Below are 56,286 nucleotides of genomic sequence, written 5' to 3'. Positions count from 1 at the left end.
GCCGCGTGGCGAGCTTTGCCACCAGTTGCCTTGGCAGGAAGGTTTTTGCGACGGTGGCGACCTGATAATTCAGCTTCGCCTTCGGCTTGCACATGTCATGGCAGCGGCTGTCCAGTGAGCAGCAGAGCGAACAGATCGGCGCGGCATAGGCGGGACACCAGGCCATATCCTCCGGCTCGAACGGGTGTTCGCAGATGGAGCAGGTGATGCTGCTTTCTTCACGCCATTTCTGGCGCGGTTTGCGGGCGAGATAAAATTTGCCCTTCGTGCCCCAGGCGATGAGCGGCGAGGCGATGAAAGCGACGATGAGCGTCAGATAGGGCGCGAGCGAGGCGGCAAGCGGGCCGAAGGCGCCGAAATGCGCCATCAGTGCAATGGTGGCCGAAAGCGCCATGGAACCGACGCCGACGGGATTGATGTCGTAGAGATGGGCGCGCTTGAACTCGATGCCCGGCGGGGCAAGGCCAAGCGGCTTGTTGATGAAGAGATCGGCGGAAATGGTGCACAGCCACGCCATGGCGATGATGGAGAAGATGCCGAGCGTTTCTTCCAGCAGCCGGTAGATGCCGAGTTCCATCAGAAGCAGCGCGATCGCCACGTTGAAGACCAGCCAGACGACGCGGCCGGGGTGGCTGTGGGTGAGGCGCGAGAAGAAATTCGACCAGGCGAGCGAACCCGCATAGGCATTCATGACGTTGATCTTCAGCTGCGAGACGACCACGAAGGCGACCATCAAAAGCATGGCCGCTGTCTCGTTGGGGATCATGTAACCGAAGGCGGTGAGATACATCTGCGCCGGATCGGCGGCGCGATCCACCGAGACGCCGGAGCTGAAGGTCAAGACCACGAGGAACGAGCCGGCCAGCAGCTTCGGTACGCCGACGACCACCCAGCCGGCGCCGGCCAGAAAGACGGCGATGCGGTGGCGCAGGCGGCTCTGGCCTTCGGCCGGCAGGAAGCGCAGGAAATCCACCTGTTCGCCGATCTGCGACATCAGCGCCAGAATGACGGCGGAGGCCGCGCCGAATTCCACGAGGTTGAAATCCGCCACCGTGCCTGATGGCCCCGAGGCGTGGTGGATGCCGGCAAAGGCCCGCCAGAGATCGTATTTCTCCCAGTCCATCAGGGCGATGAAGACGAAGGGCAGGATGTTGAGGACGATCCAGAAGGGCTGGGTGATGATCTGGAAGCGGCTGATGAGGCGCACGCCATGGGTGACGAGCGGAATGACCATGACGGCGGAGATGATGTAGCCGATCCACAAGGGAATGCCGAGCGCCAGTTCCAGCGCGCCGGACATGATCGACGCTTCGATGGCGAAGAGCATGAAGGTGAAGGCGGCGTAGATGAGCGAGGTGATGGTGGAGCCGATATAACCGAAGCTCGCGCCGCGCGTCAGAAGATCGATATCGACGCCATGGCGGATGGCGTAACGGCTGATCGGCAGGCCGACGGCGAGCATGGCGATGGCGGCGGCGAGGATGGCGTAAAAGGCGTTGGTGGTGCCGTAGGAGAGCGTTATCGCCCCGCCGATGGCTTCCAGCGCCAGAAAGGAAATCGCGCCGATGGCGGTGTGGGAAATGCGGTTGGAGGAAAATTGCCGGGCGCTTTTGGCGGTGAAGCGCAGCGCATAATCTTCCAGCGTCTGGTTGGCGACCCAGCGGTTATATTCGCGCCTGACGGGGATGATGCGTTGCCGTGCGGCCATGCCTATCGCGTGCCTTTCCGCAAATGCCCTCTCACAGCCGCACCGACATGCCGCCATCCACCGTCAGCACATGGCCGTTGACGAAGGAGGCCGCGTCGCTGGCCAGAAACAGCGCCGCACCGGCGATCTCGTCCGGCCGGCCCCAGCGCTCCAGCGGCACGCGCAGCTTGGCGAAGGCCACCATGTCGGGGTTTTCGGCAAGGGCGGCATTGGTTTCTGTCGCGAACATGCCGGGCGCGATGGCGTTGCTGGTGATGCCGCGTGCGCCATATTCCACGGCAATCGCCCGCATCAGCCCGGTCAGCCCCTGTTTGGCGACGGGATAGATCGCATCCCCCGGCCGAACGATATGGCCGAGAATGGAGGTGATGGTGATGATGCGGCCGTAACCATTGATGTTCATGGCCTCTGCCGCATCGCGTGACAGCGAGATGGAGGAGGTGAGATCGGTGCGGATCAACTCCAGCACATCCTCGTCGGTAAATTCGGCAAGTGGGCGGCGGTCACGCGCGCCGACATTGTTGACGAGGATATCGAGGTGGCCGAACTCGTCCATGATGCGGCGGACAAGCGCGCTGCCGGCGGTCGTATCGGCGATATCGAAGGCGGCGTAATCGGCCTTGCCGCCGGCCTTGCGCAGCGTGTCGACCGCCTGTTCCAGCGTTTCGGCATTGCGGCCGGTCAGCCACACATGGGCGCCCGCTTCGGCAAAGGCGCTGGCGATTTCAAAACCGAGGCCGCGGCCGCTGCCGGTGATGATGGCCGTGCGGTTTTCGAGAGAGAATTTCTGGAGAATGCCCATCGCTCACCTTCTTGCTTGACGTGCTGCAACTTCTTCGAGTTTGCGCATAAGAAGAATATGTCGCGCGGGGCAGGGGGCGAAAGGTCGCCCGTCCGACCCGGCCGTTCGGTGGACACAAAAATGGCGTCGCCCGGTTCGGGGCGACGCCATTTTTTGCTTATCAGGCAGCAGCCGACTTTGCGAGCGGCACTTCTGCGATCGTCTTCAGAACGACGGAAGCGATCTGGTAGGGGCACCCTTGAGAGTTCGGACGACGGTCTTCGAGGTAACCACGGTAACCGTTGTTGACGAAGGAATGCGGAACGCGGATCGAGGCGCCACGATCTGCCACGCCGTAGGAGAACTTGTTCCACGGAGCGGTTTCGTGCTTGCCGGTCAGGCGCATGTGGTTATCAGGACCGTAAACGTCGATGTGCTCTTTCCAGTTCTTGGCAAAAGCAGCCATGAGGGCTTCGAAATAGTCCTTGCCGCCAACTTCACGCATGAACTTGGTGGAGAAGTTGCAGTGCATGCCCGAGCCGTTCCAGTCGGTATCGCCGAGCGGCTTGCAATGGAATTCGACGTCGATGCCATACTGTTCGCACAGACGCAGCAGCAGGTAACGGGCGATCCAGATCTGGTCGGCGGCGCGCTTGGAGCCCTTGCCGAAAATCTGGAATTCCCACTGGCCCTTGGCCACTTCGGCGTTGATGCCTTCGTGGTTGATGCCGGCTTCGAGGCAGAGGTCGAGATGCTCTTCAACGATTTCGCGGGCAACCGAACCGACGTTCTTGAAGCCGACGCCGGTGTAATATGGGCCCTGCGGAGCCGGGTAACCCTGTTCCGGGAAGCCGAGCGGGCGGCCGTCCTGGTAGAAGAAATATTCCTGTTCGAAACCGAACCATGCATCCTCGTCCTCGACGATGGTGGCGCGGCTGTTCGAGGCATGCGGGGTGACGCCATCGGGCATCATGACTTCGCACATGACGAGTGCACCGTTGGTGCGGGCCGGGTCGGGGTAGATCGCGACGGGCTTCAGCACGCAATCCGACGAATGGCCTTCAGCCTGCTGGGTGGACGAACCATCAAAACCCCAAAGCGGCAGCTGCTCGAGTGTCGGGAATTCGTCGAATTCCTTGACCTGTGTCTTGCCGCGCAGGTTGGCGACCGGCTTGTATCCATCCAGCCAGATGTACTCGAGTTTGAACTTAGTCATTACGAACCTCTCATAGGTAAAAATGCGAAGCCTTGAGGCTTCCGTGGCTTTCGCCGCCGGAAGCGCATTCGCGTTCAAGGGCTGACCCCTTAGATGCATGCCGCGTGCCAGATTGGCGATGTTTCACAAATTCTTCGAAAAATCTTTCAGAGGCTCTGGAACGCAAGGGCTGCGATATTGCGCGAAGCCGTTCCTGCTGCACTGCGGAAGGCAAATTCACCCCTCATGTTTCATCATTGAATCCTGATAGATAGCCGGCGTCGCGGCATGAAATGCCCTGTTGCGGTGCAATGATTTCAATTGCGCGCGACGGATCGGCATTTGCCCAAAAACCGGCGCTCTCGGAATGGTTTTTCTTGCTGATCGGCCGTTTAATGCCTATATTTTTCGCAACGTGATTTTTTTTTAATCAAACGGAGCGAATCCGGTCTTTGCGGGTTTGCTCCAGACACAAAGTGCTTCGATGCAAACAGAGTGAGATGGTCGAAATGGCAACTGGCTTTCATCGCGAGACGGCAACGATCTATCAATTCCCGGTTGGCGGGCGCGCGGGGCTTTCCAAGTTCCACAATAGCGGCCTGAGCGAGCTTGAGCGTGAGGCGAAAGAGCCGCATGTGGATTTCGGCTCCTGGTATCATGATGACGCGATCCGCGACGAAGAGCGGGACGGCAAGCCGCATTCCTGATGTGAGACTGTGCCGCAGGCTTCTTCTCCCCGAGGGGAAAAGGTGGCCCGAAGGGTCGGATGAGGGGGAAACCCCTCCGTATATCTCGACGCTCGCCCCCTCATCCCGCTGCCGCGTACTTCTCCCCGGCGGGGAGAAGAAACAAGCGGGAAACTATCGTTCCGTTTTTTGAGCTCGGGCGGTTTGCCCGTATGCCTCCACTTTCGATCCATCACTCGGCGTCATCCTCGGGCTTGACCCGAGGATTCACCCTTTCGAGCAGCCATGGATCCTCGCCTCAAGGGCGAGGATGACGGCGAATGAATTGCGGCACCGCGTCGAGCGCTGGTACCTACCCCAAAACCTCCCCCTGCACCTTTCGCCACCCCGACTACGTCAATTGACGTATACGGTTTCGCATCCGCGAGACCGATAGTCCCTCCCAGCAGCGGCCGCAGATGCCGCTGAGCCTCCGCGAGAGGCCAACAAGGAGAGGGGTTCTTCCGATGACATTCCGCAAGACGCTTAGTGCCGCGCTGCTTGGCGCGATCCTGTCCACCACCGCCTTCCATGGCGCCTTTGCCGCTGACGACACCATCAAGGTCGGTGTGCTGCATTCGCTGTCCGGCACCATGGCGATTTCAGAGACGACGCTGAAGGACGCCATGCTGATGCTCATCGACGAGCAGAACAAGAAGGGCGGCGTGCTCGGCAAGAAGCTTGAAGCCGTGGTGGTCGATCCGGCCTCCGATTGGCCGCTATTTGCCGAAAAGGCCCGCCAGCTGATTTCGCAGGACAAGGTCGCCGCCGTCTTCGGCTGCTGGACGTCTTCCTCGCGCAAGTCGGTTCTGCCTGTTTTCGAGGAACTGAACTCGATCCTGTTCTACCCCGTTCAGTACGAGGGTGAGGAATCCTCGCGCAACATCTTCTACACGGGTGCTGCACCGAACCAGCAGGCCATTCCGGCCGTCGATTATCTCGCCAGCACCGAAGGTGTGGAGCGCTGGGTTCTGGCCGGCACGGACTATGTCTATCCGCAGACCACCAACAAGATCCTGAAGGCCTACCTGATGTCGAAGGGCGTCAAGGAAGAGGACATCATGATCAACTACACGCCGTTCGGCCATTCCGACTGGCAGACGATTGTGTCCGACATCAAGAAGTTCGGCTCGGCCGGCAAGAAGACCGCCGTGGTTTCCACCATCAATGGTGACGCCAATGTGCCGTTCTACAAGGAACTGGCAAACCAGGGCGTCAAGGCCGAGGATATCCCGGTCGTCGCCTTCTCGGTCGGCGAAGAAGAGCTGGCGGGTCTCGATACCGCGCCGCTGGTCGGCCACCTTGCGGCCTGGAACTACTTCCAGTCCGTCGATACCGAGGTCAATGCCGAGTTCATCAAGACCTGGCACGCCTTCACCAAGAACGACAAGCGCGTGACCAACGACCCGATGGAAGCTGCCTATATCGGCTTCAACGCCTGGGTAAAGGCCGTCGAATCCGCCGGCACGACGGAGACGGACAAGGTTCTCGACTCGATCATCGGTGTTTCCGTGCCGAACCTTTCGGGCGGTTACTCCACTGTCATGCCGAACCACCACATCACCAAGCCGGTGCTGATCGGTGAAATCCAGGCCGATGGGCAGTTTGAGATCGTGCAGCAGACACCGCAGGTGGTGGGGGATGAATGGTCGGACTACCTGCCGGATTCGAAGGATCTGATTTCGGATTGGCGGAAGCCGATGTCTTGCGGGAACTTTAATGTGGCCAGTGGGAAGTGCGGCGGTAAGGGTAGCTGATAGGGAAGCAGTTGCCGCCCCTCTCGGGAGGGGCGGTTCTATTTGCAAACTCAGCAAGAATTACCCCCCTCTGCCCTGCCGGGCATCTCCCCCTCAAGGGGGGAGATCGACCTGTGGCGAGGTCTCGCCCCTCTCAATGTTTGAGAATGAAGTGGCGAGAAAGCATCTTGCCGATCTCCCCCCTTGAGGGGGAGATGCCCGGCAGGGCAGAGGGGGGTAAACCGCATACTCAAGCCGCGCCACACAAACGCCCCGTCGCAAACCGCCCAAGGACCCCGACATGACGATCCGATCTTTTCTCGGAGCCATCTTCCTCTGGCTCACCATGGGGATCGCAGCCCACTCTTTCGCGCAAAGCGATCCGAAGGCGCTGATCGACGCCCTCGGCACAGCGGATTTCAAGCAAGCCGAAACGCTGATCGGCCAGATTGCCGCCACCGGCGATGCGCGTGTCGTGCCGGCACTTGAGGCTTTCGCGGCGGGCGATCTTTATGTGCGCAAATCCGACAATCTCGTCTTCATGACGAAGGCCGCAGGCTCCAATTTTACGCTCATCGACCCGCTGACCGGTGAAAGTGCCGGTGAAGCACCGAAGGCGGCTGTCACCAAGATCAGGGTCAACAACAATCTGCGCCGCGTCATCCGCGCCGCGATGGGCGGCTTGACGCTGCTCAGTCCGGAACGCTCCGTGCGGCTTTCCGCGGCAGACGCGGTTCTGAAAGCCCCGAGTGCCGAAAATCTCGAATTGCTCGAAGCGGCCATATCAAAGGAAACGGACAAAGAGGTGCGGACCCGGATGGAGGAAGCGCGGGCTGTCTCGCTGCTCTCCTCCGACCGTCCGCTCGACCAGAAGAAAGACGCGATTGCCACCATCAAGAGCCTTGGCGGGCGCGATGCGATCGGCATCCTCATGGCGGCGTCCTCTTCCGTTGACCAGAGCCTGAAACCCGACATAGACGAGGCGATTTCCAGCATTGAAAGCTCCCTTGCCTTCTGGGATTACGTCCAGAACGTCTGGTACGGCCTGTCGCTCGGTTCCGTGCTGCTGCTGGCCGCCATCGGCCTTGCCATCACCTTCGGCGTCATGGGCATCATCAACATGGCGCATGGCGAGATGGTGATGATCGGTGCTTACTCCACCTTCATGGTGCAGGAGGTGATCCGCAGCCATTTCCCCGGCCTGTTTGACTGGTCGCTGGCGATTGCCCTGCCTGCCGCCTTTCTGGTGACAGGTTTTGTCGGCCTCGTGATGGAGCGCGGCGTCATCCGCTTCCTCTACGGGCGGCCGCTGGAAACGCTGCTCGCCACCTGGGGCATCTCGCTCATCCTGCAACAGTGCGTGCGCTCCATCTTCGGCCCCACCAATCGGGAAGTCGGCAGTCCAAGCTGGATGTCCGGCTCCTTCAGCGTCGGTTATCTCAACTTCACCTGGAACCGGGTGTGGATCGTCTGCTTTTCACTGTCGGTGTTCTTCGCGCTGCTGGTGCTGCTGAAACGCTCCGCCTTTGGCCTGCAGATGCGCGCCGTGACGCAGAACCGTCGCATGGCCTCTTCCATGGGCATTCGCACGCCGTGGGTGGATGCCTTCACCTTCGCGCTTGGTTCGGGCGTTGCTGGCCTTGCCGGTGTGGCGCTGTCGCAGATCGACAATGTCTCTCCCAATCTCGGCCAGAGCTACATCATCGACAGTTTCATGGTCGTGGTGTTCGGTGGCGTCGGCAATCTCTGGGGAACGCTGGTCGGGGCGCTGTCGCTCGGCGTGCTCAACAAGTTCCTCGAGCCGACGGTGGGCGCCGTGCTCGGCAAGATCCTCGTGCTCGTCCTCATCATCCTGTTCATCCAGAAGCGGCCGCGCGGTCTCTTCGCACTCAAGGGAAGGGCGATCGAAGCATGATTACCGGCTTCCTCCTGCGCGCGCTCGATCGCCGCATTTCCATCGCCATCGGCATCATTCTGGCCATTGCCGTGATTGTGCCCGCCTCCAACCTGCTATTGCCAGCCGACAGCGCATTCCGCATCCCGACCTACATCATGTCGATGCTGGGCAAATATCTGGCCTATGCGCTCCTGGCGCTGGCGCTTGATCTGGTCTGGGGTTATTGCGGCATTCTCTCGCTCGGCCACGCCGCCTTTTTTGCGCTCGGCGGTTATGCCATGGGCATGTATCTGATGCGGCAGATCGGCACGCGCGGGGTTTATGGCCATCCGGTGCTGCCTGACTTCATGGTGTTCCTCAACTGGAAGGAACTGCCGTGGTTCTGGCAGGGCTTCGACATGTTCTGGTTTGCAGCGCTGATGGTGCTTGTCGTGCCGGGGCTGCTGGCCTTCGTGTTCGGCTGGTTCGCCTTCCGCTCGCGCGTCAACGGCGTTTATCTCTCCATCATCACCCAGGCCATGACCTATGCCCTGCTGCTTGCCTTCTTTCGCAACGACATGGGTTTCGGCGGCAATAATGGGCTGACCGATTTCAAGGATATTCTCGGCTTTTCCGTGCAGGCGGATGGCACACGCGCCGTGCTGTTTGCGATGACGGCCGTGATGCTGGCAATCTCGCTGCTGATCGCGTCCGGCATCGTCAATTCCAAATTCGGCAAGGTGCTGGTGGGCGTGCGTGATGCCGAAAGCCGGGTGCGCTTCCTCGGTTTCAGGGTGGAAAACATCAAGCTTTTCACCTTTGTCGTGTCTGCCATGATGGCGGGCATTGCCGGCGCGCTGTTCGTACCGCAGGTGGGCATCATCAATCCCGGCGAATTTTCCCCCGCCAACTCCATCGAAGTGGTGGTGTGGACGGCGGTGGGTGGGCGCGGCACGCTGATCGGGCCGATCATCGGTGCGCTGCTGGTGAATGGCGGCAAGAGCTATTTCACCGGCGCATTCCCGGAATTCTGGCTGTTTGCGCTGGGTGGCCTCTTCATCGCGGTGACGCTGTTTTTCCCAAAGGGCATTGTCGGCACCCTGCAGCATTATCTCGCAGGGCGTCGCGAAAAGCGCGTTGTACGGGCGCTGAGCGTTGGTGAGCGGCCTGAAAACGACAGCGCGGTTGCGCAACAGGCGGCGGAGTGAGCCCATGAACACGGTTTCCGAAAACAGAACCAAAAGCCTGCTTTATCTCGACGGCGTCTCCGTCTCTTTCGATGGCTTCCGGGCGCTGAATTCCCTCTCCTTCGTGGTCGAACCGGGCGAACTGCGCGCCATCATCGGCCCGAATGGCGCAGGCAAGACGACGATGATGGATATCATCACCGGCAAGACAAGGCCGGATACGGGCACGGTGCTGTTCGAAGACAGCATCGACCTCACCAAAAAGGACGAGGCGGATATTGCCCAGCTCGGCATCGGCCGAAAATTCCAGAAGCCGACGGTGTTTGAAAGCCACACCGTCTGGGACAATCTGGAACTGGCGCTGAACCGCAAGCGCGGCGTCTTCGCCACGCTGTTCTACCGGCTGACGCAAGAGGACAAGGCCCGCATCGAGGAAATCCTCGCCACCGTGCGGCTTGGCCACCGCCGCGGCGATCTCGCCGCCAATCTCTCGCACGGGCAGAAACAATGGCTGGAGATCGGCATGCTGCTCGCACAGGAACCGAAGCTGCTGCTGGTGGACGAGCCGGTGGCGGGCATGACGGATGCGGAAACCGCCGAAACCGCCGTGCTTTTGAAGGAAATCGCCAAGACCCGTTCGGTTGTGGTGGTGGAACACGACATGGGCTTCATCCGCGAGCTGGGCGTGAAGGTGACGTGTCTTGCCGAAGGTTCGGTGCTGGCGGAAGGCTCGATCGATTTTGTGTCCAGCGATCCGAAGGTGATCGAGAATTATCTGGGGCGGTGATGGAGGCGGGCGTCACAAGGACATTTGGGCGTTTGCCGCTGTGGATCCTCGGGTCAAGCCCGAGGATGACGGCAGGGGGTATGTTGTCAGCAGTGCCCCATTCTCCGCCGTCATCCTCGGGCTTGACCCGAGGATCCACCCCCAAGCCCTCAGCCAAACTCCTCATAAAGATCACGCCATTCCGGATTAAAATCTTCAATCAGCTTGATTTTCCAGTCGCGATACCAGCGCTTCAACGATTTCTCCCGCTGGATGGCGGTTCCGATGCTCATATGCTCCTCATACCAGACGAGGCGCGTACATCCATAACGACTGGTAAAACCTTCCGTCAGACCCTCGCGGTGTTCGTAGATTCGCTGCTCGAGGTTGGACGTGACGCCGATGTAGAGTGTTCCGTGTCTGCCGCTCGTGACGATGTAAACGAAGCCGGTCATGGTGGGCTCCCGGAGGTGGATCCTCGGGTCAAGCCCGAGGACGACGGGTGGGGTGTGGTTACGCCCGGAGCTTACACCTGCAATGTTGCACGAACATTCTTTCACCCTGACGTCCCACAGCCAGGGCGAAATCTCGATGTGGTGGCGTCGTTTTCCGTCCCGCGCCTAGCTACGTCATCCTCGGACTTGGCCCGAGGATCCACAATCCGCTCCCCGATGAAGCTACAGGTGGCACCATGCTGACAGTCGAAAACATCAACCTCCACTACGGCGCAGCCCAAGCGCTCCGCGGCGTTTCGCTTAATGCGGAGATGGGCAAGATCACCTGCGTTCTCGGCCGCAACGGTGTGGGCAAAAGCTCGCTTTTGCGCGCCGTCACCGGCCAGCAGGCCACCAGTGCCGGGACGATCAGTTTCGGCGGCGCGGCGCTGGATGGGCTGGCGTCCTATCAGCGGGCGAAGCGCGGTGTCGGTTATGTGCCGCAGGGGCGTGAAATATTTCCGCTGCTCAGTGTGCAGGAAAATCTCGAAAGCGGTTATGCTCCGCTGCCGCGCAGGGAACGGTTCATCCCGGACGATATTTTCAGCCTGTTTCCGGTGCTGCAATCCATGCTGTCACGGCGCGGCGGCGATCTTTCCGGCGGCCAGCAGCAGCAGCTCGCCATCGGCCGGGCTTTGGTGACGCGACCGAAAATCCTCGTTCTCGATGAGCCGACCGAGGGCATTCAGCCGTCGATCATCAAGGATATCGGCCGGGCGATCAAATATCTGCGCGATTCCACCGGCATGGCGATCCTGCTGGTGGAGCAATATCTGGATTTCTGCCGCGAGCTTGCCGATTACGTCTACATCATGGATCGCGGCGAAATCGTGCATGAGGGGCTGGCCGAAACGCTGGATACACAGGAAGCGCGGCGTCATCTGACAGTATAAATCGAGACTAAAAATGCCGCACGCCGATCACGGCGTGCAAACGGCCGATTAATATTTTGAAAGCCTATGCGCCTGAGCATAGCTTTTATGCGCAATTTTAGCATTTCGTTGAATAAAAGCCTGTGATATTGGCAGCGCAAATGCTGCATGCGAGACACAGGAAAAGTCTATTCGCACGCCGCGACAGTTGATCCCTTACATTCCATGCACCTCCGACGTATCGTCGGAGACATAGTGCCAATAAAGGCGTGTCAATGATTCCAGACCTTGCAATTGGCCGGGCTTGCCGGCTGCTCCGCTCCGCCCGCACCGTGGTTCTTGGCCTTGCGATGTGCGCGAGCGCCGGTGTCGCAGCGTCGGCATCGACCTGCGGCCAGTTGCCCGGACCCGGCATGGAACCGGGTCGGCATGATTTTTCCATCATCTCCAGTGGCGAGAAACGCGACGGCGTCTATTTTGTTCCCTCCGCCTATGACGGAAAAAAGCCGCTGCCGGTGGTATTCGATTTCCATGGCTCCAACAGCAATCCGCATGGCCAGCTGAACCGCAGCGGCTGGGACAAGCTGGCCGAGCGTGACGGTCTGATGGTCGTGGCGCTGGCCGGCAGCCTGAATGGCGAATTGCCCGGCACCCATGCCTGGAATGTTCCCGGTGTCACCAAGCGTCCGGGCGGTCTGGACGAGGTCGGTTTCATTCGCGATGCCATCACCATGGTGAAGGGCAGGTTCTGCGTGGATGAGGAGCGCTTTTACGGTTCCGGTTATTCCGGCGGCGGGCGCATGCTGTCGCAATTCATCTGCAATGGCAGCGCGGATTTCACCGCTGCCGGTTTCGTCGCCTCGCTGCGCGCGGGTTATCCGCTGGAGACCGAAGGCAAATGGGGTCCGGATGCGGCAAGCTGCGCACCGGCGCGGCCGATGTCGATCATCGCCTTTGCCGGGCTGAAGGACCCTGCCAACCCCTATCAGGGCGGCGGCAAGTCCTACTGGCAATATGGCGGCGAGACGGCGCTGAAGCGCTGGGCCGAAATGGATGGCTGCAAGGGTGCTGCCAAAAGCAAGGTGGGCGAGAGCTTCACCGTTAATTCCTACGATGTCTGCAAGGCTGGCGCACGTATTCAGTCCTATGTCATCGAAAACTGGGACCATGCCTGGCCGCGCGCCACCATGAAGGCCGAAGTGCTGGCCGCGAGCGCCGTCGTTACCCGCAAGCCGGGCGGCGAGCAGACGCCGAAGGCCGAACCTGCCGTGGAGCGCAAGATGCCCACAGGCGAAGTGACGCGCACGGTTGATGCGGCCGAAAGAATGTGGGATTTCTTCCGTAACACGGAAGGACAGATGGTGGTGGACGCCGTCGTCAAGAAGGATTGTGGTGCCAAGGCCGCGTCCGCTTCCGCAAGTACATCGGAGACCGCGTGCAGCAGCAACAGCAAGCCATCGGCCCTTCCGGTTGTGAAGACGCTCAACAACCTGTCCGGCAGCAGCGCGCCCGTGGCAGAGGACGCATTGTAACCAAGGCGGTTGAAGGGCGCAGCCGGCTGGACGAGCTGTTTCAGGAAGGCTGCGCGAAAATCCGACTGCCCGATACGTTTTCAAACGAAGCCGAGGCCATTCTCATCAATTCCTCCGGCGGGCTGACCGGCGGGGACGAAATAGAGTGGCAGGCCATGGCCGGTGCCGGCACCTCGCTGGTGGTGACAACGCAGGCCTGCGAAAAGGTCTATAAGGCATCATCAGGCACAGCCACCGTCACCGCCCGCGTTTCGGCCGGGCCGGGTGCCCGGTTACACTGGCTGCCGCAGGAAACAATCCTCTTCGACCGCGCTTCCCTGACCCGAAGGCTCGAAGCCGATCTCGACCAGTCTTCCGAATTCATCGCCGTCGAAGCCGTGCTGCTCGGCCGTCAGGCCATGGGCGAGATGATGACGCATGGCCTTTTTCGTGACCGCTGGCGCATTCGCCATGGCGGCAAGCTGGTGCATGCCGAAGAGCTTCTGCTTGAGGGCGAGGTGGGGGAGTTGACCGCGAAGACGGCGGTTCTGGCCGGTCAGGTGGCCTTTGCCACGCTGCTTTACATCGGGCCTCTCTCCGAGGCGCTTCTGCCTAAAATCCGGGCGATTGCCGGGGAAAGCGGCGGCGCCAGCGAATGGCAGGGCAAGCTTGTGGTGCGGGTTGCCGCCGCCGATGGTTTCTCCTTGAGAAAATTGCTTTTTCCGATCATTTCGCTCTTGCGAAACGGCGCGGCAGTGCCGAAAGTCTGGAATCTGTAAACCCTTCGGATCGTCGGCAACCGGCGGCGTTCGGGGTCTGTCAAATGTCGGATCTGATCTCCCGCAAACCTGCTTTGCGGAGCAGATGCCAAGCTGCGGGACGACGATGAACCTTAGCCCAAGAGAAAAAGACAAACTTTTGATTTCCATGGCCGCCATGGTGGCGCGCCGCCGGCTGGAGCGCGGCGTGAAGCTGAATTATCCCGAAGCGATTGCGCTGATTACCGATTTCGTCGTCGAGGGTGCCCGCGACGGCCGCGCCGTTGCAGACCTTATGGAAGCCGGCGCGCATGTGATTTCCCGCGATCAGGTGATGGAAGGCATCGCCGAGATGATCCATGATGTGCAGGTGGAAGCGACGTTTCCTGATGGCACCAAGCTGGTGACCGTTCACGAGCCGATCCGATAGAGGAGGGTGGCATGGCGCTGGAACTGAGGCCCAATTGCGAATGCTGCGACCGCGATCTCGCGCCCGACAGCCGGGATGCGATGATCTGCTCGTTCGAATGCACCTTCTGCGTTGATTGTGTGACGGATGTGCTTGATGGCGCCTGCCCGAATTGCGGCGGTGAGCTGGTTCGCAGGCCGGTCCGCCCGGCGGCAAAACTCGTCAACAATCCCGCGTCGACACGGCGCGTCCTGAAGGCCGAAGGCTGCGCGGCCGCGACCGCCGCCTGAGACAGATAAAGGAGAGCACCATGAAGCCAGGCGAAATCATTGCCGCAGAGGGCACCATCGAGCTTAATGCCGGCCAGCCGACGGTGACGATCGAGGTGGCCAATTCCGGCGACCGGCCGGTGCAGGTGGGCAGCCATTACCATTTCTTCGAGACCAATGCCGGGCTCATCTTCGAGCGTGACAAGGCGCGTGGCATGCGTCTCGATATTCCCGCAGGCACGGCGGTTCGTTTCGAACCCGGCCAGAAGCGGGAAGTGACGCTGGTGCCGCTTTCCGGCAAGCGCGAGGTTTACGGTTTTCGTCAACAGGTCATGGGGAGGTTATGAAATGGCGACGGCGCATTATCATGGAAGCTGCCAGTGCGGCAGCGTCAGCTTCGAGGTCGATGCCGATCTCGATCACACCATTGTCTGCAATTGTTCGCGCTGCAAGCGTCTGGGTTCCACGCTGGCCTTTGCGCCGCGTGAGAAATTCACCCTGCTTTCCGGCGAGGACAAGCTGAGCGAATATCTCTTCAACAAACACCATATTCATCATCTTTTCTGCTCCACCTGCGGCATTGAAAGCTTTGCTTATGCCGATGGGCCGGATGGAACGCCGATGGTGGCGGTGAACGCCAATTGTCTCGATGGCGTCGATCCCCGGGCATTGAAGCCGCAGGCTTTTGACGGCGCGGCGGCCTGAAGATGAGGATGAACCGAAAAAGCCTTTTCGTCGCAGCCGTGCTGCTTACTGCAACAGCCGGCTTGTCGATGCCGGCGGTTGCGCAGACCGAGCCGGATTGCAAGGCGCCGGAAACGCAGGCGGACATGACCATTTGCGCCGGCAAGGATTATGAAAAGGCCGACAAGCAGCTCAACGCCGAATATCAGAAGCTGCGCAAGCTGCTCACCGAGCGCGACAAGACGGCGGATGCAGACGGCAAGGGTGCGACCGACGCTCTGGTAACTGCACAGCGCGCCTGGGTGGCGTTTCGTGATGCCAATTGCGCGCTTGCCGGCTTTCAGGCCCGCGGCGGCTCGATGGAACCGATGCTGATTTCGTCCTGCCTCGCCGAGATGAGCGGCAAGCGCGCTGCAGAACTACGCCAGCTTGCCGAGGGTTTCTGAACGGCATGGGGCGGCGCATTACGATTGTCGGAAACGGGGAACTGCCGCCGGGCGCGGCTGATGTCATCGACCGTTCCGATATCGTCATCCGCTTTAATGACTGCCGGTCGCTGGGGCCTGGCGGCACACGTACCGATGTGGTGGCCGTCTGCAACACGGGGCGGCCGGGCCATGAGATGACGGAAAACACCGACTGGCGCGAGAGCGACGGCGTGCGGCAGGCCGCCGCCATCTGGTCGGTGCGTGATCCCGCAAAATTTGCCGAAATGGAGCCGGATATTCGCGCGCGCTGGCCGGAACTGACCGATTTCTGCGCCGACTATACTCCCGGTTTTGTGGCCATCGCCCGTGAGACCGGCAAGAGCCATATCGTCATTCCCCGCGGTGTGCATGAGAGGCTGGATGCGGCACTCGAAGCCTATTCGCCCGCACCCTATGTCTGCCCCAGCACCGGCCTTTTCACCATCGCCCATGTTCTCGAGAGTGTGAGCGGTGATGGTGACGAGGTGGCGATTGCCGGTTTTGGCCATCAGGGCTGGAGCGGTCATCCTTTTGCCGCCGAACAACAGCTGGTCGAGGCCCTGGCGGGCAAGGGCCGGCTCAAACGAATTTCTCCCACATCGATTTTCTCCGCATCCCAAGGAGCCTGAGCCCATGCCTTACAAGATTTCCCGCGCCGCCTATGCCGGCATGTTCGGCCCGACGGTTGGTGACAAGGTGCGTCTTGCCGATACCGAACTCTTCATCGAGATCGAGAAGGACCACACCACCTATGGCGAGGAAGTGAAATTCGGCGGCGGCAAGGTCATTCGCGACGGCATGGGCCAGAGCCAGGCGACACGGGCGGAAGGCGCTGTCGATACCGTCATTACCAATGTCGTGATCGTCGACCATAGCGGCATCTACAAGGCGGATGTGGGCCTGAAGAACGGCCGTATCCACGCCATCGGCAAGGCCGGCAACCCGGACACGCAGCCCGGCGTGACGATCATCGTCGGCCCCTCGACCGAGGCGATCGCCGGTGAAGGCAGGATCCTGACGGCCGGCGGCATGGATGCGCATATCCATTACATCTGCCCGCAGCAGATCGAGGAAGCGCTGATGAGCGGCATCACCTGCATGCTGGGCGGCGGTTCCGGCCCAGCGCATGGCACGCTGGCCACCACCTGCACCGGCGCATGGCATATCGAGCGGATGATCGAGAGCTTCGATGCTTTTCCGATGAATCTGGCACTGGCCGGCAAGGGCAATGCCTCGCTGCCCGCGCCGCTGGAGGAGATGATCCTTGCCGGCGCGTCTTCGCTGAAGCTGCATGAGGACTGGGGCACGACGCCTGCCGCCATCGACAATTGCCTGACGGTCGCCGACGAATATGACGTGCAGGTGATGATCCACACCGATACGCTGAACGAGAGCGGCTTCGTGGAAGACACGGTCGCCGCCATCAGGGGCCGCACCATTCACGCCTTCCACACCGAAGGAGCGGGCGGCGGGCACGCGCCTGATATCATCAAGGTTTGCGGCAACCCCAATGTCATCCCGTCTTCCACCAACCCGACGCGGCCCTATACCGTCAATACGCTGGCCGAGCATCTCGACATGCTGATGGTGTGCCACCACCTGTCGCCGTCTATTCCGGAAGATATCGCCTTTGCCGAAAGCCGCATCCGCAAGGAGACCATCGCGGCGGAGGATATTCTCCACGATATCGGCGCGTTTTCGATCATCTCGTCGGACAGTCAGGCCATGGGCCGTGTCGGCGAGGTGGCGATCCGCACCTGGCAGACCGCCGACAAGATGAAACGCCAGCGCGGCCGCCTGAAGGAAGAGGTGGGCGAAAACGACAATTTCCGGGTGCGCCGTTACATCGCCAAATACACGATCAACCCGGCGATTGCGCAGGGTGTCAGCCACGAGATCGGCTCGGTCGAAGTCGGCAAGCGCGCCGATCTTGTCCTGTGGAACCCGGCCTTTTTTGGCGTGAAGCCGGAGATGGTGCTGCTTGGCGGTTCGATTGCCGCTGCCCCGATGGGCGATCCGAATGCCTCCATTCCCACACCGCAGCCGATGCATTACCGGCCGATGTTTGCCGCCTATGGCAAGCTGCGCACCAATTCTTCGGTCACCTTCGTCTCGCAGGCGTCGCTGGACGCCGGTCTTGCCCAGCGCCTTGGCGTCGCCAAGAAGCTGTTGGCGGTGAAGAATGTGCGCGGCGGCATTTCCAAGGCGTCGATGATCCACAATTCGCTCACGCCGCATATCGAGGTTGATCCCGAGACTTATGAAGTGCGGGCGGATGGCGAATTGCTGACCTGCGAACCCGCCACCGTGCTGCCGATGGCGCAGCGTTATTTCCTGTTTTAACGGGGCGTTGTGTTGAGAACTGCCCTCAGATGGATCGGCGGCGGCGTGCTGCTGGTCATGCTGTTGCTTGTGCTCGGCACTTTGGTGCCGCGCCCCTTTTTCGCCGATGATGCAAGCGGCGTGAGGGATCGCGAAATCCTGCTCTTGTCCAACCCGATCCATACGGACATTGCGCTGCCGGTGGATGACGATCTGCGGCGGGTGTTTTCCGAATTGCAGGAGGATGGGATAGCGGTCAATCATCCCGCTGCCGCCTATCTGGTGTTTGGCTGGGGTGGACGGTCGTTTTATATAGAGACGCCCACCTGGGCCGATCTGAAACCGATGCCGGTGCTGCACTCGTTTACGCTGGACCGGTCGGTGGTGCATGTGGACGTGACGGGAGACTTTCCCGCCAATATGGCCGGAGTGAAACGGCTTCGCATTTCTGAAGAGGGTTATCAGCGTCTTCTCGCGGGTATCAGCGCAAGTTTTGTCAGAAATGACGGCAAGGTCCAGCTTGTCCCCGGGGCCGCCTATGGTCTGACCGACGCGTTTTTCGAGGCGAATGGCTGGTTTAATGCGCTGGCCGGCTGCAACACGTGGTCGTCCGCAATGTTGCGTAAGGCCGGTATTCGGACCGGCTGGTGGACGCCCTTGCCGCCGTTGCTGCGCTGGTCGGTCGATCTCCACAATTGATCCCGTGCCGATGCGACATTTCGTACATTCGATGACTTAAATCCGATTTTTATGCTGCACCGCAGCGCATCTTGCGCTATGGAAACGGCAAAAGAATTCCGCGCGGATTGATCCCAAGCGATCCGCGTAAAACACCTGATCAGGAGAAAAGACATGCTCGGCAAAAAAGTGCCCGCCGTAACTTTCCGCACGCGCGTTCGCGACGAGGCCGTTGGCGGCCCCAACCCGTTCCGCTGGCAGGACATGACCTCCGACGATTATTTCAAGGGCAAGAAGGTCGTTCTGTTTTCGCTGCCGGGCGCTTTTACGCCGACCTGCTCGACCTATCAGCTTCCCGATTTCGAAAAGCTGGCGGGCGAGTTCCGCGCGCTCGGCGTCGATGAGATCTATTGCCTTTCGGTCAACGATGCCTTCGTCATGAATGCCTGGGCAAAGGGCCAGAACCTCGAAAACGTCAAGGTCATTCCTGACGGTTCGGGCGAGTTCACCCGCAAGATGGGCATGCTGGTCGCCAAGGATAATCTCGGTTTCGGCATGCGCTCCTGGCGCTACGCCGCCGTCATCAATGACGGTCTGGTGGAGCAGTGGTTCGAGGAAGAGGGTTATCAGGACAATTGCGAATCCGACCCTTACGGCGTTTCCGCGCCGCAGAACATTCTCGAAAACCTGAAAAGCCGCGCTGCGGCCTGATTTGCGGTTTTGTTATTTTGTGAAGGCCCGGCAGCAATGCCGGGCTTTTTCGTTTTCTGAGGCGTGTTGATCTTTGGCGCAAGGGCCTCTCCACATTCCGTCACCCCGGACCTGATCCGGGGTCCAGCGCGATCAAGTCCTTGATCGCAGGCGAGTCTTCTCACGGCGCAGACGCGCCGTGGCTGGATACCGGGTCAAGCCCGGCATGACGGAAGAGAGGTTTTTTGATATCGTCACCCCTCCCGGCCGACGATGCCAATAGTCTTTTCGATGTTCTGAAATCGCGCCTTGAAATCACCCCGGCGATCCGTCAAAAATCGTCTTCCCAAGACAGTTTTCGAACGGATCATCCCATGCTGCGCGTCACCTCTTACCATCCCGCCGGAACCCCTGGCGACGAGCCTTCCGGTTATGTCACGCTGGCGCATGACCAGCGGCATCTGCGCCGCAAGCTGCTGCATCTGCAAAATGACGAGATGGTGATGCTCGATCTGAAGGAAGCCGTGCTGTTTGCCCATGGCGATCTGCTGGTGGTGGAAAACGGCGATCTGATCGAGGTTCGGGCCGCGGCTGAAAAGCTGTTTGAAATCACGCCGAAGGATCGGCTTCACCTGATCGAGCTTGCCTGGCATCTGGGCAACCGGCATCTTTCGGCGCAAATCGAGGAGGAGCGCATTCTCATCCTGCGTGATCACGTCATCCGCGCCATGCTCGAAGGTCTCGGCGCCACCGTGCGCGAGGTGGAAGAACCTTTCCAGCCGGCGCGCGGTGCCTATCACGCCCATGGCGGCCATTCCCATGGTCACGGGCACGGCCATGATCACCACCATCACGATCACGGCTGATCCGTGAGCGACGATCGCGGCGTTGCCGCGCTGCTGCGGCTGATGGCCTGGCTGTCGCCGGCTTTCCCGGTGGGCGGTTTTTCCTATTCCGGCGGGCTGGAAAAGGCGGTTGAGGACCGGCGTGTGCGTGATGCCGCTGAACTGGGCGGCTGGGTGGAGACGCTTTTGCGCCACGGCAGCCTGTGGAACGATGCGGTGTTTCTGGCGGAAGGCTGGCGCAGGGCCAGCGATGCCGTCGCCCTGAATGAAACGGCCGCTCTGGCGCGGGCGCTGGCCGGCTCGGCGGAGCGATATCGTGAAACGGTGCTTCTGGGTGATGCCTTCGTTGCCGCCGCCAGCGCATGGCCGCATGCGGTTCTCGAGGTTTTGCCGGAGGAATGTCCATATCCTGTCGCCGTCGGGGCCGTGGCCGCCGCGCATGGGGTGCCGCTCAAGGAAACGCTTGCCGCTTTCGCACATGCCGGCGTCTCGCAAATGGTTTCGGCCGGCATCCGCCTCGGCGTCGCAGGCCAGAAGGATGGCGTCGCCATTCTGGCCGCAGGCGAGGCGGTGATTGCGGAGATGGCGGCACGGGCCGTGCAATCCACGCTGGATGACCTCGGCAGCGCCACGATCCTTGCCGATACGGCGGCGATGCGCCACGAGGTTCAGGGCACGCGGCTTTTCCGTTCCTGAAGGAGACAGTACGGCAATCCTTGGAGCGGGCGCATGCCACTTGTTTCTTCTCCCCGAAGGGGAGAAGGTCGCGGCAGCGGGATGAGGGGGCGAGCTCTCAGTTTATCGCTGGCGTTGCCCCCTCATCCGACCCTTCGGGCCACCTTCTCCCCCTCGGGGAGAAGAAACAGGCGGCACGGTTCTTGCTTTCTTTTGAAGCGTTGGTCCAAGGCATTAAGGTAGAAAATACCAAAGCATAGTGAAGGAAACACAGTCGTGAAATCGGGCATGAAATCGGGCAATGGCCCGCTGCGCGTTGGCATTGGCGGGCCGGTTGGTTCGGGCAAGACGGCGCTGACGGAAAAGCTCTGCAAGGCGATGAGCGCTGATTATTCCGTCGCCGTCGTTACCAATGATATCTACACCAAGGAGGATGCCGAGGCGCTGGTGCGCATGCAGGCGCTGCCATCGGAACGGATTGTCGGCGTGGAGACGGGCGGTTGCCCGCATACCGCGATCCGCGAGGATGCGACGATCAATCTGCAGGCGATTGCCGGGCTCAATGCGCGCTTTCCCGATCTGGATGTTGTCTTCATCGAATCCGGTGGCGACAATCTCGCCGCGACCTTTTCGCCCGATCTTGCCGATATCACCATCTATGTGATCTCCGTCTGCCAGGGTGAAGAAATTCCGCGCAAGGGCGGGCCGGGCATCACCCGCTCCGATCTTCTGGTCATCAACAAGAAGGACCTTGCGCCTTATGTCGGGGCAGATCTGACTGTCATGGACAATGATGCGACCCGCATGCGCAATGCCATGCCCTTCGTCTTCACCGATATGAAGCGCGGCGATGGGGTGGAGCGCATTGTCGGTTTCCTGAAAGAGCAGGGTGGTCTCTGAGCCATGAATACGCCTCTTCATTTCGGCCCCTATGCCGTCTCCCGTTTTGTCGACGGCGTCTACAAGGCGCCGGTCGGCCATCTCATCCATCGGCAGGGCGAGACGGCGCTGGCCGCGGTTCTCGCCGGGCTTGAAGGCGAGACGGTGGATGTGGATGTCAATTGTTTTGCGCTCTCCGGGCCTGATGGCATCTGGCTGATCGATGCCGGTTGTGGCACGGCCTGGGGCGCCGCCTATGGCCATGCCCGCGCGGCAATGATCACCGCCGGTATTCAGCCGGCCGATGTAAGGCGTGTCATCCTCACCCATATTCACGGCGACCATGCGTTGGGTCTCATTGATGGCGACAAGCCCTATTTTCCCAATGCGGAAATATGGGTGCCGGAGGCCGATCTTGGCTTTTTCTCCAGTGTGGATGCCCGCAAGAGCCTGCCGCCTGCCCGGCAGGGCGGTTTCGATCTCGCCGCCCGGCTGCTCGATATTTGCGGTGCCATGCTGCGACCGATCCCCATGGGCATGATTGCCGAGGATATCGAGGCGATCGCCATGCCCGGCCACACGCCGGGACATGCCGGCTATCTCATCGGCAGCGGCGATAACCGGCTGTTATTGTGGGGTGATGTGCTGCATGTGAGCGGATTGCAGGCTGACGATCCTGAAATCGCTTTCGTTTACGATATCGATTCCGAACTTGCCTATGCGACCCGTGTTGCGGCGCTGACCGAGGCGGCCGATCACGGCTGGCTGGTATCCGGCGGTCATCTTGGCGGCTTTTTCCAGATTGAACGGCAAGGCGACGGCTTCCGGTTCGTGCCGCAGCCGGGCTGATTTCCGCTTTCCGGAATGCAGAAGGGAAGATGCGCACGGGCATCTCCCCTTCGTCCTCTCCCGGTGTTTTCAGATCTGCTTCAGCGCGGCGACGTCATTGACCTGCACGATGCGGCCACGCACGGTGACGCCTGATTTTTTCAGCGCCGAGAAGGCGCGCGACAGGGCTTCCGGCGCAAGGCCGAGCTTGCCGGCAAGCAGGCTTTTCTGGAACGGCAGCCGCAGCGAAAAGGATGTCGCGTCGCGCGGGCCCTGATTGATGAGATAGTGCGCGACGCGCTGTGGCGCGGTCTGCAACCGATCGTTGGCGATGCAATCCATGGTGCCGAGCAGGCTGTTGGAAAGGCAGCGCATGACGGCCTTGGCGATTGCCGGCTCCTGATCGATCAACGTGCGGATTCTCGCGAGTTCGAAACGCGCCACGGTGCAGCTTTCCGCCGCCTGCGCGCTGTAGCGATAGGTGTCGCTGCCGAAAATCAGGCATTCGTTGAACGTATCGCCCGGACCGCTGACGCGCACATCCGCCTCGCGCCCATGCCTGTCCAGCCGGTAAAGGCGGACATAACCCGACAGAACACAATAAAAATGCTGCGCCGCTTCGCCTTCCTTGAAGAGCACATGGCGGGCGTTGACATTGGTGATGGTCGCCGCCTCCATCAGTTTCAACGCCACTGCGTCATCCGCTATCCCGATCAAGGGCGCTCGCAGCAGAATGTTCCTGTCCCTGTTGCTCAGCTTCACGGTCTTGTTCACGTCCATCCGGCTCCCGCTCAAACCTTTTGCCGGGCTGTCAGAAGCGATACGAAACCGGGGATGTTCGTGTTCCCTCACGCCTATCTGAAAAGAGCTCATCACATTATCCTTCGACCGGCAATTCCCGATGCGAGGGAGACTAGCAGTTCATCTGAAAAGCGAATTGATTTCGATCAAACAGGATTTGAGTTGTCATTTGGGGCAGCGGGAATGCGGCGAGACCATTCCTGCTCAAGAGTGTGAGGAGGAATATGGAGCGGGTGGGTGCCGCATATTTCTTCTTCTCGAGGGGGGAGAAGGTCGCGGCAGCGGGATGAGGGGGCGACGGTTGAGATAAACCGAGAGCTTGCCCCCTCATCCGACCCTTCGGGCCACCTTCTCCCCCTCGGGGAGAAGAAACGTGTGGCGACGCTTCGGGCAAAATAAAAACGCCGGGCACAAGGCCCGGCGTTTTAATCTTCATTCTGCGAGCTTCACTCCGCAGCGAGCGGCGGCAGCCGCAATATGTTGCTGCCCTTGTCTGCGGTTTTGTCGCCGCTGCCCTTTTCCATGCTGGCGACCCGTGCCTCCAGCGAGGAGAGAGCCAAGCTGTTTTCGCGGGCGATCTCCGAGAGTTTCTCGTTGGAGAGGGCTTCCTCCTCCTCTTCCTTCTTGCCGACGAAGCGGCCGAAGAGGTGGGCGAGCAGGCGCGACAGGTCGTCCATGATCAGGAAGAAGGCCGGAACCACGATCAGGGACAGCACGGTCGAGACGATGATGCCGCCGATCACCGCGATCGCCATCGGCGCGCGGAACGAGCCGCCTTCGCCGACGCCGAGTGCCGAGGGCAACATGCCCGCAGACATGGCGATGGAGGTCATGATGATCGGGCGGGCGCGCTTGCGGCCGGCCTCGATCATGGCATGTACCCGTTCCATGCCGTGGCGGCGCATCTCGATGGCGAAATCCACCAGCAGGATGGCGTTTTTGGTCACGATGCCCATCAGCATCAGGATGCCGATGAGAACGGGCATGGAGAGCGCGTTCTGCGTGATGATGAGCGCGACGGCCACGCCGCCGATGGCGAGCGGCAGCGAGAACAGGATGGTGAAGGGCTGGATGACATCCTTGAACAGCAGGATGAGCACGACCAGCACCAGCATCAGGCCGAGCAGCATGGCGTTGACGAAGCCCTGCTGCATTTCGCCCTGCACCTTGGCGTCGCCGCTTTCGGCAAGGCGTACGCTCGCCGGCAGCTTGGTTTCCTCGACGATCCGCTTGAATTCGGCCGTCGATGTATCGAGCGCCGTGCCGAAGGGCACATCCGAGCCGATGGAGACGACGCGGTTGCGGTCATTGCGCTTGATCGAGCTTGGACCTTCCGCATAGTCGATATCGGCAACGCTGTAGAGCGGCACCAGCGAACCGGACGCTGTCTTGATCTTCAGCGCGCGGATGGTGGCCAGATCCCGGCGGGTGTCGAGCGAGGCCTGCACGCGGATCGGGATCTGCCGGTCATCAAGCGAAATCTTCGTCAGCTGCGCGTCGATATCGCCGATGGTGGCGACACGCACCGTCTGCGAAATCTGCTGCGGCGTGATGCCGAGACGGGCGATTTCATCCTTGCGCGGGCGGATCTGCAGTTCGGGCCGCGGCAAGGCGCCTTCCGAGCTGACATTGGCAAGGATGGGCGAAGCGCGCAGGCGGCTTTCGAGGATGCCGACGGCGTCGTTCAGATCCTTTTCGTTGCTCGAGAGGAAGTTGAAGCTCAGTTCGCGTTCCGCACGGTCGTTCAGCTTGATGATGCGAACATCCGGTATGCCGCGCACCTTCGCGAAGATATCCCGCTCGACATCCCATTGCGGACGCAGGCGACCCTTTTCCTCCACCTTCGGAAGATACTGGCCGATCAGCGGAATGGAGCCGAGACCCTTGTTGACGAGGGTTTTCAGCAGCGAGTGGTCGATATGCTGGAGGATGACGTTGACGGTGGCGCGGCGAAGCTCCAGATCGCCCTTGGGCGAGGCGCCGCCGAGGATGAAGACGCTTTCCACGCCGTTGATGTCACGGATGGCGTGATAGATTTCGGTCGTCGTCCGGTCGGTTTCATCCAGCGTCGCATTGGGCGGCAGTTCCACCGAAAGCGTGACGCGTGAGGCATCATCCGGCGGCAGGAAGCTGCCGGGAACGCCCGCGAGAAGAATGACGGAGGCGACGAGGAAGCCGATCGCGCCGATGAGCGTGAGGTAACGCGCCCACCACTTGCGGGTGGTGGCGGAAACCATGCGCGTATAGGCCTTCATCAGCCGGCTGTCATTGTCGTGATGGTCATCCATCGCGTCTTCGGCGCGCATCAGATAGGCCGCCATCAGCGGCGTGATGAGGCGGGCCACCGCCAGCGAGAAGAACACCGAGAAGGCGACGGTGAGGCCGAACTGGATGAAGTACTGGCCGGGAATGCCGGGCATGAACGAGACGGGCACGAAGACGGCGATGATGGTGAAGCTGGTGGCGATGACGGCGAGGCCGATTTCATCGGCCGCCTCCAGCGCCGCCCGGTAAGGCGTCTTGCCCATCTTGATGTGGCGGGCGATGTTCTCGATTTCCACGATGGCGTCGTCCACGAGAATACCCGTGGCGAGCGTCAGCGCCAGGAAGCTGACGAGATTGAGCGAGAAGCCCATGATATCCATGATCCAGAAGGTCGGGATCGCGGAAAGCGGCAGGGCGACGGCGGCAATCAGCGTCGCGCGCCAGTTCCTGAGGAAGAGTAGGACGACGATGACGGCGAGGATCGCGCCCTCGATCAGCGTGTCCAGCGCCGCCTTGTAGTTGCCATAGGTGAAATAGACGGCGTCGTCGACCATCTCGATCGAGACGTCCGGATGGTCCTTGCGGACCTTTGCAAGGCTTTCCGCCACGGTTTCGGCGACCGAGACCTCGCTTGCGCCCTTGGAACGGAACACCGCGAAGGTGACGGCGGGGTTGCCGTTGAAGCGCGAGAAGGATTTCTGTTCCTGATAAGTATCGGTCACCGTGCCCAGCTCGGAAAGCTTGACGAAGCGGCCGTTGGAGAGCGCAATCGTGGTGTTGGCGAGCTGGCTCACGTCGCGCGTGTCGCCGAGCGTGCGGATCGTCTGCTCATTGCCGCCAATCTGGCCACGGCCGGAGCCGAGATCGATATTGGTGCCGCGCAGCTGGGTGTTCACCTCGCTTGCCGTGATGCCATAGGCATCCAGTTTTTCGGGGCTCAGCGATACACGCACTTCACGGTCCGCGCCGCCGTAACGGTCGACCTTGCCGATGCCGGACTGGCCCTGCAGCGAGCGCTTGATCGTGTCGTCGACGAACCAGGACAGCTCTTCCAGCGTCATGTTGGGCGAGGAAACGGCGAAGGTCTGGATCGCCTGGCCTTCGACGTCGATCTTGCTGACGATCGGCTCCTCGATATCGGCGGGCAGGTCGCTGCGGATCTTGTCGATGGCGTCCTTCGTGTCCTGAACCGCCTCTTCCGTCCGCTTTTCGATACGGAAGACGACTGTCGTCGTCGACTGGCCGTCGACCACGGTGGACTGGATTTCGTCGACGCCGCTGATGGCGGCGACGGCGTCTTCGATTTCCTTCGTCACCTGCATTTCCAGCTCGGAGGGCGAAGCCCCGCTCTGGGTCACGGTGACGGCAACGACGGGAACGTCGATATTGGGAAAACGGGTGATCGGCAGGGTCTTGAAGGCCTGCATGCCGAGGATCATCAAAAGCGCGAAGCCGAGAAGCGGCGCAATCGGGTTACGGATTGACCATGCGGAAAAGTTCATTTCATTCCCTCAGTCAGTTGGACGCAGCCGTCTGGGCTTCCACCGGTCTGATCCGGTCACCATCACGCACGAATGCTCCAGCTTTCTCGACAACCTTGTCACCAGCGGCAAGGCCGCTGACAATCTCTATGAAACCGCCGTCTTCTATGCCGGTCTCGATCTTCACCTGCTTGACGATGTCGCCCTCCACCCTGCGGGTGGTCGAGCCGTCGCGTCCGGAGGTGACGGCCGACAGCGGCAAAGCGAGCGCGTTCGTCTCTTCGACGATGACTTCCGCGCTGGCATACATGCCTGATCGTGCCGGGCTGTTTTCCGGCAGCACCACATGTACCGAACCGAGGCGCGTCGTGGGATCGACGGTGGGCGAAACGAGGCGCACCTTGCCCTCTATTTTCGTGGCTCCGCCGGCAACCGTCAAATAGGCTTTCTGGCCCGCCTTCACCTTCTGGATATCGGTTTCGGAAAGATCGGCCACGAGTTCGATCGCACCGTCCTTGATGACGGTGAAGAGCGGATTGCCGGCGCCGCTGGCAATTGCGCCCACCTTGGCATTCTTGGCGGATACGATGCCGGCAACAGGGGTTTTCACGCCGGTGCGCGTCAGCTTCAGGTCGATGTCGTCGATCTGTGCGTCGACGACCTTGATGTCGGCCTCGCCGGCGGAAACGGCCTGCTTGGCCGCATCCAGCCGCGCCTGCGCCACCTGGGCGGCGGCCTCGGTCTTTTCCGTTTCGGAAACGGAACCGGAGCCGCTCTGGCCGAGCCTTGCGGCACGGTCGCGCTGGCGAATGGCGTCGTTGAGATTGGCCTGTGCTTCCAGCACCTGCGCCTTCGACTGGGTGACGGAAGCTTCGGCCTTGGCCTTGTTGGCCTCAAGCTGGCTCTTCTGCAGCACGAGGCTGTCGGAGGACAGCACGGCCAGAACCGCATTCGCCTCCACCCGGTCGCCGATATCGGCATTCAGCGTGTCGATAGACAGGCCATCGACCAGCGGCTGGACATAGATTTCATCCACGGGGCGGATCGTGCCCGTCGCGATGATCCGGTCCACGAGATCGCGTTTTGCGGCGTGCGCCACGATGATGGAGGGCAGGTTCTGCTGTTTGACCGGTGCCTGCGCCTCTCCCTCGGCGGCTGCGGAAAGGGGGAGCGCCGTTGCGGAAAGAAGAAGGAATACAAAGCGGTTAAACGTGACTTTATGCTGCATGTGTCGTGGCTCGCGCAATATTCGATCGCATGTCCTGCAGCCTTGGGGCGTGTCTTAAAAGGTCATGCGATAACGAATGTGAAACAAGGGATCACAATACTTCCTTTTCGATCCTCCCGATTCGAACGCCCCTCAACGCGAATCTTAAGCACTTTGCCCTCGTGCTTTTTTTACAAGATCAAATTTGGCAGTCTTGTGGGCGGGACTCTAATTGTTGTTGTCGTACAAATCAATCCGCATAGCCGCGATGGTTGATATACATTTTTGTATAGGTCGGGATATTGTAATTCGTCAAACGGGTTACCACTGGAGTGTCCGGCCGGCTGCATGTTTGCATTGTTCGTAAAGTTTCGCAAAATCTGTGCGTTTTGGCAAAACGTTTCATCCGCATACCGTCACCCCGGACTAGATCCGGGGTCCAGCGCGATCAAGTCCTTGATCGCGAGAGACTCTTATGACGGCGCAGACGCGCCGTGGCTGGATGCCGGATCTAGTCCGGCATGACGGAGGAGAGGTCTTAAATTTTCTTCGTGAATCCGAACGCGCGGAAATACCGCGCGTTCGGTGATTTGGCGGTCGGTCCGACTATTTCAGCGCCGCATCGGTGATGTCGGTGGTGAAGGCGCCTGTCGGTTCCTTGGTGATGACCGGATCGGAACCGCCGCCGAGCAGCGTCTTGACGGTACGGTCATAGTCCGCCTTGTCGAGCGCGCCTTTCGAACCGGCGGTGAGTTTTGCCACTTCGCCCATCATGCGCTTCTGGTGTTTTTCGGTCTGCGCGCCGGAAGCGTCGTTTTCGAGAACGATATCGGCGGCATCGTCAGGGTTTTCTTCCGCCCATTTCCAGCCCTTCATGGAGGCACGGACGAATTTGACCATGTCTTCCTTGAACTTGGCGTCCTTCAGCTTGTCTTCAAGCACATAGAGTCCGTCTTCCAGCGTCGCCACGCCTTCCGCCTCGTATTTGAAGGTGACGAGTTCCTCCGGCTTGATGCCGGCATCGATGACCTGCCAATATTCATTGTAGGTCATGGTGGAAATGCAGGCGGCCTGCTTTTGCAGCAGCGGATCGACATTGAAGCCCTGTTTCAGAACGGTCACGCCATCGGCTCCGCCGGTGGTCGGGATTTTCAGGTGCGCCATCCACGACAGGAACGGATATTCATTGCCGAAGAACCAGACGCCCAGTGTCTTGCCCTTGAAATCCTCCGGCTTGGTGATGCCGGTTTCTTTCAGGCAGGTCAGCATCATGCCTGACGATTTGAATGGCTGGGCGATATTGACCAGCGGCACGCCTTTTTCGCGGGTGGCTAGCGCTGATGGCATCCAGTCGACGATGACATCCGCGCCGCCGCCGGCCAGAACCTGCGCGGGCGCAATGTCCGGGCCGCCGGGCTTGATGTCGACATCAAGGCCTTCGGCTTCGTAGAAACCCTTGTCCTTGGCGACGTAATATCCGGCGAACTGCGCCTGGGTGACCCATTTCAGCTGCAGGGTGATCTTGTCGGCGGCCTCAGCCCCGAATGGGGTCAGGAGTGACGCGCCGGCAAGAAGCATGGATGCAAGTTTCATTTTCATCGCTGTTCCCTTTTTCGTTATTTACGTTCGTCCCCCACGGACGGACGGATGCCAGAAGGTGACGGCCCGCTCGGCGAGCGCCACCAGACCGTAAAAGCCGGAGCCGGCGAGTGCGGCGACCGCGATTTCGGCCCAGACCATGTCGACATTGCTGCGACCCATTTCCGCCGAGATGCGGAAACCCATGCCGACGATGGGCGTGCCGAAAAATTCCGCGACGATGGCGCCGATCAGGGCGAGCGTGGAATTGATCTTCAGCGCGTTGAAGATGAACGGCCAGGCGGCGGGCAGGCGCAGTTTCACCAATGTCTGCCACCAGCCGGCGGCATAGGTGCGCATCAGGTCGCGTTCCATGTGGCTGGAAGCGGCAAGCCCCTGCACCGTGTTCACCAGCATGGGGAAGAAGGTCATGATGACGACGACGGCGACCTTCGACTGCCAGTCGAAGCCGAACCACATGACCATGATGGGTGCTATGCCGACGACCGGCAGAGCCGAGACGAAATTGCCGATGGGCAGCAGCCCGCGCTGGAGGAAAGGCGAGCGGTCGATGAGAATGGCGACGGCAAAGCCGAGGCCGCAGCCGAGCACATAACCCGTCAGTACCGATTTGAGAAAGGTCTGGCGGAAATCGGCCCAGAGGATCGGCAGGGAGCCGGCGAGCCGCGCGAGGATGGCGCTGGGCGCCGGCAAGAGGATGGGCGGCACGGAAAAACCGCGCACCACGCCTTCCCAGAGCGCGAGGATGGCCAGCCCGAAAAGGAGCGGCACGGCGATGCGGCCGATGCGCTTTGCCGCTAGCGTGGAGACGTGGCGGCGCACCAGCCATTCGTTGAAGGCCCAGGCGGCAAGCCAGAACAGGATCGCGCCGAAAAACCAGCCGGGGTGGGTCATGGCCGGGCACCCATTCTCTTGAGAACGGCGGCATGGGCGATGCCGATGATGGATACCAGAATGGCAGCCACACCGGCGGCCATGAACAGCGCCGCCCATATCTGCACCGTCTGGCCGTAATAGGAGCCGGAAAGCAGGCGCGCGCCGAGCCCGGCGACGGCGCCGGTCGGCAATTCACCGACGATGGCGCCGACCAGCGCGATGGCGACGGCGATCTTCAGCGAGGTGAAGAGATAGGGCAGCGCCGAGGGCCAGCGCAGCTTCCAGAATATCTGGCCGGGCGAGGCATTATAGGTGTGCATCAGGTCGAGCTGGATCGTCTCCGGGCTTGTGAGACCCTTCACCATGCCGACGACGATGGGGAAGAAGGAAAGATAGGTGGAGATCAGCGCTTTCGGCAGCAGCCCGGAAATGCCGATGGAGTTCAGGACGACGATGATCATCGGCGCGACGGCGAGAATGGGGATGGTCTGGCTGGCGATGATCCACGGCATGACGGAGCGGTCCATGGCGCGGTTATGCACGATGGCGACGGCAAGCAGGATGCCGAGCGCAGCACCGATGGCGAAACCGAGCAGGGTGGCCGAAAGCGTGACGCCGGCGTGGTAGATGAGGCTGCGCTTGGAGGTGATCGCCTTGTTGACGGTGGTATCCCAGAGTTCGGCGACGATCTGGTGCGGGGCGGGGAGGACCGGGCGCTCCTGTGCGAAGGTTTGCGGCAGGAGTTCGAGGAAGCCCGGCGTTTGACCGGCGCGGGTGGCCTGATCGCGGGCGAAGGGCATGTTGAGGTAGATGACCGCGAGGTGCCAGAGGATGAGGATGACGAGGAGGACGGTGAGGATGGGAAGGATGCGGTGGCGGAGGAGGGTCATGGGTTTTCGCTCCGTCGCTCACTTTGAGGGTGCGGTTTACCCCCCTCTGTCCTGCCGGACATCTCCCCCTCAAGGGGGGAGATCGACTCGTGGTTGGGTCTCGGCCATCTCAAGGCTCGAGAATTAAGAGGGGAGTGCGCCTCTTGCCGATCTCCCCCCTTGAGGGGGAGATGCCCGGCAGGGCAGAGGGGGGTAATACTGGCGCGGACCTCACCCCTCATAGCTATGCCCCGCCTTCAACCCCTCCCGCACCCGATGCGCAATCGCCAGAAATTCCGGCGTCTCGCGAATCTCGAGCGGCCTTTCCCGCGGCAACGTGGATGTGATCACATCCGTCACCCGGCCCGGCCGGGGCGACATGACGACGATCCTGGTCGAGAGATACACCGCTTCGGGAATGGAATGGGTGACGAAGCAGATGGTCTTGCCGGTCGTATCCCAGAGTTTCAGCAGCTGTTCGTTGAGGTGATCGCGCACGATCTCATCCAGTGCGCCGAAGGGCTCGTCCATCAAAAGCAGGTCGGCATCGAAGGCGAGAGCGCGGGCGATGGAGGCGCGCTGCTGCATGCCGCCGGAAAGCTGCCAGGGATATTTCTTGCCGAAACCGTTGAGGTTGACGAGATCGAGCGTGCGCTCGATGCGCTCGCGCTGCTCGGCCTTGCCATAGCCCATGATTTCGAGCGGCAGGGCGATGTTCTTTTCGATGCTGCGCCAGGGATAAAGGGCGGCGGCCTGAAAGACATAACCGTAGGAGCGGTCCCTGCGGGCGTTTTCCGGCGTCGTGCCGTTGACGGTGATGTCGCCGGACGTGTGTTTTTCGAGATCGGCGATGACCCGCAGGAAGGTGGTCTTGCCACAGCCCGATGGGCCGATGAAGGAGACGAAGTCACCCTTGCCGACTTCCAGATCGACATCGGACAGCGCGTGGACCGGGCCATCCCCCGTTTCGAAGGTGAGGCCCAGCTTTCTGGCGGAAACGACGGAATAGGGAGAGGCCTGGTTCATCTTGGCTAATTGTCGCTTTCCGTCAGCGCCGCGCGCGCCAGCGGCAGCATTTGGGTTTCCGTGAGCCTGGCGATCATCACGCCGGGGTGATGGTCGAGATCGAGCCAGCGCACTTCCTCGATTTCCGCCTGCGGCATGACCTCGGTATGCAGTCTGGCGGTGAAGGCATGGGCGACGACATCGGCTCCCGGCTCATTGGCGGCCTCTTCCCGGAAAATACCCTCGTAACGAACCGCATGGTCAGGCAACGTCAGGCCGATTTCCTCGGCGAGTTCGCGGCGCAGCGCCTGTTCCGGCGTTTCGCCCGGATCGATCTTGCCGCCCGGCTGCATGAACTGCGTCGTGCCGCGCTTGCGCACGACAAGCATCTGCCGCTTCTCGTTGAGCAGAATGGCGGCGGCGATGAGAATTTCACGTTTCGTTTCAGTGCTCATGGTCATACACCCGATGCCGGAATGCCGCTGCGTTCCACCCGGCGCGGCGAAACGAGCTCTTTCCAGGTGGAAAGTGCGCGGCTGACGGCGGGATAAGGATCGCGGGCCACGAACTGGCCGTGGCCGGGCTGGGTTTCGATGGTGGCTTCCTCGACGCTGACGAGGCCGCGCGAGAGGGTGAAGCGCGGCAGGCCCTTCACCTTCTGCCCTTCGAATACATTGTAATCGATGGCCGACTGCTGGTTTGCCGCGCTGATGGTTTTTGTAAGCGCCGGGTCCCAGACGACGATATCGGCATCGCTGCCGACGAGGATCGCGCCTTTTCTGGGATAGATATTGAGGATCTTGGCGATGTTGGTGGAGGTGACGGCGACGAATTCGTTCATCGTCAGGCGGCCGGTCGCCACGCCATGGGTCCAGAGCAGCGGCATGCGATCTTCGAGCCCGCCGGTGCCGTTCGGAATCTTGCGGAAGTCGCCGATACCGAAGCGTTTCTGCTGGGTGGTGAAGGCGCAATGGTCGGTCGCCACACATTGCAGCGAGCCGGAGGCCAGCCCCGCCCAGAGGCTGTCCTGATGCTGCCGGTTGCGGAAGGGCGGCGACATCACCCGGCGGGCGGCGTGATCCCAGTCGGCATTGGCATATTCGCTTTCATCAAGGATCAGGTGCTGGATCAGCGGTTCGCCATAAACCCGCATGCCGTTTTGGCGGGCGCGGCGGATCGCTTCATGCGCCTGTTCGCAGGATGTGTGGACGACGTAAAGCGGGGCGCCGGCCATATCGGCGATGATGATGGCGCGGTTGGTGGCCTCGCCTTCCACCGAGGGCGGGCGGGAATAGGCGTGCGCCTCCGGCCCGGTATTGCCTTCCGCCATCAGCTTTTCCTGCATCTGCGCGACGATATCGCCGTTTTCCGCATGCACGAAGGGAATGGCGCCCAGTTCGGCGCAGCGCGAGAAGGAGGCGAACATCTCGTCGTCATTCACCATCAGCGCGCCCTTATAGGCCATGAAGTGCTTGAAGGAGTTGATGCCCTTTTCCCGAACCACCGTCTTCATCTCATCGAAGACCTGCTCGCCCCACCAGGTGACGGCCATGTGGAAGGAATAATCGCAATTGGCGCGGGTTGCCTTGTTGTCCCATCTTTGCAAGGCATCGAGAAGCGACTGGCCGGGTTCCGGCAGGCAGAAATCCACCACCATGGTGGTGCCGCCGGCAAGCGCCGCGCGCGTGCCGCTTTCGAAATCATCGGCGGAATAGGTGCCCATGAAAGGCATTTCCAGATGCACATGCGGATCTATGCCGCCGGGCATGACGAAACATCCCGTCGCATCGAGTACCGTGCCGCCCGTCAGATCCGGTCCGATCTCGGTGATCCTGCCATCTTCGATCTTCACATCGGCCTTGTAGGTGAGATCGGCGGTGACAATGGTGCCGTTTTTGATGATGGTGGCAATCATTCGACGATCTCCGCAGTCTCCAGCACCGCGTGCAGCAGCACATCGCAGCCGGCGGCTGCCCATTCGGGGGAGATGTCTTCCGCCTCGTTGTGGGAAAGCCCGCCCACGCAGGGGCAGAAGATCATGGTGGAGGGGGCGACCCTTGCCGTCCAGCAGGCATCGTGGCCGGCGCCGGAGATGATGTCCATGTGGCTGTAGCCGAGTTTTTCGGCGGCGGAGCGCACGCGGCCCACTAGGACGGGGTCGAAGGTAACCGGATCGAAATGGCCGATGGCTTCGATGACGCAGCCGACGCCGAGTTCTTCGGCGATCTGCGGCACCTCGCGTTCGAAGATGGCGCGCATGCTGTCGAGTTTCGCCTGTGAGGGGGTTCTAAGGTCGATGGTGAAAACCACCTTGCCGGGCAGCACATTGCGGGAATTGGGTGTGAAGATCATCTGGCCAACACCGGCAACGGCACCCGGCTGGTGGGCCATGGCCACCTCCTGCACCTTTTCGAGAATGCGGGCGGCGGCAAGACCGGCATTGACGCGCATGGCCATCGGGGTGGAGCCGGTATGGGCTTCCTTGCCGGTCAGCGTCACTTCCAGCCACCACAGGCCCTGGCAATGGGTGACGACGCCGATCTGTTTGCCTTGCGCCTCCAGAATGGGTCCCTGCTCGATATGATATTCGAAATAAGCGTGCATCCTGCGTGCGCCGACCTCCTCCTCGCCCAGCCAGCCGATGCGCTTCAGCTCCTCGCCATAGGTCTTGCCGTCGGTATCCGTGCGGCCATAGGCATAGTCGAGATCGTGGATGCCGGCGAAGACGCCTGACGCCAGCATGGCCGGGGCAAAGCGTGCGCCTTCCTCGTTTGACCAGTTGGTGACCGTGATCGGGTGTTTGGTCTTGATGTTCAAGTCATTCAGGCTGCGCACCACCTCCAGCCCGGCCAGCACGCCGAGCACGCCATCGAACTTGCCGCCGGTCGGCTGGGTGTCGAGGTGGCTGCCGATATAAACGGGAAGCGCGTCCGGATCCTCACCGGCGCGGGTGGCGAACATGGTGCCCATGCGGTCGACGCCCATCGTCAGGCCTGCTGCCTCGCACCAGCGCTTGAACAGGTGGCGGCCTTCTCCATCCTCATCCGTCAGTGTGCGGCGATTATTGCCGCCGGCGATGCCGGGGCCGATCTTCGCCATGTCCATCAGACTGTCCCACAGACGGTCGCCGTTGACCGTCAAGTTCTTACCCGCCGTCATGAAGTGTCGTCCTCACCTGTTTTGTTTTTATCGAAGCAAAGCTTGTGCCGTTCCCGTTTTTGCCGGCTAAGATAACAGCCATTGCCTTGTGCTGGCGATGGTGGATAAATTGACCGGCTGGTAAACAATGCAAATTCGCGATGGCGTCAGCAAGGGACTTTCGTGACAAATCGCAGTAATTTTGCCTAAACTGTACGCGTCGATTATTTTTTAATCATGCTGTAACGGCAATTGCACCGAAAAGAAACAGAGAGCAGAGAATGGCCATACCGCGAGCAGCGAAAACACAGAAGCGGACCCGCATTCAGGAAGAGAAGCAGGAAGCTATTCTTGAGGCCGCGCTCAGTGTCTTTTCCATCAATGGCTTTCGTGGTTCCACCATAGACCAGATTGCCGAGGCGGCCGGCATGTCGAAACCGAACGTGCTTTATTATTTCCGCACCAAGGAGGCGATGCACCGCGCGCTTATCGAGCGGGTGCTGGATACATGGCTCGACCCGCTGCGCGCTTTTGATGCCGAAGGCAATCCCGAAAGCGAGATTCGCTCCTATATTCGCCGCAAGCTGGAAATGTCGCGCGATTTTCCGCGGGAGAGCCGGCTGTTCGCCAATGAAATCCTGCAGGGCGCCCCGCATATCGAGGATGAGCTGAAAGGGCCTCTCAAACAACTGGTGGATGAAAAGGCGGAGGTGATCCGTGCCTGGGTGAAGGCCGGGCGGATTGCCAAATGTGACCCCTACCACCTCATCTTCTCTATCTGGTCGACCACGCAGCATTATGCGGATTTCGACGTGCAGGTGCGGGCGGTGCTGGGTGACCAGAATGGCGGCGACGGCCGCTTCGAGGATGCGGCCCGGCATCTGGAGCAGCTTTTCATGGGCGGATTGCGGATAAACGGCTGAGCGCGGCGGTTCTCGCGAATATGTGATCGGGTTCTCGCGCTAAAACATGAGAAAAATTATCACCTTTATACTTTACTCCAAAACTCATCTTTATTATGGTGCCGCCATCCCGCTTATCGGGGCAATGGAAAAATCAACCGGCAGGTGAGGGAATGGCACGCAAGGAAAAGAAGAAGGCCGAACGCGGCGGCAAGCAGGGTAAGGGCGCATCTCAGACCGAACGGGATGTGGTCGAACAGCAGCTTTCCGGCCCGAAAAGCTTTCTTTATGTCGGCGGCCGTGACTGTCAGGTTGCCCATCTTCGCCAGATCGCCAGCAATTTCGGCGCGGAGCTGATCCACCACGATGGCGGCCTGCGCGAGGCGGTATCGCGCATCGACACCGTGCTTCCCTCCGTCGACTGCGTTTTCTGCCCGATCGACTGTATCAGCCACGATGCGTGTCTGCGGGTGAAGTCGGGTTGCAAGAAATTCGGCAAGACGTTCATTCCGCTGCGCAATGGCAGCAAATCCAGTCTGGAGCGGGCGCTGCAGACGATGAATGAACGGACCTCCGGCGATGAGCGACGAGCGCAATAATTTCCACGATGAAGAGCCCGCGGCGGCAGAAGCCAGCCGCGTGGAGCTGCACAAGATGGCCGAACAGGCCGCCGACCCGGTGCTGACGGAAATATATGAAATTGTCGGCGAGCGGGAGCGGCGCAGCCGCGCGGCGGCAGAGGGCGGCAATGTCGTCACCTTTCCGCATCTGCGTACCCGCCAGCCCGGCGAAGCGCCGGCCTTCGTTGTCGGCACGGCGGCAGCAGAGGGCCGCAATATCCTGTCGTTTTGCTGGAGACGGCGCTAAGACCGCTCAACCCTTCGGTTTCAGAAACGCCCCGGCACAGAGCACCAGCCATCCGGCGATCATGCCGAGGCCGCCCGTGGGCGCGGCAAAGGGAAACAGGCTGTGGCCGGAAAAATGCCTGAGGACGAGATCACCGACGAAGATCGCGGTGCCAAACCCGAGAATCAGGCCGGCCGGAATGGCGGTCCTGATACGGTCCGCACCGATATGGAGTGCCACCAGCACCGGGGCATGGGCCAGCGCCATGGCCGAGGCATTGCCCAGCATATAGGTCTCGCCGGTATGGGTGGCGGCGGCGGCAAGCATGACGCCGGCAGCCCCCAGAAGGCCGCCGAGCAGCAGAATGAAGGCGCGCAATCCGTCGTGGGTCATGAGTTTTCCGCTTCCTGATTCTGCATATGAAAAGCCAGCCGCTCCACCGGTGCCCAGATGATCTCGCGCAGCTTCACGTTCTCGATGGTCTCGTCCATGGCGCGGCGGAAGCAAAGCAGCCATTCATCCCGCTCGGCAGGGCCGATGGGCGCGACGAAATGGCGGCGGCGCAGCATCGGATGGCCGTGTTTCTCGACATAGACGGGCGGTCCGCCAAGATATCCCGTCAGATAATCGTAAAACTTTGCCTCGCTGCCGGAAAGATCGGCAGGGTGAATGGCGCGGCAACGCGCCGCTTCCGGCAGGGTATCCATCAATTCGTAAAAGCGCCGGGTCAGGGCCTTGACGGTCGCATCGCCGCCGATCGCTTCATAAAGGGTAATGGTCTCGCCGCTCATCATCCGCCTCTTTTGGCCCTGCGGTCCTTATCGCTCTGCGAAGCGGGAAGAGCAACAGGGCAATGACGGGGTGCGACATTTGCGACAGTCTCGGGACCATGCCGGGCCTGAGCCCGGCATCGCGCAAAGCGTCACCCAAAATTGCGGATGAGATCGAGCCCCTTGTTCAGAAGCGTTTCGGCCGCATCCTGATTGGCGGCTTCGACGTAGCAGCGCATTTCGGGCGCGTTGCCGGAAGGGCGGAAGTGGATGGTGCTGCCGTCGGTCAGCGCCACGCGCAGGCCGTCGATGTCGCTCAGCGCTTTCACGGTGCCGACCGGTGCGAGGAAGGCCTCGAGATTATCGCGCGACGCGCGCAGATGCGTCATCAGGGCGGTGCTTTTTTCTTGGGCGAAATTCTCCAGACGGTCGGCGGCGGCGACCGGCAGGTTGTAGGCTGCGGCAATCTGCGACAGCGGCTTCTTCTGTTCGGCCGAGAGAAGCAGCACGGCGAGAACCGGCAGGAAGCTGTCACGCGTCGGCAGCGGCGAAAGCGCCCTGCCGTTGAGCGTGAAGGCGGAAGCCGTCAGCAGGCCGCCATTGGCCTCGAAACCCATGACGCCGCTCTTGCCGGCGGCGAGCGCCTCAGCCATGCCCGCGATCACGAAGGGGGAGCCGACTTTGGTGCGGACGACGTCGAACGAACCGTTGGCCTCGATGCCGGAATTGGAGGTGACGGGGGTGACGACCACGCCGGCGCCGAGGAAATTGGCGGTGATCAGGCCGATGAGGTCGCCGCGCAGCGGCACGCCGTTTTCATCGGTCAGCAGGGGACGGTCGCCGTCGCCATCGGCGGAAACGATGGCGTCGAGACCGCGCTCCGGCGACCATTTTTTGAGAAGGGCCAGCGTTTCCGGCGAGACCGCCTCGGTATCGACAGGGATGAAGGTTTCGGAGCGTCCAAGCGCAACGACGTCGGCGCCATAATGGGCGAGAACGTCGACAAAGAGATCGCGCGCCACCGTGCTGTGCTGGTAAACGCCGATCCTGAGGCCGGAAAGCGCCTTTTCCGGCAGCAACGCGATGTTGCGCTCGTAGAAAAGTTCGGCTGCGGTGGCGGAATGGTCTTCGGCGGTCGCCGCCTCGTCGCTGATGCCTTCCGCTTCGATTTCGGCGGCAAGAGCGGCAATCGCCGTCTCGTCCTGCTTGTCGATTTCGCCGTCCGGGCGGTAGAACTTGATGCCGTTGCGGTCGGCCGGGATATGCGAGCCGGTGATCATCAGCGCGCCCGCCTTCAGCGACAGGCCGTAAAGCGCCAGAGCCGGTGTTGGCACCGTGCCGCAGTCGAGCGGGGTAAGGCCCGCCTTTTTCAGCGCGGCGATGCAGGTGGCGGAAACATCCGGGCTCGAATCGCGGAAGTCGCGGCCGACGAGAATGGGATCGCCCGCCTTTGCCTGACCCGATGCGAGAAGGTGCCTTGCAAATGCCGTGGCATAGACGGCCGAGGCTTTTCCTTTCAGATCGACAGAGAGGCCACGAAGGCCGCTCGTTCCAAATTTCAGGCTCATGCCAAACTCCGTTTCGATAAAATCTTTGAGGTTCAAATGGATAATACAAAAATATAACGGCTGAAAGAACCGTATCGATCCATTCAAGTCAATCATCTCTTTCATGCTGGCCCTGAATGGGCGATGATTGCGACAATGATGCGGGTAACCTAAAATTCACCCGTCATATTTAAACTTCTCCGTCGATAGCGGCTCTGGCGACAATGGGAATCATCTGTTGCCGGCCTTTTTTGTGGTTCGTTCGAGTTGGATTGGCTGATGTACAGGCTTCAAAAGGCGGGACATAAGCAGGCACGTCCGCTTGAAGAAAAGACGGCGCCCGCCGCCAGACCCCACGGTTCCCTGCTGGATGATCTGGTGGATGAGGACGAGGTTTTCGAACGTACCGTGCTGAAAGAGCATCTGGAGCCGAAACCGGCCGTTGCCCCGGCTGCCGAGCCGGTTCCGGCCGAGAGGCCGGCAAGATCTGCCTCGCCGGGCGGCAGTCTGGCGACAGCGCTGCCGGGTCTGAAACATATCGACAGGATCGGAGTGGATGACGTCATCGTCTGGCTGCGCGACGGCATCGTCTGGATCGTGCTTGCCATCATCCTCTGCGTCGCGGCGGCACTCACCTATGCCTATATGACGCCGCCGCGCTACACGGCCTATACGGATATCGTCGTCAATCCGTCCAACCTCAACGTGGTCAATGACGGCGTGTTTTCGCCGAGCCAGCAGCGCGACACGCAGATTCTCGAAGTGGAAAGCAAGCTGCGCACCATCACCTCGCGCAACGTGCTGGCGCGGGTGGTGGATGAGCTGAAGCTCGATCAGGATGCCGAATTCATCAGCCCGCCGCCGCTTGCCCGGCTGAAGTCGATGTTTTCGTCGGCGCCGGAAGACGGCGACAACCGGGTCGGCGCGCTGCGCTCCCTTGGCGACCGGGTGGCTGCGGAGCGCGATCCGCGCTCCTTCGTGGTAACGCTTGCGGTCTGGACCAATGATGCCGAGAAATCCGTGACTGTTTCCAGGGCCATCGTCAAAGCCTTCGAAAGCGAACTGTTTCAGACAACTTCCGACAGCAGCCAGCGCGTTGTCGACGATCTGAGAAAGCGGCTGGAGGAAATGCGCGAGAATGTCACCGCCGCCGAAAAGCGCGTGGCGGATTTCCGCCGGGAGAACGGTCTTCAGGAAAATAACGGCCAGCTGGTCAGCAATCTCGCCTCGGGTGAGCTGAATGCGCAGGTTCTGGCGGCGCAGCAGCGTGTCATCCAGGAAGAATCGCGGCTGAAGCAGATGGAGGCGGCGATTGCCCAGAACCGCACGCAGAGCGACGCCATCTTCGACAGCCAGACCATGAACACCATCCGGGCACAATACAGCACCCTGCAACAGCAGATCGGCGCGATGACACTGACCTATGGCGCACGCCATCCGCGGCTGGCGACCGCAGGGGCGGAGCGCGCCATGCTGGAACGCGGCATGGCGGACGAGGCGCGGCGCATTCTGCAGGCGGCCAAAACCAATGTCGCCGAAGCCCGTTCCTCGCTCGATGCGCTCCGGCTGAAGGCCGTGGCGGAGCGTGCCAATGTCTTTACCGACAACGAGGCGCAGGTGCGGCTTCGGGATCTGGAACGCGACGCCCGTTCGGCGGCGGCGATCTACGAGACCTACCTGACCCGCTCACGCCAGCTTGCCGAACAGCAGTCGATCGATTCCACCAATGTGCGGGTGATCTCGCAGCCGGTCGCGCCCAATTCCAGAAGCTGGCCGCCGGGCAAGCTGACCTTCCTGATCGCCGGTGGGGCCGGCGGGCTGTTCCTTGGCCTCGGCATTGCCGTGGCTCTGGGGCTCCTGCGTTATCTGCGCCGGGACGACCATGATGAAAGCCCGGTGCATTACGCCTGAAGGCGCAATCGCGTCGCGCCTATTCTTCCGAAATCAGGCCGTCATAAACTTCGAGCAGGGCGGCGGCGATGGCCGCACCCAGCGCATTGCCGGCATCGCGGATGCCGGCTTCGTCGCCGTCGCGAACCGAGATGGCGAGATCGGACGCCTCGTTGGCGACGATTTCCTTTGCCCGCTCGATTGCCCAGAGGCCGAAATCGCCGCGGTTGTCGATCGATATGGTTTCCATGGCCTTGACCTTTTCTGTGGCGTGGTTTCGCCGTTCCTTACCCCATCGTCCGGCAAACCGGAATAGGTAGGGGCGAAGGGATTTCAACCTTCGGGCGTGTGAATTGTCCGCTTCAAACGTCGGGTTTATAAAAATATTAATGATAGTTCTTCGTAGTGTTTGAAGCCTTATACCCTAAGCATAAGCGTGATTATAACAGTGAAACGATGCCTATCTTGGACACCGGACAGATTATGACAGGGAGAGACATGCCGGATGTGAAAGGGCCGAATAAACCCTGGCCCGTTATTCCGCTTGCGGCTTTGCCCATCACCGATGCGACGATCGAAGAAACGGCTGAGGATTTCATCCTGAGGGCGGGGCTGGCGCGTGCGCCCGGCGCCCGGCCATTTTATTCGACCTCGGCCAACGGGCAGGTCATCGCGCTCTGCCATCACGACAAAGAATTCGACGCCATGCTGCGGCAGGCGGACCAGATTCATGCCGACGGCATGTCGCTGGTGATCTTTTCCCGCAAGTTCTGCTCGAGGGCGCTGAGGGAACGCGTGGCGACGACGGACCTCGTTCACGCCGTTGCCCGCCGCGCCGAAGAGACGGGTGCGCGGTTTTATTTCCTCGGCGGCTCCGAAGAGGTCAATCGCGCCGCGGTCGAGGAAATGCAAAGGCTCTATCCGCGTCTGGTCTTTTCCGGACGGCGCAACGGTTATTTCAGCCGGAGCGAAGAAGAGGCGGTCCTTGCCGACATTGCCGCATCGCGGACTGATATTCTCTGGGTGGGCTTCGGCATACCGCTGGAGCAGCGTTTCGTCTCGCGCCATCTGGACCGGCTTTCCGGCGTTGCGGTGGTCAAGACCTGTGGCGGCCTGTTCGATTTTCTCGCCGGCAAGAACAGCCGGGCGCCGCAATGGATGCAGGATATGGGGCTGGAATGGCTCTACCGGGCCATGCTCGAGCCGAGACGTCTCGGCAAACGTTATCTGCTGACCAATCCGATCGCCATCTACTCCCTGCTGAAACACAGTCGCGGGTCGGCGGGTCGCTAGGGGCGCGTCGCCAGGACAGCGGAGAGGGGAAGGCTTTCGCCTTTCCCGGCTTTGCCTGCGATGCCGATTTTCGACGGTTGCATCGCTTCCGCCGTTCGGCGCTGCGCCGCGAAAGCGGCCGGCCTCGCCGACAGACTATATGAGACGACCCTAACGTATTGAATCGATGCGTCTTGCCGCCGAAATTCGTTGCAACTGCGCGCGACGGCGCTACACTGGGGCAATATTATAAATTTATTCAAATCAGAGATATTTGAGGACAGCGATGGTGATTACGTCCATTTCTCTTTTTGTTTATGGGATCGGCACCGTTACCTCTCTCGCCATGACCTATATTGAAGGTGCCCGCCGCGACCGGGAATGGGATTTTTATCGGATGGCCGGTATTGTCCTTTGTTTTTTCTGGCCGATCCTCGTGCCGCTCCTCATTCTGGCGACCTTCCTTTCGTCCTTCGGTATCCAGAAACGCATGAGTGCCATTGCGCTGGGCCGTGAAAAGACGCTGGGCTGAAATAGCTGGTTGGCGCGGGGGATATCAGGTCTTTTTTACCGGCGCCTTGTAGGGCGTAAGCGTGATGCCGAGGCTTGCCATGACGCGGCCGATGGACATCAGCGGCGGATGCGTGGCGGGCAGCAGCGCGCCGGTTTTCAGGAAGGCGGAAACGGCGCGGACGAGCGACAGGCACAGGCTGACGACGTTTTTGGCGGCGAGCAGCAGTCCGCCCTTCAGGCCGGGGCGGCGGGCGCGGTCAATGCCGTAATTGATGATGCCTGTGCGGAGCGAGCGCTCCATGATCCAGCGCGGCGCCATGCGGCTTTCCGGCACATATTCGATGATGAGGGCTCTCGCATTCCAGGCGAACCGGAAGCCGGCCTTGCGGCAGCGGGTGAAGAAGTCCATATCGCCGCCGCCAAGGAAATTGAAGTGCACGTCGAATTCCGGTTTTGGCAGGGTTTCAAAAACCCGCCGTGAAATCAGGCAGTTGCCGGACCCGTGGATTTGCTCGACGGGACCGGTCGGCGCTTCGATGGAGCCGAACAGCGGATGCGACAGCACCGCTTTTGACGCCGGTGCGTCGAATTCCCGGTCGACCGGCCCGCCGACGATATCGACGTCGAAGGATTTTGCCGCAGACACCATTTCGGCAAGCCAGGCGGGCGAGGCGGCCTCGTCGTCATCGATCATCAGGAACCACCGGGCGGAAGGATAGCTCTGCCGGGCGGTGCGGAAGGCGGTATTGATGGCGTAACAATTGCCCTGCGTCGGCTCGACAAGGGTCTGGCCGGCCATTCCGCTTTCGGCGAAAAACGCGCGCGCCACGGCGAAGCCCTGCTGGCCCGCGCCATCATTGTCGACCACGACGATGGCGAAGGGGAAGTCGACCTTCTGGGCCTCCAGCGATGCGAGCGTCTTTCGCAGGCCTTCCGGCCTGCGGAAGCTCGGAATGCACACGACTGCTTCCGGCATGATCTCGGGCATGGAAACTCCTAAATTCCGGCAAGCGCTGCGGCGGAAAAAACGATGGCCCTGAGGCTCTGGCGCGGGCGATTGAGAAAGGTATCGGCAAGCGCCGAGATGGCCTCACGGTACCGGCGGGCACGGAAAGCCTGCGCCACGGTATAGGCATTCATGTGGTTTTCGGATCGGCGCCGGAGCCGTTGCAGCTCCTGCGGGGGAATGGCGGCGACGATGGCGGGATCGGAAAACACCGCCTCGATCGCCGGTTCGCAATCCCGGAAGGTCAAAAGCCTGTTCATCATCACGCTCGTCCTGTGCACCCGGTAATCCAGCACATGGCGGCCGGGCAGGTAGACGAAGCGGCCGGCGGCGGCCAGCCTGCACCAGCCGTACCAGTCTTCGGCATAACGCAACGTCTCGTCGAAACCGCCGAAGTCCTGAAAGATGCGGGTTCTGACCAGCATGATGCCGCCATTGACGATGAAGTTTCCGCCAAGCAGCGGCTGGAGAATGAAACCGTCAGGTTTTTCCCGGCGGCGGATGAGGTTGCGCCGACCGATCTTTGCGCCGTTTTCGTCGATGCGCTCGTAATCGCCGTAGATGGCGACGACATCAGGCCCGGAAATGCCGGCGCAAAGGGCTGCAATGGCACCCGGCTTCAGGCGGTCGTCAGCATCGAGAAACATCGTCCATTCGCCGCGTGCCTGCGACAGGCCGAAATTGCGCACCGCGGAAACGCCCTGCCGGCCCTGCGGGCGGGCCAAAAGCTTGACGCGCGGATCGGAAAAACCTTCCACCTTCTGCGCGGTGGTATCGGTGGAGCCGTCATCGACCACCAGCACCTCGCGGATCGGCTCGCCCTGCAGCAACACGCTTTCGATCGCTTCCACGATGTAACGCTCGCCATCGCGAACGGGAATGACAATCGAAACGGAAACCAAGACTTTCAACTCCATGAGGGTGGGCCAAGAATTCGCACAGCGAAGTTACTACCGGATTAAACGGGTCTCGCCAATTATGACGTGGTATAGCGTCGGTTAACCTTGCAAATCTTTAATATCCTTTTGGCATGATCGAGATGTTATGTTTTGAGAATTAGAGCGCGGTTGCGTCCATTCGGACGCGGATGCGTTCGGGTTGCGGAGGCGGGTGAATGCGGATCGGGCGGCGGAATTTTCTCGGCGGTGCGGCAAGTGCCGGCCTGTTGCATGCCATGGCCGACCCGGCCTTTGCCGCGCAGAAGAAAGCGACTGCCAAGACCGCGCCCTACGGCGCCGCCATTTACCTGCCGGATCTCAATGCCGACAGCCGTATCGGCGAGGCGGTGGTGAAATATTGCTCGCGCATCACCCCCGTCACCGAAATGAAGTGGGAAGTCATGCGGCCTTCGGAGGAGGTCTTCGACTTTGCCGCCGCCGATGCGCTCGCCAATTTCGCACGCCAGCACAAGCTGTCCATGCATGGCCATCCGCTGATCTGGTATGCCTCCAACGCGCCCTGGCTTGCCGGCATTGGCGGCGCGAAGGTCGAGAAGCTTATGGAAAACCACATCGTCAGGGTGATGGAGCGTTACAGGGACGTGATCCGCAGCTGGGACGTGGTCAATGAGCCGATCCCCGACGTGCCCGGCAATGTACGCGCGCGGCGCGACGCCTGGTATTATGGCGCGGGCACGGACGCCATCAAGAAGGCCTTCGATATCGCCCATTCGGTCGACCCCAGGGCGCAGCTCGTTCTCAACGAATATGACGTGGAATTCGCCGTCGAAAAATCACCGGCCAAACGCGCGGCGTTCCGCAACCTCATTCTCGAACTGCTTGAGAAGGGTGCGCCGATCAACGCCATCGGCCTGCAGGGGCATCTGCGCGGCGGCTGGCCGATCGCCAAGGACGAGCTTGCCGCCTTTGCCACGGAAATGCGCAGTTACGGCCTTGCCATTCTGGTGACGGAACTGGATGTCATGGATCAGACGCTGCCCGGGCCAGAGGCGGAAAGGGATATGCTGATCAACGCTCAGGTGCGCGATTTTCTGGAGGCGGCCTCGGCCGGCGGCCCGCTTTCCTCGATCACCACCTGGGGCATATCGGATCAATACAGCTGGATCCGCTGGGCCTATCCCCGCCGGGACGGCACGGCGAACCGGCCGCTGCCGCTCGACTGGAGCTTCAACGAAAAACCGATGATGGCCGTCATCAATGAATTCCGGAACCGTGGTGCATGACTATGAGCGCTGAAACGTCGCTTCCTCCCGTGCAGAAAGCGCTGCAGGTCAATCTGCATCCCTTCGATGCTCCGCATGCGGCCCTTACCCTGCCGCATCAGCTGCGCGTCTGGGGCGGGCAGGTGGATCGCATTCTCCTGACTGTTGATACCGGACAGGTGGGGGCGGGCCGTTACAAGGGCAATGGTTTCGAAGCGGCCAGCAAGCGCCTGTTCGACATGCTGGAGGAAATGCAGACCAACTATCCGCATCTCCACGTGGATATCGTCGATTACAGCGACGCGGCACGCAGCCTGGTGGCAAAGACCTTCTTTTCGCGCTCGCCAATCCCCTATCCCGCCAAGGCTTTCGATGGCGGGCCGTTTCATGTTTATTTCTACGGGCTGAAGCGCGCCAATGCCCGCTATGTGCTGCATATGGACAGCGACATGATGTTCGGCGGCGGCAGCCAGAGCTGGTTTGACGAAGCGATTGCGCTGCAGAAGGCCAATCCCGATGCCCTGTGCATCACGCCGTTTTCCGGGCCACCGACCGTGCGCGGCGATCTCGATATCTCCCGCCATGTCGGCATGCCGGGGGTCAAGAATATTCCGGAACCGCGCAAGCTGCCGTCGCGCATTCCCACCTGGCGTTTCGCGACCGTTTCCACCCGCCTTTTCATGATCGACATGGAACGTTTCGCCAAGCGGGTCGGCTCGCTGGAACTGCTGCGGCCCGATGCCAAACGGCGCATCCGCTCCTATGCCTATAACCAGCAGCCGGTCTCGATGCCGGCCGAGGAGGTGCTGAGCGACAATATGATGCGTATCGGCGTCTACCGGCTGGATTTTCTCGGCAGGGGAAAGGGCATGTATTCGCTGCATCCGCCCTATCGCTCGCCGGAATTCTACGCGGCGCTCGGAACCATCGTCGAACGTATCGAGAAGGGCGATATTCCCGAAGGCCAGCTCGGCGATTTCGATATCAACGGATCGATGGTGGACTGGACCAGCGCGCTTGCGGCCAAGACGCGTTCCAAGCGATATGCGAAGGCGCTGCGCCACCTGATCTCGGCGAATGTGCAGCGTTTCACCAAGGCCTAGAGCGCTTTCGTTTCTCCCGGAATCGCAAAGACGCTCCAACTCTTTGTTCTCGCGCATTTTCCGGACGTAAACCGCGCGACGCACCTTTACTGGACATGCTTTAAGGCGCTGCGGCCCGCCTTCCGCGGCGAGGCCGTGGGGCGGCTCAATAATCGGTTATCAGCTTGCTCCAGCTTTCCGAGCACAGCCCGCCAATATAGATGTCGCCGGCAATCGCCCGGTCCTTCAGTGCCTCATCCCGGGTTGCCATGCAGAAATATCCGTCATGACGGAAGCTCATGTGGTTCTGGCGATAAAGCGCGTTTATGAGAAAGGGCTGCGACATGCCGGTGACATGGGCGTAGTTCTCGTCATCGAAATGCCGGAACAGGGCATTGAGCACATCGTTTTCACGGCCGGCATCGCAGACGAGGTTCAGCACATAGGCGGTTCGTCCCGGCTGTCCGAAAAACAGGGCGGCGCCCATGACATGGCCGTTGTCATTTTCGATCGTCAGGCTTTTCAGTGCGCCCAGGCTCTCATTGGTCCTGCTCATCTCCACAAGCCAGTGGAACTCCTCGTAAGACCACTCCGGACGAATGGAGAAACGCTCGATCATCCGGAGCGCATGGTGGCGGAACGTTTCGAAATCCCCGGTTCTGACCGTGGCGCCGGCGACCCCATGCGGTTTTATGCCCTTTTTCCATGATCGCAGGATACCGTCGACAAACCCGAGCGCCGTCAGCGCAAGGGTGGTCTTGGCCAGTTTCGAGCGGCGCGGCATGCGCAGGGCAATCGTGCAGAAGGGCTTGAGCGCCTTGTGCCATTGCAGGCTTTCAATCGGCAGCATGTTGCCGCCGGTCGCGACCCAGTGATCGGCGCTGACGGGAGAGGCGGTGTCCGAAAACAGCATTTCGTGCTTCGACGCCCGCATGCTGCGAGACAGGCGCGCGGCTCCGAGCGCGCCGAGTTTTCCATCCGATGCGAAAGCGCACAGCAATCTGGCGGTAATGGTCTTTCCATTCGCGATAAACCGCATGGGCACCGCGAGGATGACGCTCGTCACCCGGTTTTCCCCGGCGTCATAGACGACGCTGCCGTAATCGGGATCAAAGGCGGGGCTGCTGAAAAACAATGTCTCGATATAGGCGCGGAAATTGAAGTTTCGCTCGTGCCCGGTTTTCTTGAAAGCGCTGTTGAGCACCGCCTCGACAGCCGGGACATCTTCCCTGCGCATGGCGCGAATGCCGACCGCGCCGGGCTTTGCCGGGCACGGTGCCGACTGACCGCTATCGCCATCGTCCATGCTGGTGTGTCTTGGAACGTCCACCTTGGGTCTCCAGCCTTTATGCGCAGTTATGAAGTCAACTCGAGGGTATATCTTTAGTTGTTAATATACGCTGAAGAGAAACCCGGTCCATTTTCTCAATACGACAAAACGGCTCCTCGATTGCGCCGATGCGGGCGATCTTTTTTTTGATATATTTCGTGAAAATATGAATTAAATCATACATTTGAAATTAAGCGTCAGGATTTTTCCACAAGGCCTGTGACAATATTCCGCAGCGGAGTTCGAGAATCCGGCTCTGTTTTTCCGTCTCCGCGTCCGTTCATCTATACCGGAGGAAATAACGGAATTACTATTCTTCCGTGCATTATGCATAACTAAATAATAGGATTTTTACGACATATTCCTGTGACCGGGATGAAGCATCGGATACGATGTGTGCAGGCATGGAAAGAGGAAGAGAAAAATCCCTTATGGATGCATCGCATGACGGACAGGGGCGTGGTTACTGGCGGGACGCATTGTTTTATGTGACCTTCCTTTATTTCACGGTCGGCTTTTCGCCCTACGTCTCCCTTTCCTCCACCTATGAGGGCTCGGCCATGGCGGCCGGCTCCAATCTGCTCAACCAGTTCACCGCGATCATTCTGCTTTTCAGTTTCGTGGCGTTCATGGCGAAGGAGCAGTCGTTCTCGCTCCTGCTTGCGCCGCGCCTGCTGATGGCAGCGATCTTTGGCTGGTATGCGTTCACCTCGCTGGTGGGTGAAGCGCCGATGTTTTCGCTGCGGCGCCTTGTCATGTGCATCATCATCTGCGTGCTTGCCGGCGGCTTCCTGCAATTGCCGCGCACCGAGCGGCATTTCACCTCCCTGCTGGCCGTCTGCGCCCTCATCATATTGTTCCTGTGTTATTTCGGTATCGCCGCGCTGCCGTCGCGTTCGATCCATCAGGCCAGCGACGCGCTGGAGCCGTTTCTCGCGGGGGACTGGCGGGGCGTCTTCAATCACAAGAACGAAGCCGCCTCGGTCATGTCGGTGCTGATCATTGTCGGGATTTATCTTTGCAGACGCTGGTCATTTATCGGCGGCCTGACGGTTTTGCTGCTTTCGCTGATATTTCTGGTCAAGTCAGGCGGCAAGACGGCGCTCGGGCTGATGCCGATCATCATTGCGACCGGCTGGTTCATCGTCCGCTGGCCCCAATGGCGATATCTGGTCGTGACCGGGCTGATGGTGGTCTTCACCGGGGTGGTGATTGGCACCACCGTCGATCCGGTCTTTTCACAGATGCTGACCAGAATGGGGATCGATGCCAGTTTCACCGGCCGAACCGATATCTGGACCATCGCCATCGATTATATCCGCAAAAGCCCGATCCTTGGTTATGGCTATCAGGCCTTCTGGCGCAGCGATGCCCTGATATCGGGTTTCACCGAAAGCAACAGCTGGGCGGCGACCGCGCCGGCTTCGCACAATGGTTATTTCGACCTTGTGCTTGCCGGCGGGATGCCGGGGCTGGTGCTGGTGCTGCTGTGGATTTACCTTTTGCCGCTGCACTATCTCGGTAAGATGGACGATGCCACGCGCAGGAGCCCGCTGACGAAGCTTTATGTCGGCGTGTGGCTCTATGTGCTGCTCTACGGCTTTCTGGAAACACTGTTCCTGCTGAGCGCGGGGTTCGTGTGGTTTTTCCTCGTCGTCGCCGTTGTGGGCCTGCATCTGCAGGCAAATGCCAGCCTTGTCGAGGATGAGAGGGGGCCGGAACCGGTCCGGGGTGGGGGCGATGACGCGGTGGTGCCGACGCCCGTTTTGCGGCAATCATCGCAGGCTGTTCGTCACAGATGATATTTTGAAATGTTTTTTCGTTGCGGATGTGTAAAAGAGCCGATTGTTGCGCGCGTTTGCATTTGATTTTGCTAAACATGCGGCGCGACAGGCATTAAACCGGATCGGCAAGGTCGACAGATGACAGAGACAGGCGCCTGTGCGCTCGAGGCGGATGATATCCACAAGAGCTTCGGCACGCATGAAGTTTTGAAGGGTATTTCGCTGAGAGCCCACAAGGGTGACGTCATATCGATCATCGGCTCGTCCGGTTCCGGCAAGAGCACCTTTCTGCGCTGCATCAATTTTCTCGAGACGCCGGATCGCGGACGGGTTGTCATCAATGGCGAAGAGATTGCCATGAAGACCGGCCGTGACGGCAGGGCGGTGCCGAAAAGCTGGCGGCAGGTGGAAAAGCTGCGCACCGGCCTTGGCATGGTGTTTCAGAATTTCAATCTCTGGGCTCATCGCACCGTGCTTGAAAACGTCATCGAGGCGCCGGTCCATGTTCTCGGCGTCCGGCGGCAGGAGGCGATTGAAAAGGCCGAAGCCCTGCTGAACAAGGTTGGCCTCTACGACAAGAAAAACGCCTATCCGGCATTCCTGTCCGGCGGCCAGCAGCAGCGCGCGGCGATCGCGCGGGCGCTTTGCGTCGAACCGGCGGTGATGCTGTTCGATGAACCGACCTCGGCGCTCGATCCGGAGCTTGTGGGCGAGGTGCTGAAAGTCATCCGCGATCTGGCCGAGGAAGGCCGCACCATGCTTCTCGTCACCCATGAGATGCGCTTTGCGCGGGATGTTTCCACGGAGGTTGTGTTTCTGCATCAGGGCCGCGTGGAAGAGGCGGGGCCGCCCGCACAGGTGTTCGGCCAGCCCAAAAGCGCGCGATGCAGGGAATTTACCGGCGCGCTGGCGCATTGACCGTCTTGCTTTACCGCCCGTTCTAACAGGAGAGACTTGAATGAAATTCTTCGCCACGCTGCTTGCCGGAACGGCATTTGCGGTTTCCGCCTTCACCGCCAGCGCCGAGGTTCGCTTCGGCATCATGAACGAAGCCTATCCGCCTTTCTTTGCCAAGGATGCCAGCGGCAAGTGGCAGGGCTGGGAAATCGATCTCATGGATGCCGTCTGCGCGGAAATGAAGGAGAAATGCTCGATCGTCGAGCTTTCCTGGGACGGCCTGATCCCGGCGTTGCAGACCAAGAAATTCGACGTCATCTGGTCGTCCATGTCGAACACGGAAGAGCGCCAGAAGGTCATCGATTTCACCGACAAATACTACAATACGCCGAGCAAGCTGATCGGCGCCAAGGGCGAAAAGCCGGGTGCTGCGGCCGAGGACGTCAAGGGCAAGACCATCGGCATTCAGGTCGCGACCATCCAGTCCGAATATTACAAGAAATATTTCGCGGCCGTTGCCGATGAAAAGACCTATCAGACGCTCGATGAGGCGTTTCAGGATCTGGCCGCGGGCCGCATCGATTACGTGTTCGGTGACTCGCTCGTTCTCGATGCCTTCGTGAAGAGCGATGCGGGCAAGGATTGCTGCGCCGACATGGGCAATGTGGCTGACGACAAGGAAATCCTCGGTCTCGGCGTTTCCGGCGGTCTTCGCAAGGACGACACCGAACTCAAGGGCAAGCTGAATGCGGCGCTGGCCGCCGTGCGCGCCAGCGGGAAGTATGACGAAATTACCAGCAAATACTTCACCTTCGATATTTACGGTAACTGATCTCCCGGCCGGTCCCGCCAATGGCAAGTCTTGAAACCACGCTGCAACTGCTGTCACCCTATCCTCCGGGATGGGGCGGCACCCTGTTGAAGGGGGCTGCGTCCACGCTTGCCATTTCCGCCGGCGCTTATCTGATCGGTATCGTCATCGGGCTTGCCGGGGCGCTCGGCAAGCTTTCCGGCAACAGGCCGCTTGGCCTTTTGCTCAATCTCTACACCACGGCCATCCGCGCCGTTCCGGAACTCATCCTGATCGTCGGGCTTTATTATGCCGGCACGGACGGGCTCAACCGGCTGCTGCTGCTCTTGGGAATGCCGCCGCTGGAGGTCAATGGTTTCGTTGCCGCCGTGGCGGTTCTGGGGTTCGTGCAGGGCGCCTATATGACCGAGGTTCTGCGCGGCGCGATCCTTGCCATTCCAAACGGCCAGATCGAAGCGGCGCGCGCCTTCGGCATGTCGCCCGCCCTGCGTTTCCGCCGCGTGGTATTGCCGGCGCTGCTGCCGAACGCCCTGCCGGGCCTTGCCAATCTCTGGCTTTCGGTAACCAAGGACAGCGCGCTGGTGGCGGTGGTCGGGTATCAGGAACTGGCGCTGGCGACGCGCCTGGCGGGAGCCAGCACCAAGCAATATTTCCTCTTCTTCCTCGCGGCGGCGTTTCTTTATCTTGCCATCACGCTCGTCTCAAACCTCGTCTTTTCGCTGCTGGAGCGCCGCGTGCGGCGCGGTCAGCCGGTCTTGACCTAGGGGGACGGCATGGATTTTTCCTGGCTTGCCAAATATTGGCCGCTTCTTCTTTCCGGTGCCTGGCAGACGGTTGCACTGCTCGTCATCTCCGTCAGCATCGGCTTTCTCCTTGCCATCCTGCTTGCCTTCGCGCAGGTCAGCGGCGGGCGGGTGACGAAAATCCTGGCGCGCGCCTATTGCACCTTCTTTCGCGGGACGCCGCTCCTGATCCAGCTCTGGCTGCTTTATTACGGCATCGGTTCGCTGTTGCCGATGGTCCCCGGCCTGCGCCAGAGCTTCATGTGGCCGGTGCTGCGTGAGGGGTTTTTCTTCGCCGCCGTCAGCTTCACGCTGAATTATGCCGCCTATGAAGCCGAAGTTTTGCGTGGCGCGCTGCTGGCCGTGCCGAAAGGCGAGCTGGAGGCGGGCAGGGCTTTCGGCATGGGCCGTTTCACGCTCATTCGCCGCATCTGGCTGCCACGCGCCATCCGCATCGCGCTGCCGACGATCGCCGGCGAAGTGGTGATGCAGCTCAAGGCCACGCCGCTTGCCTTCACCGTGACGGTGATGGATCTTTATGCCGTGGCCTACAAGGTGCGGCAGGATACGCTCCTGGTCTATGAGCCGCTGATCGTCGTCACCGTCTTTTATCTCATTCTCACCGCCATCATTGCCCGCTGTTTCGGCCTTGTCGAACGACAGGTGCCGGTCCGGCGGTAAACCGTCCAAGGAGTATGAACATGGGCACTATCCGTATTCTCGATGGCGGCATGAGCCGCGAGTTGCAGCGGCTCGGCGCGGAACTGAAGCAGCCGGAATGGTCGGCGCTGGCGCTGATCAACGCGCCCGATATCGTCCGGCAGGTGCATCAGGAATTCATCGAAGCGGGCGCCGATGTCGTCACCACCAATTCCTATGCGCTGGTGCCGTTTCATATCGGCGAGGAGCGCTTCCGGAAGGATGGCGCGTCGCTGATCGCCCTTTCCGGCAGGCTGGCGCGCGAGGCGGCCGATGCGAGCGGCCGCAAGGTGCTGGTGGCGGGCTCGCTGCCGCCGATTTTCGGCTCCTATGAACCGCAGAATTTCGATGGCGCGCGCGTCCAGGATTATCTCAAGGTTCTGGTCGATAATCTCACACCCTCCGTCGATGTCTGGCTCGGCGAAACGCTCAGCCTGATTGCCGAGGGCGAAGCCGTGCGTCAGGCTGTTGCGGCAACGGGCAAGCCGTTCTGGATTTCCTTCACGCTGAATGACGACGCGGCCGCGGTTGCCGGCGGCGAACCCGCGCTGCGTTCCGGTGAAACGGTGAAGGCGGCGGCCGAATGGGCGGCGCAGTCAGGCGCTGCCGCGCTGCTGTTCAACTGCAGCAAGCCGGAAATCATGAAGACTGCCGTCGAGACGGCGTCTGCCGTATTTGCGGAAAAGGGCGCTTCGCTGGAAATCGGCGTTTATGCCAACGCCTTTGAGGGCGAACAGAGCGATTCCGCCGCCAATGAGGGCCTGCATGGCACCCGTGCCGACCTGACGGACGATGTCTATTCGCGTTTTGCCTGCTCCTGGGCGGATGCCGGCGCAACCATGATCGGCGGCTGCTGCGGCATTGGCGCTGCCCATATCCACAAGGTCGCGACGGCGTTGCGGCGCGTGGCAGCCTGAGGCGCTTTTAACGCCGTGATCGGAAATGGGGCGGCGGGCTGAAAGGCCTGCCGCTTTTTTTGTTTGCGGCTATTGACCTCAACTATAGTTGAGGAATTATCAGAACATGGAACACTGTTGAAGGACGTTCCATGAGCGACAATACACTTTCCATAAGGATCATATTTGGCAGCGCCCGCAATCCGCGGTTCTGCGATGTCATCGGCAAATGGCTGCTGGCGCGGCTTGAGCCGATGCCGGGGGTTGAACTTGCGGTACTCGATCCGCGCGAACTCGATCTGCCGCAGGGCCACACGCCGGGAGGGGCCTCGGTGCGGCAACTCCGGGAAAGCCTCGCCGGTGCCGACGCATTCATCATCGTCACCCCGGAATATAACCGCAGCTATCCCGGCGCGCTGAAGATATTGATCGATTCCGCCTATGATGAATGGGGCGCAAAACCGGTCGCCTTTGTTTCCTATGGCGGCATTTCGGGTGGCCTGCGTGCGGCCGAACAGCTTCGTCCGGTCTTTGCGGAGCTTCATGCCGTGACGGTGCGGGATGTTGTCAGCTTTGCCAATCCGTGGGACAGCGTCGATGCCGCGGGGCAGTTCGAGCCGGGGCCGCCGGCGGTGAACGCGCTGGAAACGATGATGAACAAGCTCGGCTGGTGGGCGCATGCGCTGAAGCGGGCGCGTTTCGCAACCCCTTACAGGGAGGCGTGACGATGGCTGAAAATTCCACGGCGCTGAAAATCACGCTGCTGTTCGTCGCCACGCTCACCATCATGGCGGGAACGACGGTTGCGCCCTCGCTGCCCGCCATCGAGCAGAGCTTCCTGTCGACACCCCATGTCGGGCTGTTGAGCCGCATGGTGCTGACGCTGCCATCGGTTTTTGTCGCGCTCTGCGCGCCGGTCGCCGGTATGCTGGCGGATCGCTTCGGCCGCAAACGGCTGCTGCTGGGCTCGATCCTGCTTTACAGCCTTTCCGGCATGTCCGGCCTTTTTGCAGACAGCCTTGCCGGCCTGCTCGTCGGCCGGGCCTTTCTGGGCCTGGCGATCGGCGGCATCATGACGATCGGCACGGCGCTTGTCGGCGATTATTTCGAGAGCCCGGCACGCGAACGTTACCTCGGCCTGCAGCAGGCTTTCACCCAGCTGGGCGGCGTGCTTTTTGTCGTGGCGGGCGGATTGCTGGCCGATATTCACTGGCGCGCGCCCTTTGCGGTCTATGCCGTTGCCCTGCTCATCCTGCCGGCTGCCCTGCTTTTCCTGCGGGAGCCGGAGAGGGGCGACGGCCGCGCCCAGGATGGTGGGCCGGCTGGCGCCGTCAACTGGCCGGTGGTCGCCGTGCTGGCGCTGACGGTGTTCCTCGTCAACGCGCTGTTTTACACCATTCCCTCGCAATTGCCGTTCTTCCTGCGGGAGCTCGGGGTGTTTTCCGGCAGTATCGCCGGATATGCGATCGGCATCTTCAATCTGGCGGGTGCGCTGACGGCGC

At 60.8% G+C, this 56,286-nt stretch carries 57 protein-coding genes and 1 pseudogene (2 of these 58 cut by a window edge); 37 read left to right on the top strand and 21 right to left on the bottom strand.

The window, feature by feature from the left end:
* The 3 genes from JZX88_RS09720 to JZX88_RS09710 all read right to left on the bottom strand — a co-directional run.
* Positions 1–1,708: the 5' portion of an ATP-binding protein gene (locus tag JZX88_RS09720; protein WP_206913404.1), read on the bottom strand. Its footprint begins 1,688 nt before the window's first position; the window shows 1,708 of its 3,396 coding nt (coding positions 1–1,708); the start codon lies at positions 1,706–1,708; the stop codon falls past the left edge of the window.
* Between the two features lie 31 nt (positions 1,709–1,739).
* A complete protein-coding gene (locus tag JZX88_RS09715) occupies positions 1,740–2,510 on the bottom strand; it encodes an SDR family oxidoreductase (protein WP_206913403.1) in 771 nt (256 codons plus the stop codon).
* A 160-nt stretch (positions 2,511–2,670) separates the two neighbouring features.
* Positions 2,671–3,705 carry a glutamine synthetase beta-grasp domain-containing protein gene (locus JZX88_RS09710; RefSeq protein ID WP_065116044.1) on the bottom strand — a complete coding sequence of 345 codons (1,035 nt, stop codon included), beginning with the start codon at positions 3,703–3,705 and terminating at the stop codon, positions 2,671–2,673.
* Positions 3,706–4,184: 479 nt separating this feature from the next.
* On the opposite strand from JZX88_RS09710, the gene JZX88_RS09705 reads away from it, so the two are divergent.
* From JZX88_RS09705 to urtD, 5 genes are all read left to right on the top strand, one after another.
* On the top strand, positions 4,185–4,391 hold the full coding sequence (locus tag JZX88_RS09705) for a DUF2735 domain-containing protein (RefSeq protein WP_161991734.1): 207 nt from the start codon (positions 4,185–4,187) through the stop codon (positions 4,389–4,391).
* A 485-nt stretch (positions 4,392–4,876) separates the two neighbouring features.
* Positions 4,877–6,166: an urea ABC transporter substrate-binding protein gene (gene urtA, locus JZX88_RS09700; protein ID WP_142840515.1), complete on the top strand. Its 1,290-nt coding sequence runs from the start codon at positions 4,877–4,879 to the stop codon at positions 6,164–6,166.
* Positions 6,167–6,446: 280 nt separating this feature from the next.
* Positions 6,447–8,060, top strand: coding sequence for an urea ABC transporter permease subunit UrtB (gene urtB / locus JZX88_RS09695; protein WP_206913401.1), 1,614 nt, complete (start codon positions 6,447–6,449; stop codon positions 8,058–8,060).
* The gene (gene urtC / locus JZX88_RS09690) at positions 8,057–9,229 is read left to right on the top strand and encodes an urea ABC transporter permease subunit UrtC (RefSeq protein WP_206913399.1); all 1,173 of its coding nucleotides are present in this window, start codon (positions 8,057–8,059) and stop codon (positions 9,227–9,229) included. The genes urtB and urtC overlap by 4 nt, the downstream gene beginning before the upstream one ends.
* A 4-nt stretch (positions 9,230–9,233) precedes the next feature.
* Positions 9,234–9,995 carry an urea ABC transporter ATP-binding protein UrtD gene (gene urtD / locus JZX88_RS09685; protein ID WP_006314997.1) on the top strand — a complete coding sequence of 254 codons (762 nt, stop codon included), beginning with the start codon at positions 9,234–9,236 and terminating at the stop codon, positions 9,993–9,995.
* A gap of 149 nt (positions 9,996–10,144) precedes the next feature.
* On the opposite strand, the gene JZX88_RS09680 is transcribed toward urtD, so the two are convergent.
* Positions 10,145–10,429, bottom strand: a complete 285-nt coding sequence (locus JZX88_RS09680) for a GIY-YIG nuclease family protein (protein ID WP_110756268.1) — start codon at positions 10,427–10,429, stop codon at positions 10,145–10,147.
* Between the two features lie 236 nt (positions 10,430–10,665).
* On the opposite strand from JZX88_RS09680, the gene urtE reads away from it, so the two are divergent.
* The 16 genes from urtE (at position 10,666) to JZX88_RS09600 (ending at position 22,376) form a co-directional block, all read left to right on the top strand.
* On the top strand, positions 10,666–11,361 hold the full coding sequence (gene urtE, locus JZX88_RS09675) for an urea ABC transporter ATP-binding subunit UrtE (protein ID WP_206913398.1): 696 nt from the start codon (positions 10,666–10,668) through the stop codon (positions 11,359–11,361).
* 254 nt (positions 11,362–11,615) lie between these two features.
* On the top strand, positions 11,616–12,872 hold the full coding sequence (locus JZX88_RS09670) for a PHB depolymerase family esterase (protein ID WP_206913397.1): 1,257 nt from the start codon (positions 11,616–11,618) through the stop codon (positions 12,870–12,872).
* Positions 12,776–13,630 carry an urease accessory protein UreD gene (locus JZX88_RS09665; RefSeq protein ID WP_206913396.1) on the top strand — a complete coding sequence of 285 codons (855 nt, stop codon included), beginning with the start codon at positions 12,776–12,778 and terminating at the stop codon, positions 13,628–13,630. The genes JZX88_RS09670 and JZX88_RS09665 overlap by 97 nt, the downstream gene beginning before the upstream one ends.
* Positions 13,631–13,736: 106 nt before the next feature.
* Entirely contained in the window at positions 13,737–14,039 is a 303-nt protein-coding gene (locus JZX88_RS09660) for an urease subunit gamma (protein WP_003491738.1), read from the top strand.
* Positions 14,040–14,050: 11 nt separating this feature from the next.
* Positions 14,051–14,308, top strand: coding sequence for a DUF1272 domain-containing protein (locus JZX88_RS09655; protein WP_174030248.1), 258 nt, complete (start codon positions 14,051–14,053; stop codon positions 14,306–14,308).
* Positions 14,309–14,328: 20 nt separating this feature from the next.
* Positions 14,329–14,634: an urease subunit beta gene (locus JZX88_RS09650; protein WP_046797816.1), complete on the top strand. Its 306-nt coding sequence runs from the start codon at positions 14,329–14,331 to the stop codon at positions 14,632–14,634.
* Position 14,635: 1 nt separating this feature from the next.
* Positions 14,636–14,992: a GFA family protein gene (locus tag JZX88_RS09645; protein ID WP_206913395.1), complete on the top strand. Its 357-nt coding sequence runs from the start codon at positions 14,636–14,638 to the stop codon at positions 14,990–14,992.
* Positions 14,993–15,000: 8 nt separating this feature from the next.
* Positions 15,001–15,417: a lysozyme inhibitor LprI family protein gene (locus tag JZX88_RS09640; protein WP_371741109.1), complete on the top strand. Its 417-nt coding sequence runs from the start codon at positions 15,001–15,003 to the stop codon at positions 15,415–15,417.
* Positions 15,418–15,422: 5 nt separating this feature from the next.
* A complete protein-coding gene (locus JZX88_RS09635) occupies positions 15,423–16,067 on the top strand; it encodes a Urease operon accessory protein (RefSeq protein ID WP_206913393.1) in 645 nt (214 codons plus the stop codon).
* 4 nt (positions 16,068–16,071) lie between these two features.
* On the top strand, positions 16,072–17,781 hold the full coding sequence (gene ureC / locus JZX88_RS09630) for an urease subunit alpha (protein WP_206913392.1): 1,710 nt from the start codon (positions 16,072–16,074) through the stop codon (positions 17,779–17,781).
* A gap of 57 nt (positions 17,782–17,838) precedes the next feature.
* A complete protein-coding gene (locus JZX88_RS09625) occupies positions 17,839–18,459 on the top strand; it encodes a TIGR02117 family protein (RefSeq protein ID WP_210347449.1) in 621 nt (206 codons plus the stop codon).
* 153 nt (positions 18,460–18,612) lie between these two features.
* On the top strand, positions 18,613–19,149 hold the full coding sequence (locus JZX88_RS09620; protein ID WP_046797821.1) for a peroxiredoxin: 537 nt from the start codon (positions 18,613–18,615) through the stop codon (positions 19,147–19,149).
* 353 nt (positions 19,150–19,502) lie between these two features.
* Entirely contained in the window at positions 19,503–19,994 is a 492-nt protein-coding gene (gene ureE, locus JZX88_RS09615; RefSeq protein WP_046797822.1) for an urease accessory protein UreE, read from the top strand.
* 3 nt (positions 19,995–19,997) lie between these two features.
* Entirely contained in the window at positions 19,998–20,669 is a 672-nt protein-coding gene (locus JZX88_RS09610; protein WP_206913389.1) for an urease accessory protein UreF, read from the top strand.
* Positions 20,670–20,936: 267 nt separating this feature from the next.
* Entirely contained in the window at positions 20,937–21,548 is a 612-nt protein-coding gene (gene ureG, locus JZX88_RS09605; RefSeq protein WP_065114033.1) for an urease accessory protein UreG, read from the top strand.
* A gap of 3 nt (positions 21,549–21,551) precedes the next feature.
* Positions 21,552–22,376, top strand: a complete 825-nt coding sequence (locus JZX88_RS09600) for an MBL fold metallo-hydrolase (protein ID WP_206913388.1) — start codon at positions 21,552–21,554, stop codon at positions 22,374–22,376.
* A gap of 69 nt (positions 22,377–22,445) precedes the next feature.
* Here JZX88_RS09600 and JZX88_RS09595 read toward each other — a convergent pair whose 3' ends face one another.
* The 10 genes from JZX88_RS09595 to JZX88_RS09550 form a co-directional block, all read right to left on the bottom strand.
* On the bottom strand, positions 22,446–23,135 hold the full coding sequence (locus JZX88_RS09595; RefSeq protein ID WP_065114031.1) for a Crp/Fnr family transcriptional regulator: 690 nt from the start codon (positions 23,133–23,135) through the stop codon (positions 22,446–22,448).
* A 467-nt stretch (positions 23,136–23,602) separates the two neighbouring features.
* On the bottom strand, positions 23,603–26,923 hold the full coding sequence (locus tag JZX88_RS09590; protein WP_065114029.1) for an efflux RND transporter permease subunit: 3,321 nt from the start codon (positions 26,921–26,923) through the stop codon (positions 23,603–23,605).
* 13 nt (positions 26,924–26,936) lie between these two features.
* Positions 26,937–28,130, bottom strand: a complete 1,194-nt coding sequence (locus JZX88_RS09585) for an efflux RND transporter periplasmic adaptor subunit (protein ID WP_206913387.1) — start codon at positions 28,128–28,130, stop codon at positions 26,937–26,939.
* 585 nt (positions 28,131–28,715) lie between these two features.
* Positions 28,716–29,708, bottom strand: coding sequence for an ABC transporter substrate-binding protein (locus JZX88_RS09580; RefSeq protein ID WP_206913386.1), 993 nt, complete (start codon positions 29,706–29,708; stop codon positions 28,716–28,718).
* A gap of 21 nt (positions 29,709–29,729) precedes the next feature.
* Entirely contained in the window at positions 29,730–30,602 is an 873-nt protein-coding gene (locus tag JZX88_RS09575) for an ABC transporter permease (protein WP_206913385.1), read from the bottom strand.
* Positions 30,599–31,474 (bottom strand): ABC transporter permease, encoded by an 876-nt coding sequence (locus tag JZX88_RS09570; protein WP_206913384.1) that lies wholly within the window; start codon positions 31,472–31,474, stop codon positions 30,599–30,601. Before JZX88_RS09570 ends, JZX88_RS09575 begins: the two co-directional genes overlap by 4 nt.
* Positions 31,475–31,684: 210 nt before the next feature.
* Complete coding sequence (locus JZX88_RS09565) at positions 31,685–32,479, bottom strand: ABC transporter ATP-binding protein (protein ID WP_065114024.1); 795 nt, start codon at positions 32,477–32,479, stop codon at positions 31,685–31,687.
* 5 nt (positions 32,480–32,484) lie between these two features.
* Complete coding sequence (locus JZX88_RS09560; protein ID WP_065114023.1) at positions 32,485–32,919, bottom strand: NUDIX domain-containing protein; 435 nt, start codon at positions 32,917–32,919, stop codon at positions 32,485–32,487.
* Positions 32,916–34,370 carry a dihydropyrimidinase gene (hydA, locus tag JZX88_RS09555; protein ID WP_206913529.1) on the bottom strand — a complete coding sequence of 485 codons (1,455 nt, stop codon included), beginning with the start codon at positions 34,368–34,370 and terminating at the stop codon, positions 32,916–32,918. Before hydA ends, JZX88_RS09560 begins: the two co-directional genes overlap by 4 nt.
* A complete protein-coding gene (locus tag JZX88_RS09550; protein WP_206913382.1) occupies positions 34,370–35,617 on the bottom strand; it encodes a Zn-dependent hydrolase in 1,248 nt (415 codons plus the stop codon). Before JZX88_RS09550 ends, hydA begins: the two co-directional genes overlap by 1 nt.
* Positions 35,618–35,877: 260 nt before the next feature.
* Between JZX88_RS09550 and JZX88_RS09545 the strand changes: the two genes are divergently transcribed.
* The 3 genes and pseudogenes from JZX88_RS09545 (at position 35,878) to JZX88_RS09535 (ending at position 37,365) form a co-directional block, all read left to right on the top strand.
* Positions 35,878–36,519: a TetR family transcriptional regulator C-terminal domain-containing protein gene (locus JZX88_RS09545; protein WP_065114021.1), complete on the top strand. Its 642-nt coding sequence runs from the start codon at positions 35,878–35,880 to the stop codon at positions 36,517–36,519.
* A 254-nt stretch (positions 36,520–36,773) separates the two neighbouring features.
* A pseudogene (locus JZX88_RS09540) lies at positions 36,774–37,097 on the top strand (DUF2325 domain-containing protein); the annotation flags it as partial.
* Positions 37,078–37,365 (top strand): hypothetical protein, encoded by a 288-nt coding sequence (locus tag JZX88_RS09535; protein ID WP_206913381.1) that lies wholly within the window; start codon positions 37,078–37,080, stop codon positions 37,363–37,365. The pseudogene JZX88_RS09540 and the gene JZX88_RS09535, both read left to right, overlap by 20 nt.
* A gap of 6 nt (positions 37,366–37,371) precedes the next feature.
* On the opposite strand, the gene JZX88_RS09530 is transcribed toward JZX88_RS09535, so the two are convergent.
* From JZX88_RS09530 to uppO, 3 genes are all read right to left on the bottom strand, one after another.
* A complete protein-coding gene (locus JZX88_RS09530; protein ID WP_206913379.1) occupies positions 37,372–37,737 on the bottom strand; it encodes a DUF423 domain-containing protein in 366 nt (121 codons plus the stop codon).
* Positions 37,734–38,135 carry a group II truncated hemoglobin gene (locus tag JZX88_RS09525; RefSeq protein WP_206913378.1) on the bottom strand — a complete coding sequence of 134 codons (402 nt, stop codon included), beginning with the start codon at positions 38,133–38,135 and terminating at the stop codon, positions 37,734–37,736. The genes JZX88_RS09530 and JZX88_RS09525 overlap by 4 nt, the downstream gene beginning before the upstream one ends.
* 131 nt (positions 38,136–38,266) lie before the next feature.
* On the bottom strand, positions 38,267–39,682 hold the full coding sequence (uppO, locus tag JZX88_RS09520) for a polysaccharide biosynthesis phosphomannomutase UppO (RefSeq protein WP_206913377.1): 1,416 nt from the start codon (positions 39,680–39,682) through the stop codon (positions 38,267–38,269).
* Between the two features lie 258 nt (positions 39,683–39,940).
* On the opposite strand from uppO, the gene uppM reads away from it, so the two are divergent.
* Complete coding sequence (gene uppM / locus JZX88_RS09515; protein WP_206913376.1) at positions 39,941–41,572, top strand: polysaccharide biosynthesis protein UppM; 1,632 nt, start codon at positions 39,941–39,943, stop codon at positions 41,570–41,572.
* Between the two features lie 19 nt (positions 41,573–41,591).
* On the opposite strand, the gene JZX88_RS09510 is transcribed toward uppM, so the two are convergent.
* Positions 41,592–41,801, bottom strand: a complete 210-nt coding sequence (locus JZX88_RS09510; RefSeq protein WP_003509414.1) for a hypothetical protein — start codon at positions 41,799–41,801, stop codon at positions 41,592–41,594.
* 248 nt (positions 41,802–42,049) lie between these two features.
* Here JZX88_RS09510 and uppL point away from each other — a divergent pair, with 248 nt between their 5' ends.
* Entirely contained in the window at positions 42,050–42,844 is a 795-nt protein-coding gene (gene uppL / locus JZX88_RS09505) for a polysaccharide biosynthesis UDP-hexose transferase UppL (protein ID WP_206913375.1), read from the top strand.
* 265 nt (positions 42,845–43,109) lie between these two features.
* Complete coding sequence (locus JZX88_RS09500) at positions 43,110–43,355, top strand: hypothetical protein (RefSeq protein WP_206913374.1); 246 nt, start codon at positions 43,110–43,112, stop codon at positions 43,353–43,355.
* Between the two features lie 24 nt (positions 43,356–43,379).
* Here the strand turns inward: JZX88_RS09500 and uppJ are convergent, their stop codons facing one another.
* The gene (gene uppJ / locus JZX88_RS09495) at positions 43,380–44,324 is read right to left on the bottom strand and encodes a polysaccharide biosynthesis UDP-hexose transferase UppJ (protein ID WP_206913373.1); all 945 of its coding nucleotides are present in this window, start codon (positions 44,322–44,324) and stop codon (positions 43,380–43,382) included.
* An 8-nt stretch (positions 44,325–44,332) separates the two neighbouring features.
* Positions 44,333–45,244, bottom strand: a complete 912-nt coding sequence (gene uppH, locus JZX88_RS09490) for a polysaccharide biosynthesis endo-1,4-beta-xylanase UppH (RefSeq protein ID WP_246753458.1) — start codon at positions 45,242–45,244, stop codon at positions 44,333–44,335.
* Positions 45,245–45,456: 212 nt separating this feature from the next.
* Here uppH and uppI point away from each other — a divergent pair, with 212 nt between their 5' ends.
* Positions 45,457–46,524, top strand: a complete 1,068-nt coding sequence (uppI, locus tag JZX88_RS09485; protein WP_065114012.1) for a polysaccharide biosynthesis UDP-hexose transferase UppI — start codon at positions 45,457–45,459, stop codon at positions 46,522–46,524.
* A gap of 2 nt (positions 46,525–46,526) precedes the next feature.
* On the top strand, positions 46,527–47,606 hold the full coding sequence (gene uppG / locus JZX88_RS09480; protein WP_065114011.1) for a polysaccharide biosynthesis glycosyltransferase UppG: 1,080 nt from the start codon (positions 46,527–46,529) through the stop codon (positions 47,604–47,606).
* A 145-nt stretch (positions 47,607–47,751) separates the two neighbouring features.
* Here the strand turns inward: uppG and JZX88_RS09475 are convergent, their stop codons facing one another.
* Entirely contained in the window at positions 47,752–48,822 is a 1,071-nt protein-coding gene (locus JZX88_RS09475) for a GNAT family N-acetyltransferase (RefSeq protein ID WP_206913528.1), read from the bottom strand.
* 524 nt (positions 48,823–49,346) lie between these two features.
* On the opposite strand from JZX88_RS09475, the gene uppW reads away from it, so the two are divergent.
* From uppW to JZX88_RS09435, 8 genes are all read left to right on the top strand, one after another.
* A complete protein-coding gene (gene uppW, locus JZX88_RS09470) occupies positions 49,347–50,717 on the top strand; it encodes a Wzy-type polysaccharide biosynthesis protein UppW (protein ID WP_206913368.1) in 1,371 nt (456 codons plus the stop codon).
* Between the two features lie 120 nt (positions 50,718–50,837).
* Complete coding sequence (locus JZX88_RS09465) at positions 50,838–51,617, top strand: ABC transporter ATP-binding protein (RefSeq protein ID WP_065114009.1); 780 nt, start codon at positions 50,838–50,840, stop codon at positions 51,615–51,617.
* Between the two features lie 40 nt (positions 51,618–51,657).
* Entirely contained in the window at positions 51,658–52,428 is a 771-nt protein-coding gene (locus JZX88_RS09460; RefSeq protein WP_065114008.1) for a transporter substrate-binding domain-containing protein, read from the top strand.
* 20 nt (positions 52,429–52,448) lie between these two features.
* The gene (locus JZX88_RS09455; RefSeq protein WP_142857288.1) at positions 52,449–53,171 is read left to right on the top strand and encodes an ABC transporter permease; all 723 of its coding nucleotides are present in this window, start codon (positions 52,449–52,451) and stop codon (positions 53,169–53,171) included.
* A 9-nt stretch (positions 53,172–53,180) separates the two neighbouring features.
* Positions 53,181–53,870 carry an ABC transporter permease gene (locus JZX88_RS09450; RefSeq protein ID WP_110756215.1) on the top strand — a complete coding sequence of 230 codons (690 nt, stop codon included), beginning with the start codon at positions 53,181–53,183 and terminating at the stop codon, positions 53,868–53,870.
* Between the two features lie 20 nt (positions 53,871–53,890).
* Positions 53,891–54,805, top strand: a complete 915-nt coding sequence (locus tag JZX88_RS09445; protein WP_206913366.1) for a homocysteine S-methyltransferase family protein — start codon at positions 53,891–53,893, stop codon at positions 54,803–54,805.
* A 131-nt stretch (positions 54,806–54,936) separates the two neighbouring features.
* Positions 54,937–55,509: an NADPH-dependent FMN reductase gene (locus tag JZX88_RS09440; RefSeq protein WP_065114004.1), complete on the top strand. Its 573-nt coding sequence runs from the start codon at positions 54,937–54,939 to the stop codon at positions 55,507–55,509.
* Positions 55,510–55,511: 2 nt separating this feature from the next.
* Positions 55,512–56,286 carry the 5' portion of an MFS transporter gene (locus tag JZX88_RS09435; protein WP_206913364.1) on the top strand. Its footprint extends 425 nt past the window's final position, so the window shows 775 of its 1,200 coding nt (coding positions 1–775); the start codon lies at positions 55,512–55,514; its stop codon lies off the right edge, out of view.

It is taken from the genome of Agrobacterium sp. OT33 (genome assembly GCF_017313365.1).
Classification (GTDB): Bacteria; Pseudomonadota; Alphaproteobacteria; order Rhizobiales; family Rhizobiaceae; genus Agrobacterium; species Agrobacterium rhizogenes_A.
Note: the sequence above shows the minus strand (reverse complement) of the source record. Positions and strands in the feature narration are given on the sequence as shown.

Excerpts from the sequence above, each read along its gene's own strand:
- JZX88_RS09715 (WP_206913403.1), bottom strand. The coding sequence starts at position 2,510 with ATGGGCATTCTCCAGAAATTCTCTCTCGAAAACCGCACGGCCATCATC.
- JZX88_RS09710 (WP_065116044.1), bottom strand. The coding sequence starts at position 3,705 with ATGACTAAGTTCAAACTCGAGTACATCTGGCTGGATGGATACAAGCCG.
- JZX88_RS09705 (WP_161991734.1), top strand. The coding sequence starts at position 4,185 with ATGGTCGAAATGGCAACTGGCTTTCATCGCGAGACGGCAACGATCTAT.
- urtA (WP_142840515.1), top strand. The coding sequence starts at position 4,877 with ATGACATTCCGCAAGACGCTTAGTGCCGCGCTGCTTGGCGCGATCCTG.
- urtB (WP_206913401.1), top strand. The coding sequence starts at position 6,447 with ATGACGATCCGATCTTTTCTCGGAGCCATCTTCCTCTGGCTCACCATG.
- urtC (WP_206913399.1), top strand. The coding sequence starts at position 8,057 with ATGATTACCGGCTTCCTCCTGCGCGCGCTCGATCGCCGCATTTCCATC.
- urtD (WP_006314997.1), top strand. The coding sequence starts at position 9,234 with ATGAACACGGTTTCCGAAAACAGAACCAAAAGCCTGCTTTATCTCGAC.
- JZX88_RS09680 (WP_110756268.1), bottom strand. The coding sequence starts at position 10,429 with ATGACCGGCTTCGTTTACATCGTCACGAGCGGCAGACACGGAACACTC.
- urtE (WP_206913398.1), top strand. The coding sequence starts at position 10,666 with ATGCTGACAGTCGAAAACATCAACCTCCACTACGGCGCAGCCCAAGCG.
- JZX88_RS09670 (WP_206913397.1), top strand. The coding sequence starts at position 11,616 with ATGATTCCAGACCTTGCAATTGGCCGGGCTTGCCGGCTGCTCCGCTCC.
- JZX88_RS09660 (WP_003491738.1), top strand. The coding sequence starts at position 13,737 with ATGAACCTTAGCCCAAGAGAAAAAGACAAACTTTTGATTTCCATGGCC.
- JZX88_RS09655 (WP_174030248.1), top strand. The coding sequence starts at position 14,051 with ATGGCGCTGGAACTGAGGCCCAATTGCGAATGCTGCGACCGCGATCTC.
- JZX88_RS09650 (WP_046797816.1), top strand. The coding sequence starts at position 14,329 with ATGAAGCCAGGCGAAATCATTGCCGCAGAGGGCACCATCGAGCTTAAT.
- JZX88_RS09645 (WP_206913395.1), top strand. The coding sequence starts at position 14,636 with ATGGCGACGGCGCATTATCATGGAAGCTGCCAGTGCGGCAGCGTCAGC.
- JZX88_RS09640 (WP_371741109.1), top strand. The coding sequence starts at position 15,001 with ATGAACCGAAAAAGCCTTTTCGTCGCAGCCGTGCTGCTTACTGCAACA.
- JZX88_RS09635 (WP_206913393.1), top strand. The coding sequence starts at position 15,423 with ATGGGGCGGCGCATTACGATTGTCGGAAACGGGGAACTGCCGCCGGGC.
- ureC (WP_206913392.1), top strand. The coding sequence starts at position 16,072 with ATGCCTTACAAGATTTCCCGCGCCGCCTATGCCGGCATGTTCGGCCCG.
- JZX88_RS09625 (WP_210347449.1), top strand. The coding sequence starts at position 17,839 with ATGCTGTTGCTTGTGCTCGGCACTTTGGTGCCGCGCCCCTTTTTCGCC.
- JZX88_RS09620 (WP_046797821.1), top strand. The coding sequence starts at position 18,613 with ATGCTCGGCAAAAAAGTGCCCGCCGTAACTTTCCGCACGCGCGTTCGC.
- ureE (WP_046797822.1), top strand. The coding sequence starts at position 19,503 with ATGCTGCGCGTCACCTCTTACCATCCCGCCGGAACCCCTGGCGACGAG.
- ureG (WP_065114033.1), top strand. The coding sequence starts at position 20,937 with ATGAAATCGGGCAATGGCCCGCTGCGCGTTGGCATTGGCGGGCCGGTT.
- JZX88_RS09600 (WP_206913388.1), top strand. The coding sequence starts at position 21,552 with ATGAATACGCCTCTTCATTTCGGCCCCTATGCCGTCTCCCGTTTTGTC.
- JZX88_RS09595 (WP_065114031.1), bottom strand. The coding sequence starts at position 23,135 with ATGGACGTGAACAAGACCGTGAAGCTGAGCAACAGGGACAGGAACATT.
- JZX88_RS09590 (WP_065114029.1), bottom strand. The coding sequence starts at position 26,923 with ATGAACTTTTCCGCATGGTCAATCCGTAACCCGATTGCGCCGCTTCTC.
- JZX88_RS09585 (WP_206913387.1), bottom strand. The coding sequence starts at position 28,130 with ATGCAGCATAAAGTCACGTTTAACCGCTTTGTATTCCTTCTTCTTTCC.
- JZX88_RS09580 (WP_206913386.1), bottom strand. The coding sequence starts at position 29,708 with ATGAAAATGAAACTTGCATCCATGCTTCTTGCCGGCGCGTCACTCCTG.
- JZX88_RS09575 (WP_206913385.1), bottom strand. The coding sequence starts at position 30,602 with ATGACCCACCCCGGCTGGTTTTTCGGCGCGATCCTGTTCTGGCTTGCC.
- JZX88_RS09570 (WP_206913384.1), bottom strand. The coding sequence starts at position 31,474 with ATGACCCTCCTCCGCCACCGCATCCTTCCCATCCTCACCGTCCTCCTC.
- JZX88_RS09565 (WP_065114024.1), bottom strand. The coding sequence starts at position 32,479 with ATGAACCAGGCCTCTCCCTATTCCGTCGTTTCCGCCAGAAAGCTGGGC.
- JZX88_RS09560 (WP_065114023.1), bottom strand. The coding sequence starts at position 32,919 with ATGACCATGAGCACTGAAACGAAACGTGAAATTCTCATCGCCGCCGCC.
- JZX88_RS09550 (WP_206913382.1), bottom strand. The coding sequence starts at position 35,617 with ATGACGGCGGGTAAGAACTTGACGGTCAACGGCGACCGTCTGTGGGAC.
- JZX88_RS09545 (WP_065114021.1), top strand. The coding sequence starts at position 35,878 with ATGGCCATACCGCGAGCAGCGAAAACACAGAAGCGGACCCGCATTCAG.
- JZX88_RS09535 (WP_206913381.1), top strand. The coding sequence starts at position 37,078 with ATGAGCGACGAGCGCAATAATTTCCACGATGAAGAGCCCGCGGCGGCA.
- JZX88_RS09530 (WP_206913379.1), bottom strand. The coding sequence starts at position 37,737 with ATGACCCACGACGGATTGCGCGCCTTCATTCTGCTGCTCGGCGGCCTT.
- JZX88_RS09525 (WP_206913378.1), bottom strand. The coding sequence starts at position 38,135 with ATGAGCGGCGAGACCATTACCCTTTATGAAGCGATCGGCGGCGATGCG.
- uppO (WP_206913377.1), bottom strand. The coding sequence starts at position 39,682 with ATGAGCCTGAAATTTGGAACGAGCGGCCTTCGTGGCCTCTCTGTCGAT.
- uppM (WP_206913376.1), top strand. The coding sequence starts at position 39,941 with ATGTACAGGCTTCAAAAGGCGGGACATAAGCAGGCACGTCCGCTTGAA.
- JZX88_RS09510 (WP_003509414.1), bottom strand. The coding sequence starts at position 41,801 with ATGGAAACCATATCGATCGACAACCGCGGCGATTTCGGCCTCTGGGCA.
- uppL (WP_206913375.1), top strand. The coding sequence starts at position 42,050 with ATGCCGGATGTGAAAGGGCCGAATAAACCCTGGCCCGTTATTCCGCTT.
- JZX88_RS09500 (WP_206913374.1), top strand. The coding sequence starts at position 43,110 with ATGGTGATTACGTCCATTTCTCTTTTTGTTTATGGGATCGGCACCGTT.
- uppJ (WP_206913373.1), bottom strand. The coding sequence starts at position 44,324 with ATGCCCGAGATCATGCCGGAAGCAGTCGTGTGCATTCCGAGCTTCCGC.
- uppI (WP_065114012.1), top strand. The coding sequence starts at position 45,457 with ATGCGGATCGGGCGGCGGAATTTTCTCGGCGGTGCGGCAAGTGCCGGC.
- uppG (WP_065114011.1), top strand. The coding sequence starts at position 46,527 with ATGAGCGCTGAAACGTCGCTTCCTCCCGTGCAGAAAGCGCTGCAGGTC.
- JZX88_RS09475 (WP_206913528.1), bottom strand. The coding sequence starts at position 48,822 with ATGCGCAGGGAAGATGTCCCGGCTGTCGAGGCGGTGCTCAACAGCGCT.
- uppW (WP_206913368.1), top strand. The coding sequence starts at position 49,347 with ATGGATGCATCGCATGACGGACAGGGGCGTGGTTACTGGCGGGACGCA.
- JZX88_RS09465 (WP_065114009.1), top strand. The coding sequence starts at position 50,838 with ATGACAGAGACAGGCGCCTGTGCGCTCGAGGCGGATGATATCCACAAG.
- JZX88_RS09460 (WP_065114008.1), top strand. The coding sequence starts at position 51,658 with ATGAAATTCTTCGCCACGCTGCTTGCCGGAACGGCATTTGCGGTTTCC.
- JZX88_RS09455 (WP_142857288.1), top strand. The coding sequence starts at position 52,449 with ATGGCAAGTCTTGAAACCACGCTGCAACTGCTGTCACCCTATCCTCCG.
- JZX88_RS09450 (WP_110756215.1), top strand. The coding sequence starts at position 53,181 with ATGGATTTTTCCTGGCTTGCCAAATATTGGCCGCTTCTTCTTTCCGGT.
- JZX88_RS09445 (WP_206913366.1), top strand. The coding sequence starts at position 53,891 with ATGGGCACTATCCGTATTCTCGATGGCGGCATGAGCCGCGAGTTGCAG.
- JZX88_RS09440 (WP_065114004.1), top strand. The coding sequence starts at position 54,937 with ATGAGCGACAATACACTTTCCATAAGGATCATATTTGGCAGCGCCCGC.